The organism is Phyllobacterium sp. SL163 (assembly GCF_049896885.1).
Taxonomy (GTDB): Bacteria; Pseudomonadota; Alphaproteobacteria; order Rhizobiales; family Rhizobiaceae; genus Phyllobacterium; species Phyllobacterium calauticae.
The window spans coordinates 115,344-173,014 of the sequence record NZ_JAFCVE010000006.1; the positions used below are offsets into that span (position 1 = coordinate 115,344).

Below are 57,671 nucleotides of genomic sequence, written 5' to 3' on the forward strand. Positions count from 1 at the left end.
GCCGCAAAAGCCGTGGCCGGTCGACACCGTCTCGGTCTGCTTGAAATGAACGGCAATATCGTCCCAATAGGCGAAATGGTCGCGGATCGCATCGGCACTGACGGGATCGTTGGCGGCGAGATTGGACAGGGTTTCGCTTGACAGCACCACGCCCCAGCCGAAGGTGTCATCGGCCCTGTTACGCTCGATCACCGTGATGTCGTGGCCGGGATCGCGCAGCTTCATGCTGATCGCGAAATAGAGACCGGCGGGCCCTCCTCCAAGACAGGCGATCTTCATCAGGCACACTCCCGTTTGACCTTGCTCATCGTGTCACCGCATCAAAATAATTTCAAGCATGAAATTTCAAGCTTGAATAATTTCCGATTTATAGGGATAGTCTGGTCAAGCAGAGCAAACTGCAGGGGGGATGCGATATGGAAAACTATATCCAAACCGACGTGAAGGATGGTTACGCCATCCTGACATTGACACGCCCCGAGGCGCGCAATGCGCTGAACACCAGCATGCTCAAGCAGCTGGCCGAGAGCCTCGCGCGTTTCGACCGCGACCCCGAAATCCGCACCATCATCCTCACCGGCGCCGAGGGCAATTTTGCTTCTGGCGCTGACGTCGGCGAAATCGCCGACAAAACATCCGTCGATGGCGTGCACGATCTGCGCCTGCATGCATGGGACGCCATCGCCAGGGTGCGCAAGCCGCTGATCGCGGCGGTAGAGGGCTATTGTCTCGGCGGCGGATTTGAACTGGCGCAGCGCTGCGACCTGATCGTTGCTGCCGGCAATGCCACCTTCGGGCAGCCGGAAATCCGGCTCGGCCTTATTCCCGGTGCGGGCGGCATTCAGCGGCTGACAGCGCTTCTGGGAAAATCCCGGGCAATGCGGCTGCTGCTGACCGGTGAAACCATCAGCGGCACCGATGCGTTCGACTGGGGTATTGCGTCGCACGGCACCCCGGCCGGGGAAAGCCTCGCGACGGCTGAAGACCTTGCCGCGAAACTCGCCAAGGGCGCACCGCTGGCCCAGCAGTTCGTCAAGCAGGCGGTGCTGACAGCACTGGACGATCAGAATGCCCTGGCGCTGGAGCGCCGGTCGTTCGAATTGCTGCTCTCGACTGACGACAAGGCCGAGGGCATTGCCGCCTTCCGCGCCAAGCGCCAACCCGAATTCCGGGGGCGCTAGCGTGGGCAAGCCGGTCAACATTGTTGGCGTTGCCGGTGCAGGCACCATGGGCCGGGGCATCGCGCATCTGCTGGCACGATCCGGAATAAAGACAATCCTCTATGACACGCAGGACGGCATGGCCGCCAAGGCGAAGGCTGCGATCCTTGCCGATATCGGCCAGCGCATCGCTCGCGGCAAATCGACGGAAGGCGAGCGCGACGCCTGCGCCGGGAACATCGTCATCGCCGACACCTTGCAGGACATGGCGCCGGCGCATCTCGTCATCGAAGCGATCATCGAGACGCTGGACGCCAAGGCAGACCTGTTTCAGGCACTGGAGAAGGTCTGCGCCACGGATTGCCTCCTTGCCACCAACACCTCTTCCCTTTCCGTCGAAGCCATTGCCCGCACGATCCGGCATCCCCAGCGCTTTGCCGGGCTGCACTTCTTCAACCCCGCCCCGCTGATGAAGCTGGTGGAGGTCGTCGCTGGGCCACAAACGGAAGCAGGCGTGACGGAGCGGCTGTCCGGTCTCGTCAATATCTTGGGCAAGCAGCCCGTCGAGGTGCGCGACAGCCCCGGCTTTCTCGTCAATCGCTGTGCCCGGCCCTTCTACGGCGAAGCGCTGCAACTTCTGGAAGATCGCGTTACCGATGCCGCAACCATCGACATGTGCCTCACATCGTCAGGCGGCTTTCCGCTCGGACCGTTCGAGCTGATCGATCTTGTCGGCGTGGATATCAACCTCGCCGCAACAGCCTCCGTATGGCAGGGATTCGACCGGTCGCCACGCTTCAAGCCGTCACCGCTCCTCGAGAATATGAAGGCCGGGGGCAGGCTCGGCCGCAAAACCGGAAGCGGATTTTTCACCTATCCGCGTCAGGACAATGTGCTGCCCGGTGACAGTTCCATATCCACTGTCGACGAGTTGAAGCGGCAACTGGAAACACGCACCGGTGTTGCCGTGCATCTGAGCGACGGGCGGACGGCCCGCGAACTGTCCACGGACAGCCGCCAGCCGGTCATCGTGCTTGACCGGCAGATCGGCCATTGGCGCGGTCCCGTTTCCCTCGCCTTCGCCCAGCATGATCTGCGCGATGCCGATATCCAGTCCATAGCACTGCAGGCCAAATCGCTGGGCATTGAACTGCACGAGGTGACGGACACGCCCGGCCTCATATTCCTGCGCGTGGCGGCCATGCTGGTCAATGAAGCCGCCTTCGCCTTCGGACAGGGACTGGCCACGACGGCGGGAATCGATACCGCGCTGAAACTCGGCCTGAATTTCCGCCACGGCCCGCACGAGATGCTGGAGGCGCTCGGGATCGCGGCGATCACCAACACGCTGGAGCGTTGCGGCCAGATCCACCCTTCCGGGCGGTATGATGCGTGCCCGGCTTTGACCAGCTTTGCGCAGGAGAAATCAACCCAGAGTTAGTCAGCACGGGCACTTGCATCGCGAATCAATTTAGAATTGAGATGAACCATAAAATAAGGGGAACGACGCAATGAAACGAATAGCAGCAGCGGCATTGATGGCGGGTTTGACTTTTGCCGGTCAGGCCATGGCCGAACCCGTGAAGATCGGCATGATCACGACATTGTCCGGCGGCGGTGCAGGCCTTGGCATCGATATACGCGACGGCTTCCTTCTCGCCATCAAGGAGTCCGGCAACAAGGACATCAAGGTCATCGTCGAGGACGATGCGCAGAAGCCGGAACTTGCCGTGCAGATCGCCGACAAGATGGTCCAGAGCGAAAAAGTCGACATCCTGACCGGTATCGTCTGGTCCAACCTCGCCATGGCGGTCGTGCCGGGTGTTGTCGGCCAGGGCACCTTCTACCTGTCGACCAATGCCGGCCCCTCCGCACTGGCCGGCGCCAACTGCAATCCGAACTATTTCAACGTCGCCTACCAGAACGACAATCTGCATGAGGCCATGGGCAATTACGCCAACACGGCAAACTACAAGAAGACCTTCATTCTTGCGCCGAACTATCCCGCTGGCACCGATGCGCTCACCGGCTTCAAGCGCTTCTACAAGGGTGCGCTGGCAGGCGAGCTCTACACCAAGGTCGGCCAGACCGACTATGCCACCGAGATCGCGCAGATCCGCGCTTCGGGTGCCGATTCCGTCTACTTCTTCCTGCCCGGTGGCATGGGCATCGCCTTCATGAAGCAGTATTCGCAGTCCGGCATTTCCACGCCGGTCATGGGTCCCGGCTTCTCCTTCGATCAGGACGTGCTCGGCGCCATCGGCGATGCGGCCATCGGCGTGAAGAACTCGTCGCACTGGTCGAAGGATCTCGATAACACCGCCAACAAGAAATATGTCGCTGCGTTCAAGGCCGAGTACAAGCGCCTGCCGTCGCTCTATGCGACACAGGGCTACGACACAGCGAACCTGATCCTTTCGGCCGTCGCCAAGGCCAGCGTCAAGGACAAGGATGCGTTCCGCGCCGCCCTCAAGGAAGCCAAGTTCGATTCCGTGCGCGGCAAATTCAAGTTCGGCAACAACAACCACCCGATCCAGGACATCTATGTGCGTGAAGTGATCAAGGAAGACGGCGTTCTCACCAACAAGATCGTCGCCACCAGCTTCACCGATCACCAGGATGCCTACGCGGCCAGCTGCAAGATGTGAACGATAGACGGGCGCGCGGGCGAAAAATTCGCGTGCCCTTTACACCTGTGATCGTCTCATCGGATTGGATTGAACCTTGTCTTCGGCCCTCCTCATCGAACAAGCCCTCAACGGCCTGCAGTTCGGCGTCATGCTGTTTCTGATGGCCGCCGGATTGACGCTGATCTTCGGCGTCATGGGCGTGATCAACCTTGCCCACGGTTCGCTCTACATGGTCGGGGCCTTCGCCTGCGCGGCGGTTGCCGCCTATACCGGCTCGTTCTGGCTCGGCCTGGTGGCAAGTCTCATTGCCGCTGCCGCCGCAGGCGCCATCGTCGAAGTCACGGTGATCCGCCGTCTCTACAACCGCGATCATCTGGATCAGGTTCTTGCCACCTTCGCTCTCATCCTGATCTTTTCCGAGGGCACGCGCTGGGTGTTCGGCTCCTTTCCGCTCTATCTCGACATCCCGAAGGTGCTGCAGGGCGCGATCAGCCTGCCGGGCGGCGGGCAGTACCAGCTTTACCGGCTTGCCATCATCGGCGCCGGTCTCATCGTCGCCATCGGGCTTTATCTGCTGATCGCAAAGACAAGGCTCGGCATGCGCATCCGCGCCGGTGAATCCGACCGGGAAATGATCGGCGCGCTCGGCGTCGACATCGCTTCTCTCAACACCATCGTCTTTGCCCTTGGCGCTGCGCTGGCTGGCCTCGCCGGCGCGCTTGTCGGTGCACTGCAATCGGTGCAGGTCGGCATGGGCGAACCGGTGCTCATCCTCGCCTTCGTCGTCATCGTCATCGGCGGCATCGGCTCCATCAAGGGCGCGCTGGCCGGCGCCATTCTTGTCGGCGTGGTCGATACCATGGGCCGGTTCCTGCTGCCGCAGCTTTTTGCCCTGTTCATGCAGCCGTCACAGGCGGCCACGGCAGGCGCGGCCATCGCCTCGATGCTCATCTACATCGTCATGGCCTTCATTCTGGCAGTGAGGCCGAAGGGCCTCTTTGCGGTCAATGCGTGAGGGGCGGGATGGCTGATCGCGAACGCCTTGTGAATATCGCCCTGGCCTTGGTCGTGCCGGCCTGCGCTATTGCCGCCCATGGCATGGGCGAGCCCTTCTACGTGACCCTTGCCACCCGCATTGCCATTCTTGCGCTTGCGGCGGTGGGGCTGAACCTCGCCCTTGGCCTTGGCGGCCTTGTCTCCTTCGGCCATGCCGCCTTTTTCGGCATCGGCGGCTATGCCGCCGGTATCTTTGCCACCCATGCCTTCAACCAGACCCCGCTGCTCACCGCCCCCGTCGTGCTCATGGCGACAAACCAGATGCCGGTGATCTGGCTGGTGAGTGCTGCCGTCGCCGGTCTGGCCGCGTTGCTGATCGGCCTGATCAGCCTGCGCACCTCCGGCGTCTATTTCATCATGATCACCCTCGCCTTTGCCCAGATGATCTACTACTTCGCCATCTCGTGGCCCGCCTATGGCGGCGAGGACGGCCTGTCGATCACCATGCGCAACGGCTTTCCCGGGGTGAACACGCTCAATCCCCTCAGCTTCTTCCTGATCGCCTATTGCCTGCTCCTGCTGGCGCTGTTCGCCTTCTCCCGGCTCAGGGACTCGCGTTTCGGTGCGGCGCTGCAGGCCACGCGGCAGAACGAGGTGCGGGTGGCGTCCATCGGCATCCGGCCGCTGCGCATCCGCCTCGTCGCCTTCATCCTGTCGGGCATGATCACCGCGATTGCCGGTGCGCTGTTTGCCGATCTCAACCGCTTTGTCGGCCCCTCCATGCTGTCGTGGAGCATGTCGGGCGAACTCATCGTGCTGATCATATTGGGCGGTACCGGCCGTCTCTTCGGGCCCGTCGCCGGCGCCATCCTGTTCGTGTTGTTCGAATTTGCCCTCGGCGGGCTGACAGAGCATTGGCAGCTGTTCCTCGGCCTCATTCTGCTTGCTGTCGTGCTGTTCGGGCGTGGCGGTCTCATCGGGCTTCTGGCCGGGAAGGTGCGTCATGGCTGAACCCGTTCTCAGCATCCGGAACCTGTGCAAATCCTTCGGCGCGCTGAAGGCCACCGACGATGTCAGTCTTGATCTTCATCCCGGCGAAATCCACGCGCTGATCGGCCCGAACGGTGCGGGTAAATCGACACTGATCCACCAGATCGCCGGAACGCTGAAGCACAATAGCGGCTCCATCCACTTCATGGGCCGGGATGTCTCGGCGCTTGGCGTCTCACACCGCGCGCAACTGGGGCTCGGCCGCACCTTCCAGATCTCGTCGCTGACGCCCGAGTTTTCGGCACTGCGCAATGTCATGCTGGCCGTACAGGCCAATCAGGGGTCGAGTTTCCGTTTCTGGAAGCCTGTCATGGCGGATGCATCGCTCAAGGACACCGCGCGCGACATGCTCGGCCGGGTGGGACTGCTTGAGCGGGCCGATATACCCAGCGCCGAACTTTCCCATGGCGAACGGCGGCAGCTGGAAATTGCCATTGCGCTGGCGCTCGGTCCGAAAGCCTTCCTGCTCGATGAGCCGATGGCGGGCATGGGACCGGAAGGCTCGAAACGCCTCACCGCCTTTCTCGACACACTACGGCACGAGGCACCGATCCTCTTGATCGAACACGACATGGATGCCGTCTTTGCCCTCGCCGACCGCATTTCGGTGCTGGTCTATGGCCGCATCATTGCCACCGGCACGGTCGACGACATCCGTCGAAACCCGCTGGTGCGTGAAGCCTATCTCGGGGAGAGCGTCTGATGCTGCTGGAACTTGCCGGAGTCGAGACATTCTACGGCGCGTCGCAGGCGCTTTTCGGCGTCAATCTTGCGATGGCGGAAGGCGAAGCCGTGGCGCTGATGGGCCGCAACGGCATGGGCAAGACCACCACCATCCGCTCGATCTTCGGGCTCTCGCCGCTGCGCCATGGCACGGTGCGTTTCGCCGGCCATGATATCTCGTCGGCAAAACCCTATCGCATTGCCCGGCTCGGGCTGGGACTGGTGCCGGAAGGACGGCGCTGCTTTCCCAACCTGACGGTGGCGGAAAATCTGCTGGCTTCGGCGCGAAAGGGATTCTGGACCATCAAGGAGGTCAATGCCCTCTTCCCGCGCCTGGCGGAGCGGTCCGGGCAATATGCCAACACGCTGTCGGGCGGCGAGCAGCAGATGCTTGCCGTAGGGCGCGCCCTGATGACCAACCCTAAGCTGATCGTTCTCGATGAGGCGACGGAGGGCCTTGCGCCGGTTATCCGGCAGGAAATCTGGAAAGCCATCGCCGCATTGAAACAGCAGGGTCAGTCCATTCTGGTTGTCGACAAGACCCTGTCCGAACTGCTTCCGGTGGCCGACCGCTGCTTTGTGCTTGAGCGGGGCCGCACTGTCTGGAGCGGTGTGCCGGCCGAATTGACCGGCGCGATTCAGGATCGTTATCTCGGCGTCTGACGGCCTCCAACAGGAGGCCGCCACATATCATGTCTTACGCGCGGCCCTTCCAGCCGAGAAGCCGCATGGCATTGGCGGTAACCAGCACCGTCGCGCCGGTATCGGCAAGGATTGCCGGCCACAGACCGGTCAGACCGATGATCGTCGTCACCAGGAAGACCGCCTTCAGGCCGAGCGCAACGCCGATGTTCTGGCGGATATTGCTCATCACCGTTTTCGACAGGTCGATCATGTTGGCGACATCGATCACCCGGCCGTGCAGGATTGCCGCATCGGCGGTTTCAAGCGCCACATCCGTGCCGCCGCCCATGGCAATGCCGATGTCGGCCGCGGCAAGCGCCGGAGCATCATTGATGCCGTCGCCGACCTTGGCCACGGTCATGCCAGCGCGCTGCATCTCGCCGACGATCCGCTGCTTGTCCTGCGGCAGCAGTTCTGCTCTCGGCTCGATACCGAGCTTGGAGGCAATGGCCTTCGCCGTACGGCTGTTGTCGCCGGTCAGCATGACGGCCTTGATGCCCTGCTCTTTCAAAACGGCAAGGCCGCGCTCCGCATCGGCCCTCGGCTCGTCGCGCATGGCCAGCAAGCCCGCAAGTTTGCCATCGACAACCACGAGGGAAACCGTTTTACCCTGGTCGTTCAGCGCGGCGATGGACGCCGTCTGTTCCGCGCTGAGCGGCGCCGTTGCGGCGACGGCCTGCGGCGAACCGAGGAACACGTCCTTGCCACCAACGGTTCCCTCGACGCCCTTGCCGGAAACGGCCTTTGCCGCGGTGGACGAAAGAATGGCAACCGCATCCGCCTTGGCCCGGTCGAGAATGGCCACCGCCAGAGGATGGCTCGAACCGGTTTCCAGCGCCGCGGCCAGCGACAGGATTTCTTGTTCCGGCAGGCCGAATGACACGATATCCGTGACCACGGGCTTGCCTTCGGTCAGGGTGCCGGTCTTGTCAAAGGCGACGGCCGTCACCTTACGGAAAGTTTCAAGCACGGCACCGCCCTTCATCAGCAGCCCGCGCCGCGCACCGGCGGAGAGGCCGGCGGCAATGGCGGCCGGTGTTGAAATCACCAGAGCGCAGGGGCAGCCGATCAGGAGAATGGCAAGGCCCTTATAGACCCATTCGCTCCAGATGCCGCCCATGAACAAGGGCGGGACGACGGCGACAAGCGCCGCGACAACCATGATGCCCGGTGTGTAATAGCGCGAGAAACCGTCGATGAAGCGTTCCGTCGGCGCCTTGCTTTCCTGTGCTTCTTCCACGAGACGGATCACCCGGGCGATTGTGTTGTCGCTTGCCGTCGCGGTGACGGCGATGCGCAGGACGCCATCTGTATTGATGGTTCCGGCGAAAACCGGATCACCGGCATTCTTGCGCTTGGGCGTGCTTTCGCCCGTGACCGGCGCTTCGTCGATCTCGCTGGTTCCCTCGGTGATGTCGCCGTCGGCGGGAATGCGGTCACCCGGCCGCACCAGAATGATGTCGCCAATGGCAAGCGCATCGGCAGGAACCGAGACGGTGTTGCCGCCACGCTCCACCAGCGCGGTTTTGGGGACGAGATCGGCGAGGCCCTGGATGCTGGCGCGGGCACGGCCGGCGGCAACGCCCTCAAGCATTTCGCCGATCAGGAACAGAAAGACCACGGCGGCGGCTTCTTCACCCGCGCCAATGATCACCGCGCCGATGGCTGCGACCGTCATCAGCATTTCGATGGAAAATGGTGTGCCGGAACGCGCCGCCATCAGCGCACGGCGGGCAATGGGCACAAGCCCGACCAGCATCGCCACGACAAAGGCTCCGTTGGCGATATCCGGAAAAAGCTTGCCGACGGCATAGGCCGCGACAAGGGCGACACCGCTGATGATGGTCAGAAAGCCCTTGCGGCTCTGCCACCAGCGGGCCGGCCCAGCGCTTTGCACTGGAGCGGCCACAGCCGCGTTTGTGTCCGCGTGGGCATGCCCGGCATGATCGTGGCCCGCATGGTCATGGTCGTGGTGATCATGATCCGCGTGGTTGTGGTTGGCATGGTCATGCCCGCTGCATGACGGAGCCGCCACCGGCGCCGGGCTCTTGGCTGTCAGCGGCGAAACCTTGTAGCCAAGACCATTCACCTTTTTCTCGAGAACACCGAGATCGGCGGTGTCGTCGTGTTTGACCGTCATCGTGCCCGCCGTCACCGACACGGAAATGTCGGCCACGCCAGGCAACCGGCGCACCGCCGTATCGATCTTGGCCGCACAGCTTGCACAGTCCATGCCCTCGACCCGGAAGCGGGTTTGCGTTGGCGCTGCTGTCATGATTCAACCTCTCTTGACTCTGTTGCCGGCAAGGCTACATGCTCTAGCGACTAGAGGAGCAAGCGAAATGTTGAAAGAAATTTCGATCGGCGAAGCAGCAAAGCGCAGCGGCGTCAAAGTGCCGACCATCCGCTATTACGAACAGATCGGGCTGTTGGCGGCGCCGGCGCGCACCGATGGCAACCGGCGGCACTATGAAGACACGGATATCCGCAGGCTGGCATTCATCCGCCATGCGCGCGAGCTCGGCTTCGAGATCGACTCCATCCGCACCCTGCTGCACCTGCAGGATGATCCCAACCAGCCCTGCGAAACCGCCGACGGCATTGCCAATGCGCGCCTCATCGAGGTCGAGCAGCGCATTCGCAGCCTGAATGCGCTGAAGGCCGAGCTGGAACTGATGGTGGAGGGATGCCGGCACGGCCGTGTTGCCGAATGCCGCGTTATCGAAATTCTGGCCGATCACGGCAAATGCGCGCATGCGCAACACTAGGCCGCAGTCACAACCGGCGCGGCCGTACTCATAAGTCCTGGTCCTAAATAACCAGCAGCGGGGCCTTGCCGGGGACGCGCTCATAGAGATCCATCACGTCCTGATTGAACATGCGCACGCAGCCCGACGATGCGGATTTGCCGATGGAGTTCCAGTCCGGCGAACCGTGAATGCGGTACAGCGTATCGACACCGCCCTGAAAGATGTAGAGGGCTCGCGAACCCAGGGGATTGTTGACACCCGGCGGCATGCCCTGGCGCCATTTTTCCAGCTTCGGATCGCGTGCAATCATGGTCGATGGCGGTGTCCAGGTCGGCCACTTGCGCTTCCACTGGACAATGGCGCGGCCCTTCCAGGAATAGCCCTGCCGGCCGAGCCCGACGCCATAGCGCATCGCTTTGCCGTTCTTCAGAACCAGATAAAGAAACTTGTCGACGGTGTTGACGACGATCGTGCCGGGTTTCTCCCCTGTCGGATCGTCGACGACCTGCCGCAGGAATTTTTCATTGACCTTGGCAAAGGGTATCGCCGGCAGCCTGTAGCCCTCCTCTTCGACCGCCTGATACATGCTGATGTAATCGGGCTTTACCGGTGCCGGTGCGGCAACCTCGACGGGTGCCGGCTTGTCCGCCGGCACGGCATCCTGCGAACCGGCAAGATCGAGCGACTGTTTGGGCAACTGGGCACAGGCAGCGACGGCTGAAACGCCAAGGAGCGACAGGCCGGTCAGGAATGACCGGCGCGAAACGAGGGATGACATTCTGTATGCTTTCAAACGATGGGACAGGCGGGGCGGACAGGCGGTCGTGGTCACCGCTTGCCCCTATCCTTTTAAAACGGATCGCGGCAACCGTGTGTCAAAAACAAGGCAGAACGTAATGTCTGTGGCACTGTTGCATTATGATCACAGTATATATCAGACTGTAAACTTGCGTGATAATGCAACATTATCCTAGTCCTTTGTGCTGCCCTCCCACGTTCCGTGGGAAATGCCGTGCTGCTTTTCCATATGGGCAATCACCGCGTCGATCTCATCCGGATCGATCGCCGTGCTGACCAGCGTGGCCACGATTTCCACGGTCTCGTCATCGCCCTGATCGGTGATTTCGACGTCGCTGACGGGATAATCCGCCTCTTCAAGCCGTTCGACCAGAAGGTCGCGCATGGTCGGCATGGCCGCGCGGGTCGATATCAGCTTGACCTCATAGGTCGCTTCCGCCGCCTGCTCGCTGATCGGGATGCGGTTGATGGCATTGACCAGCGGGCGCAGCAGCGTATTGCCGGCAAGCACAAACACCGTCAGCAGCGCCGCTTCGGCGAGCATGTCCGTGCCGGCACAGGCACCCACCGCCGCCGAACACCAGAGCGTTGCCGCGGTGTTCAGCCCCCGCACATTCATCCCTTCCTTCATGATCACGCCCGCACCGAGAAAGCCGATGCCGGAAACCACGTAGGAAATCACCCGGACGGCTTCCGTCGTCCCGGCAATCCGCTGCGCCAGATCGACGAAGGCCGCCGAACCAATGGCGACAAGTACATTGGTGCGCAGCCCGGCCGTCCGCTGCCGGTACTGGCGCTCCGCGCCAATCAGCGTGCCGAAGATGAAGGCGGCGACGAAGCTGATGGTCGTATCGAGAAAGGGATAGAGGTCGAATGTCTGTATGAACTTCATGGGGTCACCGCAGCTGGCTCGTCATGCGAGGCTAGCATTTCTCCGGTTAACAATGATGACAGTCCCTGTCATCGCCAGATGGGCGGCTTGGCGCGGCATGTCGCCCTCCGGACTGTCGGCGCAATGATCCGCAGGCGCCCCCGCCTCGCCGTCGGAAGATCGCTCCAGGCTTCGGGCCGTGATCACCGGAATATGCCTGGCATGGGCCTGCTGCACCAGTTCCTGCAGATGCCTGCCGCCGGGAAAGGCCAGCAGCGCATCGGGGCAGCTGTCTTCCAGCATGAAGCGGTTGCGCTTCGTGTCGGCCTGCTTGCCCAGCAGCGACCAGTTGGCGGGATAGCGGATGATATGGACATCGTTCTGCCGGGCCCAGTCCTCGGCCACCGATCCCAGGGCGGGAAGACCGCCATGGATGAGAACCGTCACCGGGCAGGCCGCATGAATGCGGTTCAGTTCGTCGAGAATGGCTTCGGCGACATCGAAATGCCGGCCACCGGAAATCAAAAGGCGCATGATGTGCTCCTTGCAGTCTGTGTTGAAATGGGAGGCGTGCTACCAGCGTGCCCGCCGCATGATGCGGATGGCGCTCTGGTTCAGGGAGGACGACCACTGGATGAGGCGCCAGCTGCGCCTGCGATTGAGAACGCCCCGGCGGTGCAGCCGCGTGGCAAGCCAGAACAATCCCTGTCCTGTCACGGCCAAAAGCCAGCAGAGCCATCGCAGGAACTGATCCCTTATCCGGGAACGGCGCGGTTCCGGGCGCTTCGAAAGCGAGCCGCGTTTGGGCAAACCACCCCATGAACCATGGGGCGGCGTGCTTGCCTGAAAGTGCAGGATGAAATCGGTCATGACCATATCAGATCTCCTCTGGCGGTCTTGCGGAACGGGAGGATGACGGGCGGCCAATGCCGCCCGCTGTTTGACGGTTCAGAACCACTGGCCGAAGCGGCGGATGTAGATCGCCTTCATCGTCTGGGCGACGACGCAGTAGCTGAACAGGGTAGCCACCAGCCAGGGGAAGTAGCTCCAGGGCAGAGGCTGCAATCCGACCAGCGCGCCGAGCGGCGAGAACGGCACATAGATTCCGAGGCCCATCACCAGGATCGACATCAGCATGACCGGCAGGGCCGCCGTGCTCTGGATGAAGGGGATCTTCTGCGTGCGCAGCATGTGCACGACCAGCGTCTGCGACAGAAGCCCCTCGATGAACCAGCCGGACTGGAACAGCGACTGATGTTCGGGCGCATTGGCGGCAAAGACGAACCACATCAGGGCGAAGGTGGTCATGTCGAAGATCGACGAGGTCGGTCCGATCCACAGCATGAAGCGGCCGATGTTCCTCGCATCCCACTTGCGCGGCTTGCTGAGGAATTCCTTGTCCATCTTGTCCCACGGCAATGCCAGCTGCGAGATATCGTACATCAGGTTCTGGATGAGCAGATGGATCGCCAGCATCGGCAGGAACGGGATGAAGGCGCTGGCCACGAGCACCGAGAACACGTTGCCGAAGTTGGAGCTGGCCGTCATGTTCAGGTACTTCATGATGTTGCCGAAGGTCTCGCGACCCTTGATGACGCCCTCTTCGAGCACCATCAGGCTCTTTTCCAGAAGGATGATATCGGCCGATTCCTTGGCGATATCCGCACCGCTGTCGACGGAAATGCCGACATCCGCATCGCGCAGCGCCGGGGCATCGTTGATCCCGTCGCCGAGGAAGCCGACCGTGTGGCCATTGGCCTGCAGGGCCTTGAGCACCCGCGATTTCTGCAGGGGCGTCAGCTTGGCGAAGACGACGCGCTCCTCCACCAGTTGCCGCAGTGCACTGTCGTCCAGCTTCTCAATGTCTCGGCCGAGCAGCGGTATCCCGGCTTCAAGCCCGACCTCACGGCAGATCTTGAGGCTGACCACCTCATTGTCACCGGTCAGCAGCTTGACCGCGACGCCGTGTTCGGCCAGCGCCGCAATCGCCGGTCCGGCGGTTTCCTTGGGCGGGTCGAGGAAGGTCAGGAAACCTTCGACGATCAGCTCGTTTTCATCCGCGATGCCGTATTGTGCCTTGGTGTCCCCGGCCGGGATTTCCCGGGTGGCGACCACCAGAACACGGAATCCGTCCTCATTGTAGGCGCGGGCGATGGCAACCAGTGCCTTGCGGCTGGTGTCGTCGAGCACGCGGACATCGTTCCCGTCGCGCATGCGGGTGGCAATACCAAGCATTTCCTCCACGGCACCCTTGCAGACCAGCAGGTGCTCGCCGGCCACGCCTTCGACCACCACCGACAGCCGCCGGCGGATGAAATCAAACGGCATCTCGTCCACCTTGCGATAGAAGGCGGCGGTCCGCATGTTATCGGCCGATGCATCGGTAAAGCGCAGCACAGCCTGATCCATCAGGTTCTTCACGCCGCTCTGATGATGGCTGTTGAGCCATGCAAGGCGCAGCACCGTCTCGTCGCGCTTGCCGTAGACATCGACATGATGCTCCAGGATAATCTTGTCCTGGGTCAGCGTGCCTGTTTTGTCCGTGCACAGGATGTCCATGGCACCAAAGTTCTGGATGGCGTTGAGACGCTTGACCACGACCTTGCGCCGGGCCATGGCAACGGCGCCCTTGGCCAGATTGGACGAGACGATCATCGGCAGCATTTCCGGCGTCAGGCCGACGGCAACCGCAAGCGCGAACAGCAGGGCTTCCAGCCAGTCACCCTTGACGAAACCGTTGATCAGGAAGACGACCGGCACCATCACCAGCATGAAGCGGATAAGCAGCCAGCTGACACTGTTGATGCCGCGGTCGAAGGCGGTTTGCGCCCGCGAACCGACGATGGATTTGGCAAGCGAACCGAAATAGGTGCGCGATCCCGTCGCCACGACGACAGCCGTCGCCGTGCCACTGACCACATTGGTGCCCATGAAGCAGATATTGGGAACGTCAAGCATGTCGGTCTGATCCGAGGCAATGCCCAGTGCCGACTTCTCGGCAACCGCGCCGAGCGTGTCGTATTTTTCGACGGGAATGGCTTCGCCCGTCAGGACCGCCTGGCTGACATAGAGATCGCGCGATTCGATCAGACGCACGTCGGCCGGGATCATATCACCAGCGGACAGGCGCACCACATCGCCCGCCACGAGTTCCCGCATCGGAATTTCGAGCATTTCGGACGGGGTTGTCGCACGGTTCCGGCGCAGCACCGTGGCCGTCGTGCGCACCATCGCCTTCAAGGCTTCGGCCGCCTTGCCGGAGCGGTATTCCTGCACGAAGCGCATGATGCCGCTGGCCAGGATCATGACGGTGAGGATGATCACCTTGGTCGGGTCCGGCGCATCGCCGTTCTGCATAGGCAGCCAGCAATCGGTGAAAGCGCTGATCAGGCCAAGGACGATCAGCACCATGATGAAAGGGTTCTGGAAAGCCGACATGAACTGGACGAGCGCATGCGGGCGCCGGTCATGGGCGACCTCGTTTGCCCCGTCCTTGATCAGGCGTTCCGTCGCATCGCGGATCGTCAGGCCGTCCCGGTGGCTTTTGACGTTGGCGAGGGTGATGTCGATATCGTTCTGGGCTTCGCGTACAGCCCGCATGGACAGCTTGCGGCTGTCCTTCTTCTCCGCATTCAATGCGGAATTCTTGAGAATGACGTTCATTTTCTGGTCTCCTGCCGCTTTGCGCGACAGCGACACCAGCTCCGGATCACCTGAAATTCAGGCGCAACAAGCCGTGCCGAGCCGTCACGTCCACGGTCGGTTTTGGGGAATTTGCTCTTTGGGATCGCCCGCCATGCTTGCCGGTCACCGGCAGCACGGCGGGCCTACTAGGATAGTCGTCCATGGGATACTCCTTCATGCCGCGCCCTATGGCCAGAAGGCGCGTGCGCGGCGTTTGGCAAAACAGCGGTCAGATCATGCGGCCCGACTGATAGACCGCCAGCACCAGCCCGAGTTTTTCAACCGGGTCCAAAACGGGTGCGGGCGGCTCATTATCGGCATGCCAGCGCATTTCAAGCCGGCCATTGACCGGATTGACGCGCCAATCCGCCTGCAGATTGGAAAAAAGGTGCTGTTTCTGGGGTGCTGCGGAAATGCTGTTCCGTTGCACGGCAAGCCGCCCGCGGGCGCGGTTGGCGAAGGCGCGAACGCCTGGAAGAGTTGCGAACGTGATGTTCATGGCTCACCTCATTGACCGGAAGCGATCCGGCCGGGGTGAGCGACGGTGGAGCCCTAGGCCCTAACGTTGCTCATCCGGTGTACCGGATCGAGTCCTGCTCGTTAGTTGTTTCAAGCGCCCGGCCTCCCGCATCAACGGCAGTCAGGGCGCAGCTAGATTTGCTGTCCATCGTCTTCTTTGTGATTTGAAAAATGACCTGGGTAACCCAAGCAAAACCGCGATACGCCTGCTTGATGCGGGTTGTCAACCGGAAAGCTTGGCCATCGCGATTTTTGTCGCGCGAAATTGATCGTATCGGCTGCAACGGCTTGAATTCCGGCCCCAAATCGGCCTGCCCGGCATTCAGCGCCCGCAAAACATGTTCGCTTATGGGGGAGCGGCGTGCTAACGCTTCCCAAACAGTTCCATTCAAGCCAGAGAGCTTCCGGTTCTCGCCATACGTGCCCATGATCAAACGTTTTTTCGCCTATTACGCGCCCTACAAAGGGCTGTTCGCGCTGGACTTCTCCTGCGCCGTCCTGTCCGGCCTGCTGGAACTCGGCTTTCCCATGGCCGTGCGTGCCTTCATCGATGTGCTGTTGCCGAGCGAAAACTGGAGCTACATTCTTCTGGCGGCGGCCGGACTGCTTGCTGTCTATCTCCTCAATTCCGGCCTCACGGCGGTCGTTGTCTATTGGGGGCACAAGCTCGGCATCAACATTGAAACCGAGATGCGCCGCAAGAGCTTCGATCATTTGCAAAAGCTCTCCTTCCGCTTCTACGACAACCACAAGACGGGCCATCTCGTCGCCCGCGTGACCAAGGATCTCGAGGAGATCGGCGAAGTGGCGCATCACGGCCCGGAAGATCTGTTCATCGCCATCATGACCTTCATCGGCGCATTCCTGCTGATGTTCCTCATCAACCCGCATCTGGCCCTGCTGACGCTGGCCATCGTTCCCTTCGTTGCATGGGTCGCCAGCCGCTATGGCGGGCGCATGACCCGCAACTGGCAGAGCCTCTATCGGCGTGTCGGCGATTTCAATGTCCGCATCGAGGAGAATGTCGGCGGCATGCGCGTCGTGCAGGCCTTCGCCAACGAGGACCATGAGCGCGATCTCTTTGCCCATGACAATGCCCGCTACCGGGAAACCAAGCTGAGCGCCTACCGCATCATGGCGGCAAGCACTTCGCTGAACTATATGAGCATGCGGCTGATCCAGTTGATCGTGATGATCGCCGGCAGCTATTTCGTCATCACCGGCAGCCTTTCCAACGGCGGCTTCGTCAGCTTCCTGCTTCTGGTGACGGTGTTCGTGCGGCCGATCGAAAAGATCAACTCGGTTATCGAGACCTATCCAAAGGGCATCGCCGGGTTCAAGCGCTACACCGAGCTTCTCGACACCGAGCCCGATATCGCCGACCGGCCCGGTGCCGCCGATGTCAGCGGCCTCAAGGGCAATATCCGCTACGACAAGGTGAATTTCGGCTACACCGCCGACCGGACTGCGCTGCGCGATATCGATCTGGAGATCAGGGCCGGTGAGACCGTTGCCTTTGTCGGCTCCTCCGGTGCGGGGAAAACCACCCTCTGTTCGCTGCTTCCGCGCTTCTACGAGGTCGACTCCGGCGCGATCACCGTTGACGGCATCGACATCCGCGACATGACGCTCGCCTCGCTGCGCAGCCAGATCGGCGTTGTGCAGCAGGATGTCTTCCTGTTCGGCGGTTCCATTCGCGAGAACATCGCCTATGGCCGCCTCGATGCATCGGACGAAGACATTGCGCTTGCGGCCCGCCGCGCCCGGCTCGACGAAATGATAGCCGGTCTGCCTGCCGGGCTTGAGACCATTGTCGGCGAGCGCGGCGTCAAGCTGTCGGGCGGCCAGAAGCAGCGGCTTGCCATCGCCCGCATGTTCCTGAAAAACCCGCCCATCCTCATTCTCGATGAAGCGACATCGGCGCTCGACACGCAGACCGAGCGCGAAATCCAGGCATCCCTCGCCGAACTGGCACAGGGCCGCACGACCCTGGTCATCGCGCACCGGCTGGCGACGATCCGCAACGCCGACCGTATCGTCGTGGTCGATGATGCCCGGATTCTGGAACAGGGCAGCCACAGCGAACTGCTTGCCGCAGGCGGCGCCTACAAGCGGCTCTATCAGGTGCAGTTCGGCGATGCGGGCGCGGAAATCCTGCTTGACCGGGTGAACGGGAAAGCCTGAACTTTACAGCGCCGGTCAGAAACGTATGCTCCATCTGCTGAACGCTTTGGGAGGAGCAATCGATGATCAGGGAAAGCTACGTTCACGGTGCAAGCAGCCAGCCGCTGATCGGCGAAACGATCGGGCGGCATTTTGACCATATCGCCGGGCGGTTTCCCGACCGTCCCGCCCTTGTGGTCCGCCACCAGAATGTGCGCCTGAGCTATGCCGAACTGAAGCAGCGCGTTGACGCCGTCGCAGCGGGCCTCATCGCCCTCGGCCTGAAACCCGGTGACCGCATCGGCATCTGGTCACCCAACAATCTGGAATGGGTGCTGACCCAGTTCGCCACCGCCAAGGCCGGGCTCATCCTCGTCAACATCAATCCGGCCTACCGCTCACACGAGCTTGAATATGCCGTCAACAAGGTCGGCTGTGCCGCGCTGATCCTGTCGCCCGCCCTGAAGACCAGCAATTACCTCGACATATTGCGCGAGATCGCCCCGGAACTCGACAGCTGCGCGCCCGGCGAACTGCGGTCAGCGAAGCTGCCGACGCTGCGAACCGTCATTCGTCTGGGCGCGGACAAGACGCCGGGGATGCTCAACTTCGCCGATCTCGAACAGGCAGCCACAGCGCAAGCCATCGAACAGCTGCACGCCCTGGCGTCTGTGCTGCAGTTCGACGACCCGATCAACATCCAGTTCACCAGCGGCACCACCGGCAGCCCAAAGGGCGCGACGCTCAGTCACCACAATATTCTCAACAACGGCTTCTTCATCGGCGAGGCGATGCGCCTTACCGAAAACGACCGCCTGTGCATCCCGGTGCCGTTCTACCATTGCTTCGGCATGGTTCTCGGCAACCTCGCCTGCCTGACCCACGGCGCCTGCATGGTCATACCGGGCGAGGCATTCGATCCGCTCGCGGTGCTGCAGACGGTGGAGGCCGAGAAGTGCACCGGACTGCACGGTGTGCCAACCATGTTCATCGCAATACTTGGCCATGCCGATTTCAAGACATTCGATCTCAGCAGCCTGCGCACCGGCATCATGGCGGGCTCGCCCTGCCCGATAGAGGTGATGCGGAAAGTCATCCACGACATGCACCAGGGCGAAATCACCATCGCCTACGGGATGACGGAGACCAGTCCGGTCAGCTTCCAGAGCTCCGCCACCGACCCGCTGGAACGGCGCGTTTCGACGGTCGGGCGCATTCATCCGCATGTCGAGGTCAAGATCATCGATGCGGAGGGCGCCATTGTCGCGCCTGGTGTTACCGGTGAGCTTTTGACGCGCGGCTACAGCGTCATGCGCGGCTATTGGGGCGATGATGCCAATACCGCAGCCACCATCGACGCCGCCCGCTGGATGCACACCGGCGATCTCGCAACCATCGATGCGGAGGGCTATTGCAACATCGTCGGGCGTATCAAGGACCTGGTGATCCGGGGCGGCGAGAACATCTATCCGCGCGAGATCGAGGAGTTTCTCTACACTCATCCCGGCATCGCCGACGTGCAGGTGTTCGGCATCCCGGACAGCAAGTATGGCGAGTGCCTGTGCGCCTGGATCAAGGTGCGGCCCGGCGCCAGTCTCAGCGAGCAGGAGGTGCTGCTGTTCTGCAAGGGCAGGATCGCCCATTACAAGGTGCCGGCCCATATCCGCTTCGTCGAGGACTATCCGATGACCGTGACGGGCAAGATCCAGAAATTCATCATGCGGCAGGCCATGATCGACGAACTGGGCCTCATGGAGGCAAAAACCGCCTGAGTGTCGGTGGCGCCTATTCCGCCGCGTGCGGCGCCGCAGCTGTGCCGCGTTTGCCGAAGAGCCTGCGCCACAGCTGCGTCGATCCGCGCGACATGTCTTCCATGTAGAGGAAGATCACCGGCGTGATGAACAGCGTAAGGATTTGCGAGGCGAACAGGCCGCCGACCACGGCCACACCAAGCGGCTGGCGCAATTCCGAACTGGCACCCGCACCGATGGCAATCGGCAGGGTTCCCATCAGCGCGGCCAGTGTCGTCATCATGATCGGCCGGAACCGCACCAGACAGGCTTCGCGGATCGCATCATGCGGCGTGTCACCCGCCCGCTGCCGGACGAGCGCAAAGTCGACCATCATGATGGCGTTCTTCTTGACGATGCCGATCAGCATCAGCATGCCGATGATGGCGATCACGCTGAGGTCAAAGCCGAACAGTTGCAGCGTCGCCAGCGCCCCGGCCGCCGCCGCCGGCAGGCCGGTCAGGATGGTCAGCGGATGGATGAAGCTCTCATAGAGAATGCCGAGCACGATATAGATCGTCAGGATCGCCGCGCCGATCAGCAGACCCTGATTGGACAGCGCCTGCTGGAACACTTTGGCGGTGCCGGTGAATGTCGAGGAAATCGAGTCGGGAACATTCAGTTCCGCCTTGATCTTGTTGATTTCTTCCACCGCCCTGCCCAAGGCAATGCCCTGCGGCAGGTTGAAGGAGATGGTCACCGCCGGCAGCTGGCTCAACTGGCTGACGGCCAGCAGTCCGGCACGCCGCTCCACATGGGCGAAGGAAGACAGCGGGATGAGCTTGTTGGTGGTGGTCGAGCGGATCTGCATCTGGTCGAGCTTGTCGGTCGTCCAGGGGATGGACGGATCGAGCTCGAGGATCACCTCGTAGCTGTCGCCGGTGGAAAAGATGGTCGAGGCCTGATTGGTACCGAAGGCGTAATAGAGCGAATTGCGCAGCTGCGTCGATGAAATGCCGAGGAGCCGCGCCTTGTCCGCATCGATCACCAGATTGGCCTGCAGCGCATTGTTCTGCAGGTCGCTGGTCACATCGGCAAAATATTGCCGGTCCTGCTGCAGCGCCAGCAGGAATTTCTGCGACCATGGATAGAGATCGTCGGCATTGATGCCCTGCAGCACGAACTGGTACTGTGCACGCGACGACGTGCTGCCGATGCGCAGGTTCTGGATGGCGATGGGATAGCTGTTGATGCCAGGCACCTTGGCCAGCGACTGGCGCAGGTCCGTCAGCAGCGGGTCGAGCGCCAGGCGCTGGGATTTGGGTTTGAGCTCAACGAAGAAACTGCCCTGATTAAGGCTCGATGAATTGAAGCCGCCGCCGATGGTTGACGCCACATGGGCCACATAGGGCTTGCTCCTCAGGACATCGGCCACCTGCTTCTGCAGCGCCACCATGGCATCGAATGAAATGTCCTGCCGCGCTTCGGTCGAGATGGAAAGCTGGCCGATATCCTCGGTCGGCAGAAAGCCCTTGTCGATGGACGAGAAGAGATAAAGCGTTGCGACAACCGTCAGAAGAAAGATTCCGAAGACAACGATACGGAAGCGCAGGCAGACATCGAGCATCCAGCGGTAACCGCCAAGGACCGCATCGAAAACCCGCTCCGTCAGGGGTTTGCGGCCCTTTCCATCGTCATGCGGAATGGCCGGCATGTGGCTGCACAGCATCGGGGTCAAGGTCAGCGATATCAGCGCCGACGCCACGATCGCCACGGTCACCACGACGGCAAATTCGTTGAAGATGCGCCCGACCACGCCGCCCATCAGCAGGACGGGGATGAAGACCGCCACGAGCGATGCGGTGATGGACACGATGGTGAAACCGATTTCCTCGCTGCCCTTGAGCGCCGCCTCGCGCGGCGGCATGCCCTCCTCGATATGCCGGGATATGTTCTCCAGCATGACGATGGCATCGTCCACCACCAGCCCGACGGAAAGCGTCAGGCCCAGCAGCGAGATATTGTCGATGGAAAAGCCGAACACATACATCACGCCCAGCGTGGCGATCAGCGACAGCGGCACGGCAATCGTCGGGATAAGCGTGGCCGCGATCCGCCGCAGGAACACGAAGATCACCATCACGACCAGCGCGATGATCAGGATGAGCGTGAATTGCACATCCGATACGGCCTGCCGGATCGACGTCGAGCGGTCGTTGAGCACGTTGAGGCTGGTGGACGCGCCGAGCTCTTCAGCGAATTTCGGCAGCATGGTGCGCACGCGGTCCACCACATCGACCGTATTGGCGCCGGGCTGGCGGAAGACGGCCAGCACCAGCGCCTTCTTGCCGTCATAGCGGCTCTCGGTCTGGGTATTGGCAACCGAATCCACAACACGCGCCACGTCGCCCAGGCGCACCGGCTTGCCATTGGGCGACGCGATCAGAATCTGGCGGAATGTGTCGGCGTTCTTCGACTGCGTGTCGGCCTCGATTGCCATCTGCTGGGTGGGGCTGGTGAGCGTTCCCACCGGCGCAATCGAATTGTTGTCGGCCACGGCGCTCGTCAGTTCATCGATGCCGATTCCGCGTGCCTTCATCGCATTGGGATCGACCTCGATGCGCACGGCGAACTGCTTGGCACCGAACACCTGGACCTCGCCGACGCCATCCACGGTCGACAGCGACGGTGAGATGACCTGCTCGGCATAATCGTCGAGCTTCGACAATTGCGCCATATCGCTTTGCAGCGCGATCAGCAGGATGGGAGCGTCGGCGGGATTGGTCTTGCGGTAGCTCGGCGGCGTTGTCATGCTCGCCGGCAGTTGCCGCAGCGTCCGTGCGATGGCCGCTTGGACGTCGGCGGCGGCCTGATCGATGTTCCTGTCGAGCTCGAATTCGATGGTGACGCGGGTCTGTCCCTGCGTGCTCGTGGCGCTGATCGTCGAAACGGAAGGTATCGTTGCGAACTGCTTGATCAGCGGCGTTGCCACGGCATTGGCCATGGTGTCGGGCGCGGCACCCGGCAGCTGGGCGGAAACCGATATGACAGGGAAATCGACCTGCGGCAGGGCGGCCACAGGGAGGAACTGATAGGCAAACAGGCCCGATGCGGCCAGCGCGACGGAGAGGAGGATTGTTGCGATGGGCCGGCGGATGAATATGGCGGAGATGTTCATTGCACCGTGTCCGTCTTGATCGGATCCGGTGCAACCGCATCGGCCGCCGACAGCGCGGGCGCCGCAGTGTCCACATCGGCCACCGTTTCAATGACGCTCGAGCCGTCCTGCAGATGCAGCTGCCCGTCGATGACCACATGGTCGCCGGATTTGAGGCCCGCGGTGGTGACGGCGGTATCGCCGACCGTTTCAACCACGGTCACCGCCTGCTTGATCACCTTCTTGTCGGGGCCGACGACAAAGGCGAATGTCCCGTCATTGCCCTGCTGAATGGCGATCAGCGGTACGGTCACCGCGTCCTTGTGCGTGCCGATTTCGACCGTTGCGTTGATGTACTGGCCGGGCCACAGCGCGCCGTCATCATTGGCCACATCCGCCTTCAGGACAATCGTCCCGGAGGCCGTGTCGACGCTGGAATCGACAAAGTTGAGCGGGCCTGACGCAATCACTTCCTTGCTGCCGGGAACCTTGACCAGAACGTCGAGCTGACGTTCCTTCATCGCATCGCGCAATGTCGGCAGATCGCTTTCCGCAACCGTGAACGACACACGCAGCGGCGCCATGCGCGTGATGGTCAAAAGACCGCCGCCGGTATCCGCAGTGCGCACGAAATTGCCGACGGATGTGTTGACCACCCCGACACGGCCATCGATGGGTGCCTTGATGGTCATGTAGGAGAGAAGGACCTCGTCGGCCTGGATCTGCGCCGTATCCATAGCAATCGACGCTTTCAACGCATTGACAACGGCAAGCGCCTGATAGGTCTGCTGCTGCGTATTGATTTTCTGGCTCGACAGGGCCTGCGCCGCGATCAGGTCCTGATTGGCGGAATCGAGATTGGCCTGGTCCTTGGCCAGTGCCGCCTTGTCCTTCTCGATCGTCGCTCGGATCGTCCGGTCATCCAGTTGAAAAAGCACGTCTCCGGCTTTGACCATCTGCCCGTCCTTGACATTGGTCGCCATCACCACGCCATCGGCTTGCGGCCGGATGACAACCGTGTTGATTGGCTCGATATTGCCGACAACCGTCTTGGTGATGGGCACGTCTTCGGTCTTGGCCGTGGCGGCAACAATCGATGGAACGGCGGCAGACCGTCCCTTGCCGGACCCTGCGGCCGGCGCTGTCGCGGCAACCGTCGTCGGCCCCTTGCCGGCAGGCGGCGCGTTCAGATGGGGAGAGAGAAAGATGTAGCCGAGTCCGGCCAATACAACGAACGCGATCAAAAGACCCAGACGTTTCACTGCACGCTACCTCCAGGGCACCGCCCGTTAGCCAACAATGTATCGGCTATTGACTCTCTCACCTTCCCGGCATCTTGTCGAATGACCATTTTGTCATGTTCGCTGCAATGCACAGGGCGGCAATCGCCCGGATCGGGCAATGCAATCAGCACTTGAAGCCGACCAAGCAATGCGCGTACTCCTATCAGGAGAACGAAGGGGACCGCGATGCTGAAACACCTGAACATTCCATCGGCAATGCGCGTGGTCCTTTTGTGTCTGTGCACGGCACTTTCCGGCGTTTTCGCAGCGGCCACAACCGCTTGCGCGCAGACCGCGGCGCCGGAAACCGTCACCATCGTGCTGCAGCGGGGCCAAAGCGAAGCCGACATCAACAACACGCTGCGGGCCGCCTATGCCAGCGGCCGCAACGTTGTCGTGCGTTGGGAGGATCCGGCACCCGCGCCCGCACCGGCAAAAGCCAAGGCCTTGCCCGCCGCGCAGCCGGGCGATAGCCCGCTCGATCAGGCCGAAGCCCTGGCCGAGAATGCGCTGGATTCATTCGGCACCGGTCTCTCCGTCGGGCTCACGGGCATCGGCCACATCGTCGAACTGCCCTTCATGATGGACAAGGGGCTGCAAAGCCAGGGCGGCGACTGGAGTCAGGTTTCCCTCGTTACGCTGGGTGCGCTGCTTGCCGCCGCCGCCGCAGGCTGGATCGTCTTCCGGCTTGGCACGGCCCTGATCGTCCGCCCGCTCGGCGAGGATGCCGATCTCGTCCATCGCGCCCGCGGCTCGCTCGCCCGCACGGTGCGCGACATCGCCGGCATTTGCGCCTTCATTGCCGTCGGGCACATCGTCATCAACATCCTGACGGCGGACGCGCCGATGGCCTCCACCCTGACGTTGAGGCTGCTGCACGCCGCAGCGCTGACCCTGGTCTACGCGGCGGTCGGACGGCTGTTCCTTTCGCCCGGCGATCCCCAGGCAAGGCTTCTGCCCATCAACAATCCTCAATGGCACTTCCGCATGCTGGTTGCCTATGGCCTCACCGGCGCCCTGGTCGGCCAGCTCGTCCGCCTGTCCCTGGAAAGCGGTGTCAGCCGCGGCGTCACCGAAGGCTGGTTCCTGATTGCAGCGACCGTGGTTACGGTTCTGAAGCTCTGGTGGTTCATAGGCGGGCGCAAGGACATCACCGCGGTGTTTGCCGGACCGGCACCGAGCATGACCCGGCAGGTCATCGCAAGCGCGCTTCCGGCATTCCTGTCTTTGGTTGCCATCCTGATCTGGATTGTCGGCTGCATGGCAGCCAGTGCTCCGCAGCGCGCCCATTGGGGGGAAGCGGCGGGCGCAACCCAGGTCATCATCCTGCTGATACCCATCATCGCCCTTGGCATGCATGCGCTGATTGCGGCCATGCAGGAGCGGCACAAGAATGACAAGCCGCTGCCGCCGCTGGCGCAGGCTTTCATCGCGGCCATCCAGACACTGGCGACCGGGGGCATCTGGCTTCTCGGTCTCTTCCTCATTATCCGTCTGTGGACCAGCTATATGGACAGCGCCTACGCCATGGCGCTGTCGCTCATCACCGGCCTGCTCAGGATCAGCGTTGCCGTGGTCGTCGGCTGGGCCATCTGGAGTTTCCTGCGGCACTATTTCACCGCCCTCTCTCCTTCCTCGCGGCCGCTGCTGCCGGGACAGGAGGACACGGACGGTCCAACGCGCACCGCCGCCGGACGCCTCTCGACGATCCTGCCGCTGGTGCGCGATCTCGCCTTTGGCGCCATCGTTGCGATCACGGCACTCGTGGTGCTTTCATCCCTCGGCATGGATATCGGACCGCTGCTTGCCGGCTTCGGCGTTCTCGGGCTGGCCATTTCCTTCGGCTCGCAAACGCTGGTGAAGGATGTGGTCTCGGGCATATTCTTCATTGCCGACGACGCATTCCGCACGGGTGAATATATCGATACCGGCAAGCTCAAGGGCACCGTCGAGCGCATCACGCTGCGCTCCCTGCAGCTGCGCCATCAGAACGGCCCGGTGCACACCATCCCCTTCGGACAGATCCAGTCGGTGACGAATTACAGCCGGGACTGGAGCACGATCAAGTTCGAGCTGCGCTTCGATCGCGACACCGATCCGGAAAAGATCCGCAAGACGGTCAAGAAGGTCGGCCAGGACATGCTCGAGGATCCGGAATTCGGCCCGGAATTTCTGGTTCCGCTGAAATTCCAGGGCATTCAGGACATCACCGAGAATTCGATGATCGTCCGGCTCAAATTCACTGCCAAACCGGGCAACCCGTCGCTTATCCAGCGTGAGGCGATGAAGCGGCTGCTCGTGGCCTTCCGCGAAGCCGGTCTCCTGCTGGCATCCAATGCGGTGACCGTGCGGTCGGGGACCAACGACGCGGCCGGTGCCGGTGCGGCAACCCAGATCGCCCTGGAGAAGGCCGCCGAACTCGCGTCGACGCAGGCGGCCAAGCCGGGCTAGAGCCTTTCCTGCTTAAATAGAATCGTTCTGCCGGAGGGAATTTGGTTCAAGGGTGAGGGATTTGGCGAGACCGATGTCTTTCCATCGGGCGAAGCCGAAGCCCGATGGCATTGGGCCAAATTCGCCCGGCCCTTCGGGTTTCCGGCTGGCGGACACCCACTTTGTCAGGCAGCTTCGTCCGATGGGTAAACATCGGCCTCGCTACCTTCCGCGTGGATTGTCTCGCCATCCGGGAAACAGAACTGGTTCTATTTAAACAGGAAAGGCTCTAGTGCCACTCCGGCGTGCCGGCAAGCGCGACGGGCTGGACGATCAGCCCCTGCTCCGTTGCCTGGAGATAGGCCTCAACACCATAGATCCGGCGCATGTGATCCGCCGTCAGCACCTCCGCGGGCCTGCCGTCGGCGACGATCCTGCCTGCGTGGATGAGAACCAGCCGGCTGCACCAGTGCGCGGCAAGGCTGAGATCGTGCAGGGATGCAACCACCGCCGAGCCCTTGCCGGCCAGATCGGCGAGCGACTGCATCAGGCCGATCTGATGCGCCGGATCGAGCCCCGCCGCCGGTTCGTCCGCAAGCAGGAGCGCCGCATCCTGCGCCAGGGCACGGGCGATCAGCACCCGCGCCCGCTCGCCGCCGGAAAGGTCGAGAGCCGAACGATGGCGCAGCTGCTGGACATCCATCCGCTGCATCGCCTGTTCGACCAGCGCCGCATCATGCGCGCTCGGCCGGGAAAATCCGCGGCGGTAGGGCGTGCGGCCGAGCGAGACGAGATGTTCCACTGACACGGCCCAGGCGATTTCGCGGTCCTGCGGCAGATAGGCGACGTGCTTTGCCCGCTCCCCGACGTTCATCCGCCGCGCCGGTTTTCCGGCAATGCCGATGTCGCCGCTCGACGGCACCAGGCCGAGGATGCTGCGCAGAAGAGTTGACTTGCCCGCACCGTTCGGGCCGATCAGCCCGACAAATTCACCGGCGCGAACGTCGAGCGATACATCGTGCAGGACGGCCCTGGAACCGAGCGAGGCATGGACATGGGACAGGCTGAGGATCGTCATATCAGCGTCCTTCGCGTGCGGAACACCAGCCAGAGGAAGAAGGGCGCGCCGATCATGGCCGTCAGCACGCCGAGCTTCAAATCCCGGCCCGGCGCGATCAGGCGCACGAGAATATCGGCTGCCAGCAGCATCGATGCGCCGCCAAGCGCGCTGGCCGGCAGCAGGCGCGACGGCCGGGCACCCACCAGCGGCCGCAGCACATGCGGCACGATCAGGCCGACAAAGCCGATGGCACCGGCAACGGCGGTGGCCGCCCCGACGGATGCGGCCGTGCCCAGAATGGCGAAGAACTGTACCCGCCGGATGTTGATGCCCATGCTGGCAGCGGCATCGGGGCCGAGTGTCAGGGCGTCGAGCGCGCGGCCGAGGCTGAACAGCAGCGCCCAGCCCGCAAGGATGAACGGGGCGGCAAGCTGCACATGCAGCATGGAGCGGTCGGTGAGGGATCCCAGCATCCAGTAGACGATCTCCATCGCGGCAAACGGGTTGGGTGACAGGTTCAGCGCCAGCGTGGTCATCGCCCCGGCAAAGCTCGAGACGGCGACACCGGCGAGAATGATGGTCAGCGTGCCCGCGCCGCGGCCGGCCAGCGCCTGCACCAGGAAGACCGCGAGAACGGCGCCTGCCAGCGCCATCAGCGGCAGGGCAAGCGGAAAAGCCAGGGACAGGCCGGTATAGATGGCGATCACCGCGCCGAGCGATGCCGACGCACTCACCCCGAGAAGGCCCGGTTCCGCCAGCGGATTGCGCAGATAGCCCTGCAGCACCGCGCCGGAGAGCCCGAGGGTCGCCCCGATCATCAGGCCGAGCAGCGCGCGCGGCAGCCGTATTTCCCGCATGACGATGACGATGGCATCGCCCTGTCCCGTCAGCAGGGCGCGGATACTGTCCGACATGCCCAGTGCGGCCGGACCGGCGAGCAGCGACAGCACGAACAGGACAAGGGTCAACAGCGCAAGCCCGGACAGGAGAAGACGGTAATGATCCTTCATCTGGAGCCCTCCCGCCGTGCCGCATCCGACAGCAGCTTGACGGCCTCTGCCGTGAACGGTCCGCCGCATATCCAGTACTTGTCGGGGATATCGACGGGCTGCCGCCCCTGCAGCGCCGCCCGGAACGCCGGATGGAGCTGCGCGTCATAGGCAAGGGCAGGCGCCGGATAGGCGTTGTGGGTGGCAATCAGGTCCGGCTTGGCCATGACCAGTTGTTCCAGCGACAATTTTTGCGTGCCGTCGAGGCCCAGCTTTTCGCCCATATTGATCAGCCCCGCCCGGTTGACGACCTCACCGGCCAGGGTGCTGCGGCCCGCGGTAATCTGGTTGGCATAATAGAGCGCGACGGTGGGTGCATCGGCGCTGCGTGCCGGAATGCTTGCCAGGGCCGTGTCCATGGCGCCCAGCAGTTCTTCCGCCCTGGCTTCGCGCCCGAGCAGGGCACCCATCCGCCGCACATTGGCGCGGATATCGTCGAAGGAGGCTTCCGGCGGGAATTCCTCGACGCGAAATCCCAGCCGCCTGAGAATAGCGGTCGTGGCCCGCGTGGTGTAGGTGCTGGTCAGGACGAGATCCGGCTGCATCAGGAATATCTCTTCCGCCTGACCATGATTGAGCGCAAACGCCCCCGCCTCCCCGGCCAGAACCGATACGGTCGCATCCGCGGCGAGATAGGACACGGAAACGAGCTGCCCGCCCGATGCCAGCAGCATCGCCAGCTGATCAGTGCAAAGGTTCATGGAGACGACACGCCCCGGTGCTTCGGCCGACGTGGAATCGACCGTGGCAAGCAGCGCAATGGCGGATGCCAACCACGCCGCGCCTGCGCCGACAGCCCGTCTGTATCCCCTGCTCACGCCCGCAAACTCCCCTTGCCCCTCATACAGCCGAAACCTTGGCGGCATGCGGCGACCTGCCTATAGCTGCCATCAATATCGTCCGGCGTATAGTCATTCCTGCGGCATATCCATCGTCTGACCGGTTGACATCCCGTTTTGCCGCTTCCACCATGGGACAGATTCCGGGAGAGACAATTGGACATTCGCAAGATTGGTAAAACGCCGCTGGCCGTCACTGAAATCGGCTTCGGCGGGGCGGCGATTGGCGGGCTGTATCGTGAATGCACGCGCGACGCCGCAATGGAAACCCTGCAGACCGCATGGGATGCCGGCATACGCTATTTCGACACGGCGCCGTTTTACGGTTTCGGCCTGTCGGAGCGCCGCACCGGCGACTTCCTGCGCGACAAGCCGCGCGACAGCTACGTGCTTTCGACAAAGGTCGGTCGCCTCATGCGCCCGGTGCCGGAGGATCAGGTCCCCGATCATTCCTACGTCAATCCCCTGCCCTTCGCCGTCGACTATGACTACAGCTATGACGGCATCATGCGGTCCTTCGAATTCAGCCTGGCGCGCCTCGGCCTGAACCGGACCGACATCCTTTACGTGCACGATATCGGTGCCTACACCCACGGCACCGAACAAAACGCCGTCTATATGGACCAGCTGCTCGGCAGCGGGCTGAAGGCGCTGGACGAACTCAAGTCGGCCGGGGCGATTGCCGCCTATGGGTTGGGGGTGAACGAGGTCGAGGTCTGCCTCGATGTGCTGGCCCGGCATCCGCTCGACTGCATTCTTCTCGCCGGGCGCTATTCCCTGCTCGACCGCGCGGCCGAACGCGGCCTGCTGGACCTCTGCCGGACGCAGAACACCTCCCTCGTCATTGGCGGCGTGTTCAATTCCGGCATTCTGGCGACGGGGCCGGTGCCCGGCGCGCACTTCGATTATGGCCCGGCATCCGCGGATATTCTCGAGCGCGTCCGCGCCATGCAGGCCGTCGCGGAAGCTGAAAATGTGCCGCTGGCAGCCGCCGCCATCCAGTTTCCGTTCCGTGAACCGGTTGTGGCGAATGTTTTGATCGGCACCGCCAAGCCCTCGAGCCTGACCCGCAATCTGGAAATTTTATCCACGAAAGTCCCGGAATCTGTATACACCGACTGCGAACGTTTCGTCCTTCGCTAAATTCTTCTAAAAGATCGCTCCGGATTAGTATCGGCATGGGTTTCATCGGGTGGCAGCAACCGCTAATTTGCTGATCTGCCTTGCAATATCAGCCATTGCATATTCCGCTCATCTGATTACATAAGGGCTCGCTGACTTCGTTCAGCGCGCCCGGCTGGCATATGCGGCGGCCGGAAATCAGGCAATGAATGGAGCAACGCCCGGCTCTCTTTCATGTGTTGACACGAAGTATTGAGCGAGAGACCCAGGGATGACTGCATCTTCGTCAGCGACCGTCACGGCGGCACCTATTCATGCAACGGATGACCTTTCGGCACCGGTTGCATTTGCGATTCCCGACAATGTGTTCGCGGAAACGGTCACCGAGGTGCGCCACTATACCGATCGCCTGTTCCGTTTCCGTATCACGCGGCCCACAAGCTTCCGCTTCCGTTCCGGCGAATTCGTCATGATCGGCCTGCCCAATGCGGAAAAGCCTGTCTATCGCGCCTATTCCATCGCCAGCCCGTCCTGGGACGAGGAAATCGAATTCTTCTCGATCAAGGTCGACAACGGCCCGCTGACCGAACATCTGCAAAAGATCAAGCGCGGCGATACGGTCCTCCTGCGCAAGAAGTCGACGGGAACGCTGGTTCTCGATGCACTTCTTCCCGGCAAGCGGCTCTACATGCTGTCGACGGGAACCGGCGTCGCCCCCTTCGCCAGCCTGATCCGCGACCCCGAGACCTACGAAAAATTCGAAGAGGTCATCCTGATCCAGACCTGCCGGGATATCGCCGAGCTGAAATACATCACCGAAATGGTCGAGGGCATCAAGGATGACCCGCTGATCGGTGAATTCGCCGCCGACAGCCTGCGGCTCTACACCACGACCACGCGTGAACCATTCACCCATATGGGCCGCATCACCGACCTGATGCAGAGCGGCAAGCTGTTCAACGATCTCGGCCTGCCGCCGCTCGATCCCGAAACCGACCGCGGCATGATCTGCGGCTCGATGCACATGATCCACGACACCAAGGCCATTCTGGAATCCTTCGGCCTGGTCGAAGGCGCCAACAACAAACCGGCGACCTATGTGGTCGAGCGGGCCTTCGTCGGCTGAAACCTGCCTGCAGAAACATCTGGAATATCGTGCCCGGCCTCCTTGAGGCCGGGCATTTTGTTATGCGGCTTGCCTCACTGACTTGTGACACCTTGTCTCTTCTAAAACATGAGTCCACATGCTATATGTGTGAATGTTATAAGCACCCTTATGAGTTTCAAAACCCCACATCATGGACGACACACCCACTCTTGGCTTTCTGCTGCACGATGTTGCGCGGTTGCTGCGCAAGCGGTTTGAACAGCGGGCGAAATGCCTCGGCCTGACCCGGTCGCAGTGGCAGACGCTGGCCTATCTGTCCAAGAACGAGGGGATTCATCAGGCTGGCCTCGCGGAAATCCTCGAAATCGAGCCGATCACGCTGGTGCGCATCCTCGACAAGCTGCAGGAGCGCAACCTGATCGAGCGGCGCCGGCACCCGACCGACCGCCGCATCTGGCTGCTGTTCCTGCGCGATGAAGCGCGCCCGCATCTGGCGGATATGCGCGTCATCGGCGAAGTCACCCGGTCCGAAGCCCTCGAAAATGTGCCGGCGGAAGACCGCGAACATCTCATCCGCACTCTAACCCTTATGAAGTCCAATTTGATCGATGCCTGTCAGACACCGGTCGATGACAGGAAGACACACCATGGCTGACGGATCTCTCAACTCCCGCATTCCCGCCAATACCGATCACCCCGCCGCGCCGGGGCATGCCGCGCCCGTTCTGGAAAAGACCGAAGCACCCGGCGAAGCGCCGGTAACCGCCCGCGTCAACGAACCGGTGCCGCTGCCCGATATCACGCCGCCGAAAACCCGCCGCAACCGTCTGCGCCCCGTGCTCTTCGCCGCGCTGCCGCTTGCCCTCGTGGTCGGCGGCTATTTCTACGTCACCGGCGGGCAGGTCATGTCCACCGACAACGCCTATGTGCAGGCGGACATGGTCGGCGTTTCCACCGATATATCGGGGCTGGTCAGCGCCATCGACGTGCATGACAACGAGGTCGTCAAGCAGGGACAGATCCTGTTCCGCATCAACCCCGACGTCTACCGCATCGCTCTGGAGGGTGCGCAGGCGCAGCTCGGCACCGTTCGCAACCAGATTCTCAACCTGCAGGCGAGCTACAAGCAGACGCTGGCGGAAATCGCCCAGGCGGAATCCGACATTCCCTTCTATCAGAAGACCCTGCAGCGCCAGGCGGACCTGACCAACACCGCCGCCGTCTCCAAGGCCACCTATGATCAGGCCAAGCATGATCTCGACGCCGCGCAGCAGAAGGTCGATGTCGCCAGGGCACAGGCTGCCACCACGCTCGCCCAATTGGGCAACAATGCCGACCAGCCCGTCGAGCAGAACCCGTCCTATCTCGCGGCAAAGGCAACCGTCGACAAGGCCCAGCACGATTTTGACGCGACCACGGTGCGTGCGCCCTTCGATGGGATCGTGACCAATGTCAGTTCGCTGCAGGTCGGCGCCTATCTCCAGGCCTCGCAGGCCGGTTTCAGCCTGGTCTCGACAACCCATATGTGGGTCGCCGCCAGCCCCAAGGAAACCGAGCTGACCTATGTGAAGCCCGGCCAGCCCGTGACAGTGACCGTCGACACCTATCCGGGCGTCGAATGGAAGGGCACGGTTGCCAGCATCAGCCCGGCCTCCGGCTCGAGCTTCTCGCTGCTGCCCGCGCAGAATACAACCGGCAATTGGGTTAAGGTTGTTCAGCGCATCCCCATGCTCGTCAGCATTAACGATATGGCTGGCAAGCCGCCCCTGCGCGTCGGCATGAGCGTGACGGCCGAAGTCGATACCGGTCATGCACGCGGCCTGCCGCAGTTCGTGCAATCGCTCCTGGGCAGCAAGGATCATGTCTAGCACCGTCGCACTGCCGGGCACCGCGCCGGTTGCCAATCGCGGCGCGATCACGGCCTGTGTCATTCTCGCCGTGATCATGCAGGCGCTCGATACGACCATCGCCAACGTGGCGCTGCCCTATATCCAGGGCAGCGTTGCGGCGAGCGCCGACCAGATCAACTGGGTCCTGACCTCCTACATCGTCGCTGCTGCCATCATGACGCCGCCGTCGGGCTTTCTCGCCGCCCGCTTCGGCCGCAAGCGCGTGCTGCTCACCGCCATCGCCGGGTTCGTCGTGGCGTCGGTGCTGTGCGGCATCGCCCAGTCGCTGCCGCAGATCGTGGCTTTCCGGCTGTTGCAGGGCCTGTTCGGCGCCTCGCTCGTCCCCCTGTCGCAAGGCATTCTTCTCGACATCTATTCCGTCGAGGAGCGCGGCTCGGCCATGGCGCTGTTCGGCGTTTCCGTCATGGTCGGTCCCGTGCTCGGCCCTGTCATCGGCGGCTGGCTGACCGACAATATCAGCTGGCGCTGGGTGTTTTACATCAACGTTCCCATCGGCCTTCTCGCCTTTGTCGGCATTGTTGCCTTCGTCACCGAAACCGGGCGGGAGCTGAAGGCCAAGCTCGACTGGTTCGGCTTCGGCACGCTCAGCCTTGCCATCGCCGCCCTTCAGCTTTTTCTCGACCGCGGCGAACAGCTCGACTGGTTTTCCTCCGGCGAGATCCAGCTGGAAGCGCTGGTCTGCGTCAGCGCCTTCTACCTGTTCCTCAGCCACACCTTCACGGCCGAACGGTCCTTCGTCAATCCAAGGCTGTTCCTTGACCGGAACTTTGCCGTCAGCATGTTCTTCATCTTCATCGTCGGCGTGACCTATCTCGCCTCGCTTGCCCTGATGACGCCGTATCTGCAGACGCTCATGGGCTATCCCGTCACCACGGCAGGTATCGTCATGGGCCCGCGCGGTGTCGGCACGATGGTGTGCATGTTCATCGTCGGCCGCCTCATCGGCAAGGTCGACACGCGCTTCCTCCTGGTGCTCGGCCTCGGGCTGACCGCATGGGCCATGTACGACATGACCGGCTGGACGCCTGACGTATCGCAGTGGACCATCGTTTCGGTGGGCTTCATCCAGGGTGCGGGCCTCGGCTTCCTCTTCGTGCCGCTGACGACGATTGCCTTTGCCACCCTGCCCGCCAGCATGCGCGGCGAAGGCACGGGCCTGTACAATCTGTCGCGCAACATCGGTTCCAGCGTCGGCATTTCCATCGTCACGGCGCTGATCACCGAGAATGTGCAGACCAACCACGCCTCGATCGCCGCCTATGTCACGCCGTTCAACCACGCCTTCAATGCGCCTGCCGTGATGCAGCATCTCGACCCGCTGAAGGCGGCGGGCCGTGCTTCGCTTGACGGCATCATCACCCTGCAGGCCACGATCATCGCCTATATGGACGATTTCAAGCTGCTGATGCTGATGTCGCTGGCGGCCATCCCGCTGGTGTTCCTGCTGCGCAAGCCGGCACCCAGCGCCACGCCGCCGGAACATGCGGTGATGGAATGAAACAAGGGCGGGCGGTCCATCGGACCGCCCGCCCTTTTATCATGGTAACGCATCTTACCGCGCTGGCGGCGCATACATCAGGCCGCCGGCATTCCACAGGGCGTTGATGCCCCGGTCGATCTTCAGGGGGCTGCCCTTGCCGAGATTGCGGTCGAACATTTCGCCGTAATTGCCGGTTGTCGACACGATGTTGTAGATCCAGCCCTTGTCGAGGCCCAGCGGCGCGCCCGTATCCCCCTCGGCGCCCAGAAAGCGCTTGATCGACGGATTGCCGGATTCAACCTGCTTGGCGATGTTCTCCCTGGTAATGCCCAGCTCTTCCGCTTCGATCATCGAGAACAGCGTCCAGCGGACGATGTTGAACCAGCGGTCATCGCCCTGGCGCACCGCCGGTCCCAGCGGCTCCTTGGAAATGATCTCGGGCAGCACCATGAACCCCTCGGGGTCGGACAGGGTCAGTCTTTGCGCGTAGAGTGCGGAGGCATCCGTCGTGTAGACATCGCAGCGGCCGTTGTTCAGCGCGACAATGGTTTCATCCGGGCGTTCGAACGAGACGATCTCGTAGGTGATGTTGTTCGCCTTGAAATAATCGGCAACGTTGAGTTCGGTTGTCGTGCCGGTCTCCGTGCACAGCGAGGCGCCGGAAAGCTCCTTTGCGCTCTTCACGCCCAGCGACTTCTTCACCATGAAGCCCTGCCCGTCATAATAGGCGGTGCCGACGAATTTGAGGCCCATGGTGGTATCGCGCGACAGGGTCCACGTGGTCTGGCGCGACAGCAGATCGGCTTCGCCGGACTGCAGCGCGGTGAAGCGGTCCTTGGTGGAAAGCGGAATGAAGTTGACCTTGTCCGGGTCGCCGAAGATTGCCGCTGACACCGCATGGCAGAAATCAACGTCGAAGCCGGTCCATTTGCCCGCACTGTCCGCATTGGAAAAGCCGAGGACGCCCTGGCTGACGCCGCAATTGACGCGGCCGCGTTCCTTGATCACCGACAGCGTGTCGGCCTTGGCGGGGGTGGCGGTAAAGGCTGCCGATGCCAGCAGCAGGGCGAGAAGTGCAGTCCGTTTCATGATGTTCTCCCTCATTGTGATTGAATAAATCTTTCCCGTCCGCCGGACAGCTGCCCGACGGTTCGTTCTTTCTTCGGTGTTTAGATCACTGGTTCGCCAGGACGGCCGTGAACGTGTCCTCCAACACGTCGATCAGATAATCCGCATTGGCCCGGCTGAAAATCATCGGCGGGCGCAGCTTCAGGATGTTGTCGTGCGGTCCCTCCGTTCCCATCAGGATACCGCGCTCCCTGGCACCGTTGTTGATGGCGCGGGCTATCTCCGTGGCCGGATGTTTGGTGCTGCGGTCCGTCACCAGCTCGATGCCGAGAAACAGGCCCTGTCCGCGCACATCGCCGATGACGGCATGGCGGGCTTTCATCTCCTCGAAGCGCTGCAGCAGGTAATTGCCTGTCTCCAGCGCATTCTGCCGCAGATTGTCGCGCTCGATCACATCGAGCACCGCAAGGCCCACAGCACAGGACACCGGATTGCCGCCGAATGTGTTGAAATATTCCATGCCGTTGTTGAACGAGGCGGCGATCTCGCGCGTTGTCACCACCGCCGCCATGGGGTGGCCATTGCCGATGGGCTTGCCCATGGTGACGATATCCGGCACGACGCCTTGCGTCTCGAACGCCCACCAATGGCTGCCGACGCGGCCGAAACCGACCTGCACTTCATCCGCCGCACAGATACCGCCAGCGGCACGCACCATCGCGTAGACCTCTTTGAGGTAACCATCCGGCAGGAACACCTGACCGGCAACGCTGGGAATGGACTCGGCAAAGAACAGGCCCGGCGCCTTGCCTGCCCGGCGCATCTGTTCGATCTGTTCGGCAACGCTTTCCGCATAGCGGCTGGCAATCTCCGCCTGCGGCCAGTCGGACGGCGCCCGGTAAGGATCGGGAATGGCGGCTTCATAGACATGCGGCTTGCGGCCCTTGCCGCCTCGACGCTTGTATTTGTAGGGGCTGAGCTCGATCAGTTCCTGCGTCGTGCCGTGATAGGCCCAATCGAGCACAATCGCCTCCTCGCGGCCCGTATGCGCCCGCATCATCCGCAACATCAGGCTGTTGGCCTCGCTGCCCGAACAGGCAAAGGTCGCGACCGTCAGGTCACCGGGCAGCGTTGCGGTCAGCCGCTCCGCATAGGTGACGATGTTGTCATGGAGATAGCGTGTGTTGGTGTTGAGCAGGCCCGCCTGCCATGACAGGGCCCTCACCACATCCGGATGGGCATGGCCGAGATGGCAGACATTGTTGAAGCAGTCGAGATAGGCCCGACCGCGATCGTCGATCAGCCAGACACCCTCGCCGCGCACGAACTTGATCGGCTCCGCATAGGAAATGGAGAGATTGGGCAGGAGCGACGTGCGGCGCGCCGCAACAATGGCCTCCCGGCTGCGCCCCGTCTGCTGGAATGTCTCGCGTGGCAGGCCGATGAAATTGGCCGGATCCGGGAACAGCTCGCCCCAGACCGGGAGATAGCGCGCTTCGCCGACGCCGAGGATGGCGGTTGCGGACAGGGATGTATCAACCGACAATTGCAGATGCAGATGCGGTGCCCAGCCGCCATTTTCCGTGGGCGTCCCCATTTGGCCGACGAGATCGCCCGCTTGAAGCAGGTCGCCCGGACGCAGCCGCGTCAGGGCCTCATGCGCAAGATGCCCCCACAGCGTCGCAAAGGGCGGGCAGCCGTCCGGCGCATGTTCGAGCTTGACGAGGCAGCCATAGCCGAGCGGATCTGGCTCGATGACGACTTCTGCGACAGTTGCCGCGATGGGCGTGAACAGTTTCGTGCCTGCAGCCATGAAGAGGTCGAGGCCGAGATGCCGGGTGCGCCGCTCGCCGGCAATGAAACGCGATTCGAACATCACGCCGGTATAGACGGAGCGTTCCTCGCCCCACGGCCCGATGCCAAGCGCAATACCGTTTTCCGCACAATAGCCATCCCACCACGCGGTTGCCTTGTCCGGCTGCTGCGCCGCGGACCAGACGGTCATGGCATTTTCGGGATCGCCATAGGGAACCAGCGCCTTGGCCGCGGTGGCCGGATGCTGCGCGAGAACCGGAGCAAAAGTCCGGTTGTTGCGCTTGATCCAGCCGGCAACCGCCTTGGCCCCGGCAGACGCATCATATCCGCAGGCATGGCGGAAAATCGCCGTGGCAAAGCCCGGATTGATCGCATCGAGCCGCCGCAGCAATGCCCATGCGGGGGCCTCGCTGATGGCGAGATAGGGATTATCATCCGTCTTGTCCTTGCGCTGCGCCGACAGCGTGACGCTGGTGACGAGCCGCATGGCGATCAGGTCGAACAGCAGATCCAGCTCCTGTTCCTGCAGAGGATATTCCGCATGGAAGCCCGCAACGATGGCGACTGCCGCGCCGATGGGATCGTCGAGATCGAGAATGGAATAGGCGCATGCCACCGCCACTTCCGCGATCAGCACGCTGTGCAGCGCATCGCCGAAATCGATCAGGCCGGCAATTTTCCCCGGATTGTCCGCGTCGACCAGCACGTTCCAGTCATTGGCGTCATTGTGGATGACGGCGGCACGAAGGGATGGCAGACGCGGCGCCACCCGCGCCTCGAACCGGTCGAGGAAGCGGCCGAGCAGCGCACGATCCTCGGCATTGTCGATATATTTCAGGCGCTGGCGCGACAGGCCCGCCGCCCGCATGTCCCAGTCGAATGTCCTGAGCGCGCCGGGATGCATGAAGCCCTGCATGGCCCTGTCCAGCCGCCCGAGCATCCCGCCGAGGCTTTGCAGCACCGCCGGCGTGCGTTCGCGTTCGGCCAGGGGATCGCCGTCCTGCCAGGACACCATGCGGATGCAATGCTGATCGCCGGTCGAGGATTGAACCTGCACCAGCACCTGCCCGTCCAGCGACCGACGCAATCTTGGCACCGGCAGATCGGAGGCATTGGCTTCGAGATGATGCAGCAGCGCCGTCTGGAAATCGCTCTGGTCCTTCGGCTCGCTGGAATTGACGGCTTTGAGAATCCAGATGGAGCCATCCGATGCATCGATCCGGAAATTCTGGTCGCGTTCGCTGGCGAGCGAACTGATCCGGCCCTCCACGCCAAAATGCTCCTTGGCGATGGCGAGCGCTTCCGCATTCGAAAATGCCGGTGCCGGATGGGACAGATTGATCATGCATCAACTCCTTTTCGCCAGAGCTTGGCACGGGCCTCAAAATGGGGCATCCGTTAATCCGCCGGTTTGACCGTCAGAAGGACGGCCTGAACCGGCATTTGGTCGGGGGAAGAGAAGAGGGCAATGAAGGAACTCGATGAAAAGGACCGGAACATTCTGAGCATCCTGTCGCGCGATGCCAAGATTCCGCTGAAGACGCTCGCCGGAAAGATCGGTCTGTCACGCAGCGCAACCAGCGAGCGCATTCTTTTTCTCGAACGGTCGGGGGTCATCCGCGGTTACCGGGCCGATATCGGACAGCTGAACGAGGGGGTGATCTGCGCATTCCTGCTGATCAGCCTGGTGCGCACCCCGGCGCTCGGCGTGCTGGACCAGCTCGCGGCCCGTCCGGAAGTCCGGCGCGTTTCCTCAGTCAGCGGGCAGCTCGATCTGATTGTCGAGGTCGAGGTGCCGTCGATGAATCATCTCAACACGATCCGCAACACGGTGGCGCTGCTGGAGGAAGTGGATGACGTCACCACATCGATCATTCTGCGCCGCGACATCGACCGGATGGGCGGCGACGCGGGAGAATAACCGCCGGCCGGATTCACTCTCGGAGGATCAGGCAATCTCTTCGGCCAAACGGGATACCGGTTTTTGACATGGCCGCGCATACTCCGTCGTGTTCACAGGTCTATTTGACGAACAAAGACGAGGTATGAAAATGAACATTTACCGGAATTATATTGCCTGGCGCAATGCGCGCCGCACCATTGCCGAACTCAACAGCCTGCCGCTGGATCAGCTGGCCGACCTCGGCATTGATCCCCTCAGCCATGTCCTTGGCATCCCCGTCCGCTCCTATTCGGGCAACCAACGCGAAAGAAACTAGCTGTCGCCATCTATATAAATAGCCCGGAAATCATTGACATTGGTGCCCGTCGGGCCCGGCACGAAAAGATCACCAAGAGCATCGAACGCCGACCACGCATCATTGGCATTCAACAGGCTGCGCGCGTCCCTCCCAAGACCCGCCAGCCGCGCGGCGGTGCTGCCATCGGCAAAGGCCCCGGCATTGTCCTCCGAACCATCGATGCCGTCGGTATCGGCGGCCAGCGCCGAGATGCCCCCGGCCCCGGCAATGCCAAGCGCAAAAGACAGAAGAAACTCCGTGTTACGCCCGCCCTTGCCCTTCCCGCGCACGGTGACCGTGGTTTCTCCCCCGGACAGGAGAACCACCGGCGCCGTGAACGGCCGGTTTCTGGTCAAAACTTCGCGGGCAAGCGCGGTATGCACATGCGCCACTTCCCGCGCCTCCCCCTCGATGGCATCGGACAGGATGACCGCGTCGACGCCTTGACGCCGCGCCGCCGCTGCGGCCGCCTCGAGCGAGACCGCCGCTGAAGCGATGATGCGGACCGTGTTGCGGGCAAAACCGGGATCGCCGGGATTGGGTGCGCGGGCCGCATCCAGCGACAGATGCCGCAAGGCCGCGGACGGCAATGCAAGATTGTACTGGCGCACGATCGCCCGTGCATCGTCGAGCGATGCTTCATCCGGCACGGTCGGACCCGACGCGACCAGAGCGGGGTTGTCACCGGGAATATCGGATATCACAAGCGTAACGACCCTAGCCGGATAGGCGGCGGCAGCCAGACGTCCGCCCTTGATCATCGAAACATGCTTGCGCACCGTATTCATCGCCGAAATTGGTGCGCCGGATGCCAGTAATGCCTTGTTGACCGCAATCTCGTCATCGAGCGTCATGCCTTCCGGCGGTGCCGGCAGCAGCGCAGAACCGCCGCCCGATATCAGCGCCACCACAAGATCGTCCTCTGTCAGATTGGCAACCGCGTCAAACAGTCTTGCCGTGGCCTTCAGACCCGCCGCGTCGGGCACCGGATGCGCTGCCTCGATGATCTCGATCCGCTCGCATGGCACGCCGAAACCGTAACGGGTGACGACAACCCCTTGCAGCGGGCCATCCCAGGCCTGTTCGAAGGCGCGCGCCATCTGCGCCGAGCCCTTGCCGGCGCCGATGACGATGGTACGCCCTTTCGGGCGGTCCGGCAGGTTGGCGGCAACGGTGCGCTCGGCCTGCGCCGCCGCCACGGCGGCGTCAAACAGGGATGTCAGCAATGCCCTGGGGGCGCTTTTCAATGTCATTATTGTCCGCCCCCATGGCCTTGTCTGTCGAACTCAGGCGACCGCGTGGTTGGCGATGCGCTCCAGCGCCTTGACCAGTCCGGAGTGGTCGAGACCGCTGTCACCGTTCGCCGCGCAGCTGTTGAACAGTTCCTGCGTCGATGCCGTGTTGGGCAGCGAGACGCCCAGCGTCTTGGCGCTCTGCAAGGCAAGGTTGAGGTCCTTCTGGTGCAGCGAGATGCGGAAACCCGGTTCGAATGTCCGCTTGATCATCCGCTCGCCATGCAGTTCGAGAATGCGCGAGGAGGCAAAGCCGCCCATCAGGGCCTCGCGCACCCGCGCCGGATCGGCACCCGCCTTCGACGCCAGCACCAGCGCTTCCGAAATGGCTTCGATGGTCAGGGCAACGATGATCTGGTTGGCAACCTTGGTCACCTGGCCGTCGCCGCAATCGCCGACAAGCGTGATGTTCTTGCCCATCAGCTTGAACAGCGGCAGGGCCCGATCGAAGGCGCTTTGCTCGCCGCCCGCCATGATGCTGAGCGTGGCGTTCTTGGCGCCCACCTCGCCGCCGGACACCGGCGCATCGATATATTCGCTGCCGGTCTCGCGAACCCTTTTGGCGAATTCCTTCGTTTCAATCGGCGAGATCGAGCTCATGTCGATGACGAGCTTGCCAGGCTTCAAGCCGAAGACCACGCCGTTTTCGCCGAAGAGCACGTCCTTGACCTCGGGCGTATCCGGCAGCATCAGGATGATGATATCCGTCTTTTCGGCGAGAGCCTTGGGGCTTTCAACGATCTTCAGGCCGTTCTCGACCAGTTCCGGGCGCGGCTCGATGAAGAATTTCGAGGTGTAGACGTCATGCCCCGCATCCTGCAGGTGACGTGCCATGGGCGTGCCCATGATGCCCAGTCCGATGAAACCTATGTCAGCCATATCCTCAGCTCCTCATTCTCAAGATGTCGGCGGATTTCTGCGCGTCGGAAAAATCCTTCAGCCAGCCCAGTCCGCGTTGCGTTTCAGTCTTTGGTTTGTATTCGCAGCCGACCCAGCCGGTGTAACCGGCCTCGTCCAGTGCCTCGAACACGAAGGGATAGTTGATTTCGCCTGTGCCCGGCTCATTCCGGCCGGGATTGTCGGCCAGCTGGATATGGGCAATCCGGTCCTTGTGGCGCTGGTAGGTCGCCACCAGTTCGCCGCGCGTGCGCTGCTGGTGATAGAGATCGTACTGGATGAAGAGATTGTCGCTGCCGACCTCGTCGATGATCGATGCGGCCTGTTCGACGGTATTCAGGTAGAAACCGGGAATATCATAGGCGTTGATCGGCTCGATCAGCAGGCGGATCTTGTGCCTGGCAAGCTCCTGCGCCGCCAGACGCAGATTGTGCACGAATGTCGTGCGCAGCACATCGGCCGCCAGCCCGACCGGCGCGATGCCGGCAAGGCAGTTGATCTGCCTGCATCCCAGCTCGGTGGCATAGTCGATGGCCGTGGCAACGCCGCGCCGGAACTCATCGATGCGGTCCGGCAGCACCGCGATGCCGCGCTCGCCGCCCGCCCAGTTGCCGGCCGGAAGATTGTGCAGCACCTGCACCAGCCGGTGCTGCCCGAGTTTCTGTTTGAGAACGGCGGCATCAAATTCATAGGGGAAGAGATATTCCACCGCATCGAAACCCGCCTGGCTGGCCAGCGCAAAGCGGTCGAGAAACGGAACCTCGTTGAAGAGCATCGTCAGATTGGCTGCAAATTTGGGCATGAGACCTCCGGAAAGTCAGTGAATGTCAGTCAAGGAATGCCGCGACGGCGGTCGGTGCATCCTGCTTCTGCTCGGCCAGCTCCTCGAACTCGACCACCGCATTGATGTCGGCGCCCATGGAGATATTGGTCACCCGCTCGAGGATGAACTCGATGACCACCGGCACCTGGTGTTCGTCCATCAGCGCCTGCGCCTGCGCAAAGGCGTCGGCAAACTGGTTGGGGCTGCGCACCCGGATGGCCTTGCAGCCGAGACCCTCGGCCACCGCCACATGGTCGACGCCGTAGCCCTTCTCCGCATCATCAGACGCATTGATGTTGTCGAAAGCAAGCGACACTTCGAAATCCATGTTGAAGCCGCGCTGCGCCTGCCGGATCAGCCCGAGATAGGAATTGTTCACGACCACGTGCAGATAGGGCAGCTTGTGCTGAGCGCCGACGGCCAGTTCCTCGATCATGAACTGGAAATCATAGTCGCCGGAGAGCGCCACGATCGGCCGGTGGGGATCGGCGGCACGCACGCCGAGGGCGGCGGGCAAGGTCCAGCCGAGAGGCCCGGCCTGACCGCAATTGATCCAGTTGCGCGGGCGATAGACATGCAGGAACTGCGCCCCGGCGATCTGGCTGAGGCCGATGGTCGTGACATAGCAGGTATCGCGGCCGAACGCCTTGTTCATCTCCTCGTAGACGCGCTGCGGCTTGAGCGGCGTCTGGTCGAAATGCGTCTTGCGCAGCAGGGTGCGCTTGCGCTCCTGGCATTCCCGCGCCCATGCCGACCAGTCACGCAGTTTGCCTGCGGCCTTCCATTCGGTGGCCACGTCGAGGAACAGCTTCAGCGCCTTGCCCGCATCCGAGACAATGCCGAAATCCGGCGCGAAGACGCGGCCGATCTGGGTCGGCTCGATGTCGACATGCACGAATGTGCGCCCTTCCGTATAGGTCGCGACATTGCCCGTATGGCGGTTGGCCCAGCGGTTGCCGATCCCCAGCACGAAGTCCGAAGCCAGCAGCGTGGCATTGCCGTAGCGGTGCGAGGTCTGCAGGCCGCACATGCCCGCCATCAGCCGGTGATCGTCCGGGATCGTTCCCCAGCCCATCAATGTCGGGATGACGGGAACGCCGGTGATTTCGGCGAACTCCACCAGGAGATCGGAGGCATCGGCATTGATGATGCCGCCGCCCGCCACGATCAGCGGCCGTTCCGCCGCATTAAGCATAACAAGCGCCTTTTCCACCTGCGCGCGCGTTGCGGCAGGCTTGTACGGCTCGAGCGGTTCATAGGTGTCGGCGTCGAATTCGATTTCCGCCAGCTGCACATCCAGCGGCAGGTCGATCAGCACCGGACCCGGACGGCCCGAGCGCATGATGTGAAAGGCCTTCTGGAAGACGTAAGGCACCAGGCCGGGTTCCATCACGGTCACCGCCCATTTGGTCACCGGCTTGGCGATGGAAGCGATATCGACGGCCTGAAAATCCTCCTTGTCGAGACGGGCGCGCGGCGCCTGCCCGGTGATGCACAGAATGGGGATGGAATCGGCCGAGGCCGAGTAAAGACCGGTGATCATATCGGTACCGGCCGGGCCCGATGTGCCGATGCACACGCCGATATTGCCGTGATTGGCGCGGGTATAGCCCTCCGCCATGTGCGAAGCGCCTTCCACGTGGCGCGCCAGGATATGGCGAACCGAACCGCGGGCGCGCAGCGCCGAATAGAACGGGTTGATGGCCGCGCCCGGCACACCGAAAGCGCAATCGATCCCCTCCTTTTCCAGGATAAGAACCGCAGCATCGACAGCACGCATTTTGGTCATGATCATTCCTCCAGATTTAGTGGGATCATAATCCGTTTCATAAATCGCACAATGCATTTCTGGAAATCATTCTCATTATATGGAAATAAAGATTTTCAATAAAACTGGTAAAATCAACCGCGCCGGATTATGCCAATGCATCGTAATGCAAGGGGAAAGACGGCAGCATGGCCTCACAGTCGACAGCAGCGAAAGGCAGGCGGGGACGCAAGGCGGGGGAGAATGCCGTGCCCTCCTCGGTTCAGGTGCTTGACCGCAGCCTTCATCTTCTCAGCATCGTCGCCGACAATGACGGATCGACGCTGACGGACCTCGCCGACCACACGGGCATGGCGCCATCGACCGTTCACCGGCTGCTGACTTCGCTTGCCAATCACGGCATGCTCGCGCATGACCCGGAATCCGGCGAATGGACGGTGGGTGTGCGCGCCTTTGAAATCGGCAATGCCTTCCTGCGCTACCGCAAGCTCGGCAGCATCAGCCGGCCATTCCTGAAAAAGCTGATGGACGCCTGCGGCGAGACCGCCAATGTCGCCATCGAGGATGAAGGCGATGTGGTGTTCATCTCGCAGATCGAGAGCCATGCGCCGATGCGCGCCTTCTTCCGGCCGGGACGGCGCGGCCCCATCCATGCATCCGGCATCGGCAAGGCCATCCTGTCGACCTGGTCCGACACCGATATCGGCCAGATGCTCAGCGGCAAGACGCTGGCGCATTTCACCGACCGCACGCTCGATACGCTGCCCGCCCTCCTGAAGGACATTCAGCAGATCCGCGCACGCGGCTGGTCGGTCGACGACGAGGAGCACACGCTCGGCATGCGCTGCATCGCAGCACCCGTTTTCAATGAACATGGCGAGGCCATCGCCGGGATTTCGATTTCAGGCCCGGCCGTGCGCCTGCCCAAGAACAAGCTGGATGTGTTTGGACCGGTCATCCGCCAGACCGCCGATGAACTGACGCAGGCCATGGGTGGCCGCAAACCGCACGAACTCTAGCGGGAAATGCAAAAAAAGGGGCCGCTGGCCCCTTTTTCGTCATTCTCAGGCGATCTGCAGATCGGCCGCCGACCGGGCGGGATCCGCCGCCGGATGTTTGTCGAGCCTGCTCTTCATCGGCTTGCCCCCCACGTAGACCTCGGCCACCGAACGGTCGTCCCCCATGGTCTGCAGGATGAACAGCTCTTCGGCCAGCGTGGTTGCCGTGCGCATGCGCAGTTCCATCGCCGGCTTGGCGCGGCTGTCGAGAACCGTGATATCGGCATCGGCGCCCGCATGCAGCGATCCGATCCGGTCTTCAAGGCCGAGCGCCCGCGCATTGCCGAGCGTCATCATGTAATAGGACGCGAAGGGCGAGAGGCGCTGGCCCTGCACGTGCAACACCTTGTAGGCCTCGGCCATCGTCTCCAGCATGGAGAAGCTGGTGCCGCCGCCGACGTCCGTCGCCACCGAAAACCGCGCGCCGAGCTTCTGGAACCGGTCGCGGTCGAACAGGCCGCTGCCGAGGAACAGATTGGAGGTCGGGCAGAAGACCGCCACTGACCCGGTTTCGGCCAGCACCGCAATTTCGCGGTCGGAGAGGTAGATGCAGTGCCCGAGCAGCATCTTTTTGCCCAGAAGGTCATAGCCGGCATAGATGTCGGTATAATCCTTGGCGGCGGGGTAAAGCGAGGTTGCATAGGCAACCTCGTCGCGGTTTTCCGACAGGTGCGTCTGCACGTAGCATTCGGGATGTTCGCGCACGAGAACCCGGCTCATCTCCATCTGCTCGGGCGTCGAGGTGATGGCAAAGCGCGGGCTGATGGCATAGTGCGCTCGGCCGCGGCCGTGCCATTTTGCAATGAGCGCCTTGGTCTCGTCGTAACCGGTCTGCGCCGTGTCGCGCAGCCCTTCCGGCGCATTGCGGTCCATCATGACCTTGCCGCCGATCATCAGCATGTTGCGCTTTTCCGCTGCCGCAAAATAGGCGTCGACGCTTTCCGGATGCACCGAGCAATAGGCAACCGCCGAAGTGGTGCCGTTGCGCAGCAGCTCATCCATGAAGCGCCCGGCGATGAAATCGGCATGGGCGGAAGACGCGAACTTCTGCTCCTCGACGAAAATGTAGGTGTTGAGCCATTCCAGCAGCTGCGCCCCATAGGAGGCGATGGCCTGCGTCTGCGGGAAGTGCAGATGCGTGTCGATGAAGCCCGGCAGGATCAGATGCGGGCGGTGATCGACGATCTGCGCCTGCGGCCCGGCCAGAGGCGCAAGCGTTGCATGGTCACCCACGCGGGCAACCCTGCCGTTTTCGATGAGAACGGCACCATCTTCGAAATAGGAATAGGACGCGGTGTCATCGATGGCCTTCGGCGCATCGGTAAAGGTCAGCACCCGGCCGCGCAGCAGCAGTTGGCTCATTGGATTGTTCCTCCCTTGACTGTGTTCTCATACCATTTGGCCAGCAATTGCCGCTCCTCGTTGGAGATAGCGGTCACGTTGGCCGGCGGCATGGCGTGCGAGCGCCCGGCCTGGAGATAAATCTCGCGGGCATGCGCTGCGATCTGGCCATCGGTTTCCAGCATGACACCCTTGGGCGGGGCGATAAGCCCTTCCCAGCCCGGCTCCTTCGCATGGCACATGGAGCAGCGGCCGAGGACCGTATCGCGCACCTTGGGAAATTCCGCCGAGGCGATGAAGGGCTGCTGCACGGCCGATACCTTGTCGGCGGCCGGGCCTCCCGACAGGATTTTGGGCACCGTCGACAGCCACATGATGACGATGAACAGGATGGCGGTGACCAGCCATGTCCAGGTCGGATCGCCCTTGCGGGCATGGCGCGTGTTGAACCAGTGGCGGATGGTGACGCCCATCAGGAAGACCAGCGAGGCGATGATCCAGTTGTACTGGGTGCCGAATGCCAGCGGATAATGGTTCGACAGCATCAGGAACAGCACCGGCAGCGTCAGGTAATTGTTGTGAGTGGAGCGCTGCTTGGCCTGCTTGCCGAGCTTGGGGTCCGGCGTCTTGCCGGCAATGAGGTCCGCAACCACCTTCTTCTGGTTGGGAATGATGATCATGAACACGTTTGCCGACATGATTGTCGCCGTGAAGGCGCCGAGATGCAGGAAGGCGGCACGTCCAGTAAACAGCTGGGTATAGCCCCAGGCCATGCCCACCAGAATGAAATAGAGCAGCACCATCAGCCGCGTATCGTTGCGGCCCAGCGGCGACTTGCAGATCGTGTCATAGACCACCCAGCCGCCGAAGATCGAGGCCAGCGAGATCGCGATGGCCACCGGGCGCGACACGTCGAGCACATGCGGATCGATCAGGTAGAGGTCGGCGCCGGCATAATAGACGATGCACAGCATGGCGAAGCCGGACAGCCACGTCGCATAGGATTCCCATTTGAACCAGGTGAGGTGTTCGGGCATCTGCGCCGGAGCCACCAGATATTTCTGGATGTGATAGAAACCGCCGCCATGCACCTGCCATTCCTCGCCATGGGCGCCGACCGGAAGGTCCGGACGCTGCCGCAGGCCAAGATCAAGCGCCACGAAATAGAATGACGAGCCGATCCACGCAATGCCGGTGATCACGTGCAACCAGCGGACGGCAAAATTCAGCCATTCCCAGGCTATGGCATATTCATACATGCGGCTCTCCCTTTTATACGAAAGAGTATGTGCCAAAGCCTGAGCCGCAGGAAAACGCCATAAATCGCCCATCTCTTTCAAAAAAAACTATAAAATGCTACAGCATGGAACGGTGTAAGACAGGGGTGGGAACCATGTCATATTTCGATAATCTTCGTGTTTTCGTTCGCGTCGTCGAACTGGGAAACCTTTCTGCCGCCGGCCGGGACCAGCGGGCGTCCCCGGCTGTCGCCAGCAACCGCATCAAGGAGCTGGAGCGCTATCTCGGCGTGCGCCTTTTCAACCGCACCACGCGCAAGCTGACACCGACCGAGCATGGCCGCGTCTTCTATGAAGGGGCGGTCAAGATCATCGAGGCGATCAACGAGGCGGAAGCGGCGATTGCCGACCTGTCGCAAAAGCCGAAGGGCGCCATCCGCATCACCGCGCCGCTCGGCATCGGCCGCCGGCTGATCGCCTCCGGCGTGCCGGAATTCCACGACAAATATCCCGATATCGAGGTGCGGCTGCGATTGTCGGACCACAATATCGACATCATGAGCGAGGGCGTCGACGTCGCCTTCAAGCTCGGCATTCTCGAGGATTCCAACCTGCGCATGCGCGGCATCATGAACTGCGAGCGGGTGATCTGCGCCTCGCCGGACTATCTTGCCAAGCGCGGCATTCCCGCCAGCCCCGACGAGCTCATAACCGGGCATCACGATTGCCTGCTTCTGCGCTATCCCGGCTCCAAGGAATATTACTGGACGCTGCAGACGCCGGAAGGCCCGCGCAAGCTGGAGGTCAGCGGCCCCTATGATTCCGATGACGGGGATGTTCTGACCCGCTGGGCGCTCGATGGCCGCGGCATCATCAACAAGCCGCTCTTCGAGGTCAAAAACCACATCAATGACGGGACATTGCAGCCGATCCTTGAGAATACGCCACCAGTCAGCATCCAGCTTGCGGCGATCTATCCGCACAAGCGGTTCCAGGACCCGAAGGTGCGGTTGATGATCGATTTCATGACCGAGCGCTGCCAGCGGCTGATCAGCGCCATGCTCGAATAGGCATCAGGCGTGCAGGCGCGCCTTCTGCTTGGGCAGGCGCTCCTCGCCGATCCGGTGGTTGAGGGCTGAGGTCATGATTTCGGCCGCCGCCAGCGCCGCAATGACGCACGGGCGCTTGTCCTTGACCGCGGTTCCCCCCACCGGGCAGACAAGCCCGTCAAAAATGTCCGGGCGGCCAACTTCCCGCTCCAGCCAGCTGCGGAAGGTCGCCTTCTTGGTCTTTGAACCGATCATGCCGACATAGGCGGCATCGCCCCGGGCCAGGGCTTCAGCCGTGATGAGAAAATCCAGCGCATGGTCATGGGTGAGAACAACGAAGGCGCTGCCCGCCGGCGCATCGCGCACCACCATTTCCGGCATCGCCGTCAGGCAGGTTTCGATGCCGGGAACCCGCGTGGCGGACAGTTCGATCTCGCGCGTGTCGACGAGAACGATGCGCAGCGGCACCAGCGACAGGGCCATGGCCAGCGCGTCGCCGACATGCCCCGCCCCGAAGATGTAGACATGCGGGCGCTGGGCGATTTCCAGATCGACCTTTTCCACCAGCGCCGAGCGCAGGGGCCTGTCCACCCGCTTGAAATCGAGGCCAACCCGCCCGCCGCAGCATTGTCCGATCTCCGGTCCGAGTGGCACGGAAATATCGTCCGCATCCGCCCCGCCTTCGCTCAGCAGCCGCCGCGCATGGTCGATGGCCATGAATTCGAGCTGGCCGCCGCCGATGGTTCCGAAAATGCAATCGACCGCAACCAGCATCCAGGCGCCCGCTTCGCGCGGCGTCGAGCCGCTGGCGGATTTCACCTCGACCAGCACCACATGTTTGCGCCGGTTGAGAAAATCCCTGATATCATCGCGGTTCGACGGCATGGGACGCTCACTTCCCGTTTCGCGCAGCGCGCAGCCGTTCGACCGCCATCAGCACGCGTTCCGGCGTTGCCGGGGCATCGAGGCGCGGCGCGACCCGGTAGTCGGCAACGCTGGCGACTGCCATGGAGATTGCCTCGAGCACGGAGATGGCCAGCATGAACGGCGGCTCACCGACCGCCTTGGAACGGCGGATCGTCTCTTCGCGGTTGATGGACCATGTGGCCAGCTCCACGTTGAACTGGCGCGGACGGTCCGAGGCGAGCGGGATCTTGTAGGTGGAGGGCGCATGGGTGCGCAGGCGTCCCTTGGCGTCCCACCAGAGTTCCTCGGTGGTCAGCCACCCCATGCCCTGCACGAAGGCGCCTTCGACCTGCCCGAGATCGAGCGCCGGATTGAGCGACTTCCCGACATCATGCAGCACATCCGTCCGGTCGACCTGATATTCGCCGGTCAGCGTATCGATGCTGACTTCCGAGACCGAGGCGCCATAGGCGAAGTAGTAGAACGGCCGGCCTCTGCCTTCCGCGCGGTTCCAGTGGATTTTCGGGGTCTTGTAGAAACCCGCCGCCGACAGCTGCACGCGCGCGCCATAGGCCGTTCGGATGAAGTCGGCAAACGGGATAAGGCGATCGCCGGCCCGAACCGCGTTGGGTTCGAAGAACACCTCGCTCTTTGCGACCGCATAATGTTCGGCAGCGAAGTCCACCAGCCGCGCCTTGATCTGCTGCGCCGCATTGGCCGCGGCCATGCCGTTGAGATCGGACCCGGACGATGCTGCCGTCGCCGATGTGTTGGGCACCTTCGCCGTGGTCGTCGCGGTCACCTTGACGCGGTCGAGATCGACCTGGAACTCGTCGGCCACCACCTGCGCCACCTTGGTGTAGAGCCCCTGCCCCATTTCCGTGCCGCCATGGTTCAGATGGATCGAGCCGTCGCTGTAGACATGCACCAGCGCGCCCGCTTGGTTGTATTCGGTCTTGGTGAAGGAGATGCCGAACTTGACCGGTGTCAGCGCGATACCGCGCTTGATGATCCGGCTGTCGCGGTTGAAGGCAAGAACCGCCTCACGCCGCGCCGCGTAGTCCGACGATGCCTCCAGTTCGGCGACGATCTGTGGAATGATATTGTCTTCGACGGTCTGGTGGTAGGGCGTGACGTTCCTGCCGGCATCGCCGTAGAAATTGGCCTTGCGGATCTCCAGCGGGTCCTTCCCCAGCGCATAGGCGATATCCTCGATCATCCGCTCGCCGCCGACCATGCCCTGCGGGCCGCCGAAGCCGCGAAACGCCGTGTTGGACACCGTATTGGTCTTGAGCGGCCGCGAACGCAGGCGGACATTCGGGTAGAAATAGCAGTTGTCGGCGTGGAACAGCGCCCGGTCGGTGACCGGTCCGGACAGATCGGCAGAGAAACCGCAACGCGCCGAAAACGTCGCGTCCACCGCTTCGATGCGGCCGTCATCGTCAAAACCCAGTTCATAGGCCACATGGAAATCGTGGCGTTTGCCTGTGGCAACCATGTCGTCGTCGCGGTCCGGCCTGATTTTCACCGCCCGCTTGTATTTCTTCGCCGCAACCGCAGCGACGGCGGCGAAAAGGTTGGCCTGCGTTTCCTTGCCGCCGAAGCCGCCGCCCATGCGCCGCACATTGACCGTGACCGCATTGGCGGGTACGCCGAGAACGTGGCCGACCATGTGCTGGGTCTCACTCGGGTGCTGGGTCGAGGAATACACCGTCACCTCGTCATCCTCGCCGGGCATGGCAAAGGCGATATGGCCTTCGAGATAGAAATGATCCTGCCCGCCGATGCGCATTTCACCGCTCAGCCGGTTCGTTGCCTTGGCAAGCCCCTCGGCAATGTCACCGCGCTCGAGCTTGAGTGGATCGATGACCAGCGGATAGCCGGCTTTTTCAGCATCGAGCACATCGATGGCGTGATCGAGATCGCGGTATTCCACCTTGACCTTCGCGGCCGCATTCCGGGCAATCTGCCGCGTTTCGGCAATGACGGCAAACATGGGCTGGCCATGGAACTCCACCTTGCCCACCGCAAAGACCGGATCGTCATGCTTGCCGGCCGGGCTCACATCATTGTGGCCGGGGATATCGTCCACTGTCAGCACGCCGATGACACCCGCACACGCCCTGACCGCTTCGAAATCAATCGACAGGATTTCCGCATGGGCACGCTGCGACAGGCCGAGATAGGCGTGCAGCGTGTCGGCCGGTTCCGGCATGTCATCGATATATTCGGCGGAACCGGAAACGTGCTTGTGGCCGGATTCATGCGGCTGCTGTTCGTGCACCCCGCCCTTGATGCGGGCCATCGGCTGGATCGAATTCATGCTCTCCTCCTAGCCCGCAACCGCGGCATAACGGTTCAGCCGGATCGTCTCTTCGCCCGTCGTCTCCAGATGGAAGCGGCGCAGCAGGTTCCTGGCGGTCAAAAGGCGGTAGTCCGCCGAGGCGCGCCAGTCGGTCAGCGGCGTGAAATCCGCTGTAAAGGCCGCCATGGCCCGCTCGACGGTCGCCTCATCCCATGAGGAGCCCGTCAGCACTTCCTCGACGGCGGCAGCGCGCTTTGGCGTCCCTGCCATGCCGCCGAAGGCAATGGTGGCAGCCTGCACCTTGCCCGCGGTATCGAGCAGCACCTTGAATGCACCGCACACCGACGAAATGTCCTCGTCGAGCCGTTTCGATATCTTGTAGACGGCGAACAATTCGCCCGGCTTGAGGGCGGGAATGTGAATGGCCTCGACGAATTCTCCCGGCACGCGGTCCTGTTTGCCATAGTCGATGAAGTATTTTTCCATCGGCACGGACCGGCGGTTCGGCCCCTTGCGCAGGTGCACGCTTGCGCCGAGCGCAATCAGCGCCGGCGGCGTATCGCCGATGGGCGAACCATTGGCGACATTGCCGCCGATCGTGCCCATGTTGCGCACCTGCTCGCCGCCGATGCGGTTCCACAGCTCGGACAATTGCGGGAAATGTTCCGAGATGACCGGATAGGCATCGGTGTAGCTCACACCGGCACCGAGTGTCAGTCCGCTGTCGTCAGTCGTGATCAGGCGCAGCCCGTCGAGATGCGCGGTGAAGATGACGGGACCGATCTCCCGCATGAATTTCGTCACCCACAGCCCGACATCGGTCGAACCGGCAACGATGGTGGCACCGGGATTGGCGTCGAGAACAGTGGCAAAATCATCCACATCGGCGGGCAGGATAAAACGCTGCTTCCCTTCGCCGATATCGACGCGCCTGCCGTCCTTCAGCGCCTGCAGCTGTTCGATGACCCGTGCGCGCTCGGCGACAAGCGGATCACTGCCGGCATTGCGCGCTGACACGCTTTGCGCCGCGCGGATGATGGCGGCATAGCCGGTGCAGCGGCACAGATTGCCCTGCAGCGCCTTTTCAATGTCGCGCACCGCCGGGCTCGGATTGTGCATCCACAGGCCGTAGAGCGACATGACGAAACCGGGTGTGCAGAAGCCGCACTGGGAAGCGTGGGTGTCGACCATCGCCTGCTGCACCGGATGCAGCGTGCCATCGGCTGCGGCAAGCGCCTCCACCGTGACGATATGGCAGGCATCGAGCGAGCCGACAAAACGGATGCAGGCATTGACCGACTCGTACGTCAGCTGGCCATGGGTCAGGCGGCCGACCAGGACGGTGCAGGCACCGCAATCGCCTTCGGCGCAGCCTTCTTTCGTGCCGCGCAACCGGCGATCGAGGCGCAGGAAATCGAGCAGCGTCTGGGTTGCCGCCACATCGGTCAGTTCGACAAGCCGGTCATTGAGCAGGAAGCGGAGGCTGGTGCGGGTCTGGATATCCATGGCCGGTCAGCTCCCGCGATAGGTCGAATAGGCGTAGGGCGCGACGAGCAGCGGCACGTGGTAGTGCGCGGCCTCATCGCCAATGCCGAAGCGGATGGGCACCACATCGAGGAACGGCACGGCGCCATCGGCCTGCCCGCCGAGATAGGCGCCGACATGAAACCGCAGCTCGTAGGTGCCGGCACGCATCTCCGCACCGGCCAGAAGCGGCGCATCGCAGCGCCCGTCCGCATTGGTGCGCGTGCTGCGCAGTGCCGAGAACTGCTCGCCGTCAAGACGCAGGAGATCGACCCGTAGGTTGGCGGCAGGCTTGCCGCTGGCGGTATCCAGCACATGCGTCGTCAGACGGCCTGTCGTTTCGTTCTGAGAACTCATGAGCGTTCCTCCCTCCCAAGGCGGATTTTCCACTTTTGCATCGCCCAGTTTGCCCGGCGCGGCGCCGGTGCAGTAGGCGGCGCTTCCTTGCAGGACTTTCAAAATTTTCTGGGGGAATGCATCTCCGCTTATTTGATTATTCATGGGATCGGACCAGCAGAGTGGAGGACGGATCGCTGCCATGAGATATCCCAGAGACTTGCATGGATATGGAGAAACCCCGCCGCAGGCCCATTGGCCGGACGGCGCAAAAATCGCTGTCCAGTTCGTTGTGAACTATGAGGAAGGCGGCGAAAACTGCGTGCTGCACGGGGATGCCACATCGGAAGCCTTTCTCTCGGAAATCGTCGGCGCGCAGGCCTGGCCGGGCCAGCGGCACTGGAACATGGAATCGATCTACGAATATGGCGCGCGGGCCGGTTTCTGGCGCCTGCATCGCCTGTTCACCGACCGGAAGGTGCCTGTAACCGTCTATGGCGTGGCAACCGCCCTGCAACGCTCGCCGGCACAGGTCCGCGCCATGCTGGATGCGGACTGGGAGATCGCCTCGCACGGGCTGAAGTGGATCGAATACAAGGACTACACCAGGGAGGCGGAGCGCGAGCACATGCGCGAGGCCATCCGCATCCACACGGATATCACCGGCGAGCGGCCGAAGGGCTGGTACACCGGCCGCTGCTCGGTCAACACTGTCGACCTTGCAACAGAGGAAGGTGGCTTCGACTATGTGTCGGATTCCTATGCCGACGACCTGCCCTACTGGCACGCGGCCGCCGGGCGGCAGCAGCTGATCATCCCCTATACGCTGGATGCCAATGACATGCGCTTCGCCACGCCGCAGGGCTTCAATTCCGGCGAGCAGTTCTTCTCCTACCTCAAGGACAGTTTCGACACGCTCTACGCCGAAGGCGAAGCGGGTTCTCCCAAGATGATGAGCATCGGCCTGCATTGCCGCCTTGCCGGCAGGCCGGGGCGTGCGGCCGCTGTCGCAAGGTTCATCGACTATGTGCAGAGCCACAGCCATGTCTGGCTGGCGCGGCGCATCGACATTGCCCGGCACTGGGCAGAAACCCATCCGCAGCCATCCGGCGAACCGCGCCCGTCGGGACTGGCGGAAGCGGCATTCGTGACGCGCTTTGGCGGCGTGTTCGAACATTCCGAATGGATCGCGCAGCGCGCCTTTGCCTGCGAGCTTTCCTATGGGCACGACACGGCAGCGGGGCTGCATGCCCTGCTCACCACCGTTTTCCGCGGCGCGTCGGCGGAGGAACGGCTTGCCGTGCTTACCGCCCACCCGGATCTGGCGGGTAAACTGGCGCAGGCCAAGCGGCTGACGGAAAGTTCCACGCAGGAACAGGCATCCGCCGGTCTCGATGCCCTGACCGACGCGGAGCGAGCGCAGTTCGAAGCGCTCAACGGCCTCTACGTCGAAACCTTCGGCTTCCCCTTCATCATCGCGGTCAAGGACCACAGCAAGGATGGCATCCTTGAAGCCTTCAGGGCACGCGTCAAGAATGACCGGGAAACCGAATTCAACACCGCCTGCCGGCAGGTGGAGCGGATCGCGTTTCTGCGCCTGCAGGGCATGCTGCCAAACTGAGGGATGACCATGTCAGGTTCAACAGCCACGCGCGAGATTCGGATACAGCCCCTTACCCGTGAAGCGTTCCAGCCCTTCGGCGACGTGATCGAGGTGGAGGGATCATCCAGCTTTCCCATCAATCACGGCATGTGCACGCGCTACCACGACCTGGCGAAGGTCGAGACAACCGGGGAAAACCCGCGCGTGCTGATCAGCCTCCTGCGCGGCAAGCCCTATGATTTGCCGCTGACGCTGACGATGGTGGAACGGCACCCGCTCGGCAGCCAGGCCTTCATCCCGCTGTCCGCCCATCCCCTGCTGGTCGTGGTCGCCCATGACCTGCCCGGCGGGGCGGGCGATCCCATCGCCTTCCTGACGGGACCGGGACAGGGTGTGAACATCCATCGCAATATCTGGCATGGCATCCTCACGCCCCTCGGCGGCACCTCGGATTTTATCGTCGTGGATCGCGGCGGCGACGGCAACAATCTCGAGGAACATTTTTACCCCGAACCGTTCATCGTCCGCTGAGCCTGGCCGGCGGCATGCCGGCTTTCCCGAAGCGCTCGATAAGCCACTGGATCAAGGCCTTCAGCCGGGCGCTTTGATGCCTGCCGGGCGGATACACCACATGGAACGGCAGCGGCGGATGGCTCCATTCGCCGAGGATTTCAACGAGTTGCCCGGACTCCAGGTAAGGCTGGATGAATGGCCTGAGATTCTGTCCGATACCGAGCCCTGCCAGCATCATGGCGATCTGGCCATTGTCCTCATTGGCGGAGAATTGCAGCTCGCTCACGGTGTACCTGTCGCCGGGTTTCACGAACAGCATCGGCTTGGCCTTGCCGTCCGCATGCGAGAAGAAGCCAACCTTGCAGTGGCGGCCCTCAAGCTCCTGCGGGGCCGCAGGCGTCCCCATGCGCTCGAGATAGGCGGGCGACGCGCACGTCACGAACCCGGCATCGAACAGGTGCCGTGCCACGAGGGACAGGTCGCCAATGTCCCCGGCCCTGATCGCACAATCCACGCCCTCGCCGACGATGTTCGCCGTTCGGTTGCTGGTGCCCAAGGCGATGGTGATGTGCGGGTATTGCGCATGGAAATCCGGCAGGTGCGGGATCAGGATATTCTGCGCGAACGTGGCGGTGGATTCGATGCGCAGATGCCCGCGCGGTGTCAGCTTGCTGCCGCGCACCGCACCGTCGGCCTCGT

49 protein-coding genes (2 of these 49 cut by a window edge) are annotated in these 57,671 nt (G+C 62.4%); 22 read left to right on the forward strand and 27 right to left on the reverse strand.

Annotated features, from left to right (window positions below; translation table 11 throughout):
* Nucleotides 1-279: the start of a bifunctional salicylyl-CoA 5-hydroxylase/oxidoreductase gene (locus ACP7B1_RS14690; RefSeq protein WP_346305735.1), read on the reverse strand. 2,019 nt of this gene lie to the left of the window's left edge; only the first 279 of its 2,298 coding nucleotides appear in the window; it begins with the start codon at nucleotides 277-279; its stop codon lies off the left edge, out of view.
* A 137-nt stretch (nucleotides 280-416) separates the two neighbouring features.
* On the opposite strand from ACP7B1_RS14690, the gene ACP7B1_RS14695 reads away from it, so the two are divergent.
* The 7 genes from ACP7B1_RS14695 to ACP7B1_RS14725 all read left to right on the forward strand — a co-directional run bounded on the left by ACP7B1_RS14695 (nucleotide 417) and on the right by ACP7B1_RS14725 (nucleotide 7,222).
* Entirely contained in the window at nucleotides 417-1,181 is a 765-nt protein-coding gene (locus tag ACP7B1_RS14695; RefSeq protein ID WP_346305736.1) for an enoyl-CoA hydratase-related protein, read from the forward strand.
* 1 nt (nucleotide 1,182) lies between these two features.
* On the forward strand, nucleotides 1,183-2,601 hold the full coding sequence (locus ACP7B1_RS14700; protein WP_346305737.1) for a 3-hydroxyacyl-CoA dehydrogenase NAD-binding domain-containing protein: 1,419 nt from the start codon (nucleotides 1,183-1,185) through the stop codon (nucleotides 2,599-2,601).
* Between the two features lie 70 nt (nucleotides 2,602-2,671).
* Entirely contained in the window at nucleotides 2,672-3,808 is a 1,137-nt protein-coding gene (locus ACP7B1_RS14705) for an ABC transporter substrate-binding protein (RefSeq protein WP_346305738.1), read from the forward strand.
* A gap of 76 nt (nucleotides 3,809-3,884) precedes the next feature.
* Nucleotides 3,885-4,805 (forward strand): branched-chain amino acid ABC transporter permease, encoded by a 921-nt coding sequence (locus ACP7B1_RS14710; RefSeq protein WP_346305739.1) that lies wholly within the window; start codon nucleotides 3,885-3,887, stop codon nucleotides 4,803-4,805.
* A gap of 8 nt (nucleotides 4,806-4,813) precedes the next feature.
* On the forward strand, nucleotides 4,814-5,797 hold the full coding sequence (locus ACP7B1_RS14715; RefSeq protein ID WP_346305740.1) for a branched-chain amino acid ABC transporter permease: 984 nt from the start codon (nucleotides 4,814-4,816) through the stop codon (nucleotides 5,795-5,797).
* Nucleotides 5,790-6,539, forward strand: coding sequence for an ABC transporter ATP-binding protein (locus tag ACP7B1_RS14720; protein ID WP_346305741.1), 750 nt, complete (start codon nucleotides 5,790-5,792; stop codon nucleotides 6,537-6,539). Before ACP7B1_RS14715 ends, ACP7B1_RS14720 begins: the two co-directional genes overlap by 8 nt.
* Nucleotides 6,536-7,222 carry an ABC transporter ATP-binding protein gene (locus ACP7B1_RS14725; RefSeq protein ID WP_346305754.1) on the forward strand — a complete coding sequence of 229 codons (687 nt, stop codon included), beginning with the start codon at nucleotides 6,536-6,538 and terminating at the stop codon, nucleotides 7,220-7,222. Before ACP7B1_RS14720 ends, ACP7B1_RS14725 begins: the two co-directional genes overlap by 4 nt.
* A gap of 34 nt (nucleotides 7,223-7,256) precedes the next feature.
* On the opposite strand, the gene ACP7B1_RS14730 is transcribed toward ACP7B1_RS14725, so the two are convergent.
* Complete coding sequence (locus ACP7B1_RS14730) at nucleotides 7,257-9,518, reverse strand: heavy metal translocating P-type ATPase (RefSeq protein ID WP_346305742.1); 2,262 nt, start codon at nucleotides 9,516-9,518, stop codon at nucleotides 7,257-7,259.
* A gap of 70 nt (nucleotides 9,519-9,588) precedes the next feature.
* Here ACP7B1_RS14730 and ACP7B1_RS14735 point away from each other — a divergent pair, with 70 nt between their 5' ends.
* Nucleotides 9,589-10,011 (forward strand): MerR family transcriptional regulator, encoded by a 423-nt coding sequence (locus ACP7B1_RS14735; RefSeq protein ID WP_105735390.1) that lies wholly within the window; start codon nucleotides 9,589-9,591, stop codon nucleotides 10,009-10,011.
* A 43-nt stretch (nucleotides 10,012-10,054) separates the two neighbouring features.
* Here the strand turns inward: ACP7B1_RS14735 and ACP7B1_RS14740 are convergent, their stop codons facing one another.
* The 7 genes from ACP7B1_RS14740 to ACP7B1_RS14770 form a co-directional block, all read right to left on the reverse strand.
* Nucleotides 10,055-10,771 carry a L,D-transpeptidase gene (locus ACP7B1_RS14740; RefSeq protein WP_346305743.1) on the reverse strand — a complete coding sequence of 239 codons (717 nt, stop codon included), beginning with the start codon at nucleotides 10,769-10,771 and terminating at the stop codon, nucleotides 10,055-10,057.
* A gap of 192 nt (nucleotides 10,772-10,963) precedes the next feature.
* Nucleotides 10,964-11,683, reverse strand: a complete 720-nt coding sequence (locus tag ACP7B1_RS14745) for an MgtC/SapB family protein (protein WP_346305744.1) — start codon at nucleotides 11,681-11,683, stop codon at nucleotides 10,964-10,966.
* Nucleotides 11,684-11,704: 21 nt separating this feature from the next.
* The gene (locus ACP7B1_RS14750) at nucleotides 11,705-12,196 is read right to left on the reverse strand and encodes a DUF2493 domain-containing protein (protein ID WP_346305745.1); all 492 of its coding nucleotides are present in this window, start codon (nucleotides 12,194-12,196) and stop codon (nucleotides 11,705-11,707) included.
* Between the two features lie 39 nt (nucleotides 12,197-12,235).
* Entirely contained in the window at nucleotides 12,236-12,538 is a 303-nt protein-coding gene (locus ACP7B1_RS14755) for a hypothetical protein (protein WP_346305746.1), read from the reverse strand.
* Between the two features lie 72 nt (nucleotides 12,539-12,610).
* Nucleotides 12,611-15,325, reverse strand: coding sequence for a magnesium-translocating P-type ATPase (gene mgtA, locus ACP7B1_RS14760; protein ID WP_346305747.1), 2,715 nt, complete (start codon nucleotides 15,323-15,325; stop codon nucleotides 12,611-12,613).
* A 250-nt stretch (nucleotides 15,326-15,575) separates the two neighbouring features.
* Nucleotides 15,576-15,845, reverse strand: a complete 270-nt coding sequence (locus ACP7B1_RS14765) for a hypothetical protein (RefSeq protein WP_346305748.1) — start codon at nucleotides 15,843-15,845, stop codon at nucleotides 15,576-15,578.
* A 70-nt stretch (nucleotides 15,846-15,915) separates the two neighbouring features.
* Nucleotides 15,916-16,299, reverse strand: a complete 384-nt coding sequence (locus ACP7B1_RS14770) for a hypothetical protein (protein ID WP_346305749.1) — start codon at nucleotides 16,297-16,299, stop codon at nucleotides 15,916-15,918.
* Here ACP7B1_RS14770 and ACP7B1_RS14775 point away from each other — a divergent pair.
* Complete coding sequence (locus ACP7B1_RS14775; RefSeq protein ID WP_346305750.1) at nucleotides 16,292-18,049, forward strand: ABC transporter ATP-binding protein; 1,758 nt, start codon at nucleotides 16,292-16,294, stop codon at nucleotides 18,047-18,049. The two genes, ACP7B1_RS14770 and ACP7B1_RS14775, sit on opposite strands and share 8 nt — an antisense overlap.
* Nucleotides 18,050-18,111: 62 nt before the next feature.
* Nucleotides 18,112-19,800, forward strand: coding sequence for an AMP-binding protein (locus tag ACP7B1_RS14780; protein ID WP_346305751.1), 1,689 nt, complete (start codon nucleotides 18,112-18,114; stop codon nucleotides 19,798-19,800).
* 13 nt (nucleotides 19,801-19,813) lie between these two features.
* Here the strand turns inward: ACP7B1_RS14780 and ACP7B1_RS14785 are convergent, their stop codons facing one another.
* Both ACP7B1_RS14785 and ACP7B1_RS14790 read right to left on the reverse strand, forming a co-directional pair.
* Nucleotides 19,814-22,936: an efflux RND transporter permease subunit gene (locus ACP7B1_RS14785; protein WP_426137055.1), complete on the reverse strand. Its 3,123-nt coding sequence runs from the start codon at nucleotides 22,934-22,936 to the stop codon at nucleotides 19,814-19,816.
* Nucleotides 22,933-24,177, reverse strand: coding sequence for an efflux RND transporter periplasmic adaptor subunit (locus tag ACP7B1_RS14790; protein ID WP_346306940.1), 1,245 nt, complete (start codon nucleotides 24,175-24,177; stop codon nucleotides 22,933-22,935). Before ACP7B1_RS14790 ends, ACP7B1_RS14785 begins: the two co-directional genes overlap by 4 nt.
* Before the next feature lie 207 nt (nucleotides 24,178-24,384).
* On the opposite strand from ACP7B1_RS14790, the gene ACP7B1_RS14795 reads away from it, so the two are divergent.
* On the forward strand, nucleotides 24,385-26,649 hold the full coding sequence (locus tag ACP7B1_RS14795; protein ID WP_403184672.1) for a mechanosensitive ion channel family protein: 2,265 nt from the start codon (nucleotides 24,385-24,387) through the stop codon (nucleotides 26,647-26,649).
* Between the two features lie 268 nt (nucleotides 26,650-26,917).
* Here the strand turns inward: ACP7B1_RS14795 and ACP7B1_RS14800 are convergent, their stop codons facing one another.
* From ACP7B1_RS14800 to ACP7B1_RS14810, 3 genes are read right to left on the reverse strand one after another with little or no spacing between them, the layout of a single operon-like run.
* Nucleotides 26,918-27,706 carry an ABC transporter ATP-binding protein gene (locus ACP7B1_RS14800; RefSeq protein WP_346307652.1) on the reverse strand — a complete coding sequence of 263 codons (789 nt, stop codon included), beginning with the start codon at nucleotides 27,704-27,706 and terminating at the stop codon, nucleotides 26,918-26,920.
* Nucleotides 27,703-28,698: a FecCD family ABC transporter permease gene (locus ACP7B1_RS14805; RefSeq protein ID WP_346307653.1), complete on the reverse strand. Its 996-nt coding sequence runs from the start codon at nucleotides 28,696-28,698 to the stop codon at nucleotides 27,703-27,705. Before ACP7B1_RS14805 ends, ACP7B1_RS14800 begins: the two co-directional genes overlap by 4 nt.
* On the reverse strand, nucleotides 28,695-29,555 hold the full coding sequence (locus tag ACP7B1_RS14810; protein WP_346307654.1) for an ABC transporter substrate-binding protein: 861 nt from the start codon (nucleotides 29,553-29,555) through the stop codon (nucleotides 28,695-28,697). The genes ACP7B1_RS14805 and ACP7B1_RS14810 overlap by 4 nt, the downstream gene beginning before the upstream one ends.
* 177 nt (nucleotides 29,556-29,732) lie before the next feature.
* Here ACP7B1_RS14810 and ACP7B1_RS14815 point away from each other — a divergent pair, with 177 nt between their 5' ends.
* The 5 genes from ACP7B1_RS14815 to ACP7B1_RS14835 all read left to right on the forward strand — a co-directional run bounded on the left by ACP7B1_RS14815 (nucleotide 29,733) and on the right by ACP7B1_RS14835 (nucleotide 35,214).
* A complete protein-coding gene (locus ACP7B1_RS14815; RefSeq protein WP_346307655.1) occupies nucleotides 29,733-30,719 on the forward strand; it encodes an aldo/keto reductase in 987 nt (328 codons plus the stop codon).
* 250 nt (nucleotides 30,720-30,969) lie between these two features.
* Nucleotides 30,970-31,824 carry a ferredoxin--NADP reductase gene (locus tag ACP7B1_RS14820; protein WP_346307656.1) on the forward strand — a complete coding sequence of 285 codons (855 nt, stop codon included), beginning with the start codon at nucleotides 30,970-30,972 and terminating at the stop codon, nucleotides 31,822-31,824.
* Between the two features lie 172 nt (nucleotides 31,825-31,996).
* Nucleotides 31,997-32,461, forward strand: a complete 465-nt coding sequence (locus ACP7B1_RS14825) for a MarR family winged helix-turn-helix transcriptional regulator (RefSeq protein ID WP_105735155.1) — start codon at nucleotides 31,997-31,999, stop codon at nucleotides 32,459-32,461.
* Nucleotides 32,454-33,674, forward strand: a complete 1,221-nt coding sequence (locus ACP7B1_RS14830) for an HlyD family secretion protein (RefSeq protein WP_403184667.1) — start codon at nucleotides 32,454-32,456, stop codon at nucleotides 33,672-33,674. The genes ACP7B1_RS14825 and ACP7B1_RS14830 overlap by 8 nt, the downstream gene beginning before the upstream one ends.
* Nucleotides 33,667-35,214: a DHA2 family efflux MFS transporter permease subunit gene (locus ACP7B1_RS14835; RefSeq protein WP_426137056.1), complete on the forward strand. Its 1,548-nt coding sequence runs from the start codon at nucleotides 33,667-33,669 to the stop codon at nucleotides 35,212-35,214. The genes ACP7B1_RS14830 and ACP7B1_RS14835 overlap by 8 nt, the downstream gene beginning before the upstream one ends.
* A gap of 54 nt (nucleotides 35,215-35,268) precedes the next feature.
* Here ACP7B1_RS14835 and ACP7B1_RS14840 read toward each other — a convergent pair whose 3' ends face one another.
* Both ACP7B1_RS14840 and ACP7B1_RS14845 read right to left on the reverse strand, forming a co-directional pair.
* A complete protein-coding gene (locus ACP7B1_RS14840; RefSeq protein ID WP_346305688.1) occupies nucleotides 35,269-36,285 on the reverse strand; it encodes an amino acid ABC transporter substrate-binding protein in 1,017 nt (338 codons plus the stop codon).
* 85 nt (nucleotides 36,286-36,370) lie between these two features.
* The gene (locus ACP7B1_RS14845) at nucleotides 36,371-39,424 is read right to left on the reverse strand and encodes an aminotransferase class III-fold pyridoxal phosphate-dependent enzyme (protein WP_346305689.1); all 3,054 of its coding nucleotides are present in this window, start codon (nucleotides 39,422-39,424) and stop codon (nucleotides 36,371-36,373) included.
* A gap of 123 nt (nucleotides 39,425-39,547) precedes the next feature.
* Here ACP7B1_RS14845 and ACP7B1_RS14850 point away from each other — a divergent pair, with 123 nt between their 5' ends.
* A complete protein-coding gene (locus ACP7B1_RS14850) occupies nucleotides 39,548-40,000 on the forward strand; it encodes an Lrp/AsnC family transcriptional regulator (RefSeq protein ID WP_223615429.1) in 453 nt (150 codons plus the stop codon).
* A 130-nt stretch (nucleotides 40,001-40,130) separates the two neighbouring features.
* Nucleotides 40,131-40,298 (forward strand): DUF1127 domain-containing protein, encoded by a 168-nt coding sequence (locus ACP7B1_RS14855; RefSeq protein ID WP_346305690.1) that lies wholly within the window; start codon nucleotides 40,131-40,133, stop codon nucleotides 40,296-40,298.
* Here ACP7B1_RS14855 and ACP7B1_RS14860 read toward each other — a convergent pair.
* The 4 genes from ACP7B1_RS14860 to gcl are packed head-to-tail and all read right to left on the reverse strand — an operon-like array spanning nucleotide 40,295 to nucleotide 45,120.
* Nucleotides 40,295-41,572 (reverse strand): glycerate kinase, encoded by a 1,278-nt coding sequence (locus tag ACP7B1_RS14860; protein WP_346305691.1) that lies wholly within the window; start codon nucleotides 41,570-41,572, stop codon nucleotides 40,295-40,297. The two genes, ACP7B1_RS14855 and ACP7B1_RS14860, sit on opposite strands and share 4 nt — an antisense overlap.
* 33 nt (nucleotides 41,573-41,605) lie before the next feature.
* The gene (locus tag ACP7B1_RS14865) at nucleotides 41,606-42,490 is read right to left on the reverse strand and encodes a 2-hydroxy-3-oxopropionate reductase (protein ID WP_346305692.1); all 885 of its coding nucleotides are present in this window, start codon (nucleotides 42,488-42,490) and stop codon (nucleotides 41,606-41,608) included.
* Between the two features lie 4 nt (nucleotides 42,491-42,494).
* A complete protein-coding gene (hyi, locus tag ACP7B1_RS14870) occupies nucleotides 42,495-43,310 on the reverse strand; it encodes a hydroxypyruvate isomerase (RefSeq protein WP_346305693.1) in 816 nt (271 codons plus the stop codon).
* Between the two features lie 25 nt (nucleotides 43,311-43,335).
* Entirely contained in the window at nucleotides 43,336-45,120 is a 1,785-nt protein-coding gene (gene gcl / locus ACP7B1_RS14875; RefSeq protein WP_346305694.1) for a glyoxylate carboligase, read from the reverse strand.
* Between the two features lie 167 nt (nucleotides 45,121-45,287).
* Between gcl and ACP7B1_RS14880 the strand changes: the two genes are divergently transcribed.
* Nucleotides 45,288-46,118 (forward strand): IclR family transcriptional regulator, encoded by an 831-nt coding sequence (locus ACP7B1_RS14880; RefSeq protein WP_346305695.1) that lies wholly within the window; start codon nucleotides 45,288-45,290, stop codon nucleotides 46,116-46,118.
* Between the two features lie 45 nt (nucleotides 46,119-46,163).
* On the opposite strand, the gene guaD is transcribed toward ACP7B1_RS14880, so the two are convergent.
* Complete coding sequence (gene guaD / locus ACP7B1_RS14885; protein ID WP_426137057.1) at nucleotides 46,164-47,519, reverse strand: guanine deaminase; 1,356 nt, start codon at nucleotides 47,517-47,519, stop codon at nucleotides 46,164-46,166.
* Complete coding sequence (locus tag ACP7B1_RS14890; protein WP_223615437.1) at nucleotides 47,516-48,757, reverse strand: urate hydroxylase PuuD; 1,242 nt, start codon at nucleotides 48,755-48,757, stop codon at nucleotides 47,516-47,518. Before ACP7B1_RS14890 ends, guaD begins: the two co-directional genes overlap by 4 nt.
* Nucleotides 48,758-48,891: 134 nt before the next feature.
* Here ACP7B1_RS14890 and ACP7B1_RS14895 point away from each other — a divergent pair, with 134 nt between their 5' ends.
* A complete protein-coding gene (locus tag ACP7B1_RS14895) occupies nucleotides 48,892-49,806 on the forward strand; it encodes a LysR family transcriptional regulator (RefSeq protein WP_105735167.1) in 915 nt (304 codons plus the stop codon).
* Nucleotides 49,807-49,809: 3 nt separating this feature from the next.
* On the opposite strand, the gene xdhC is transcribed toward ACP7B1_RS14895, so the two are convergent.
* From xdhC to uraH, 4 genes are read right to left on the reverse strand one after another with little or no spacing between them, the layout of a single operon-like run.
* On the reverse strand, nucleotides 49,810-50,670 hold the full coding sequence (gene xdhC, locus ACP7B1_RS14900) for a xanthine dehydrogenase accessory protein XdhC (protein ID WP_426137058.1): 861 nt from the start codon (nucleotides 50,668-50,670) through the stop codon (nucleotides 49,810-49,812).
* Between the two features lie 7 nt (nucleotides 50,671-50,677).
* Nucleotides 50,678-53,014 (reverse strand): xanthine dehydrogenase molybdopterin binding subunit, encoded by a 2,337-nt coding sequence (gene xdhB, locus ACP7B1_RS14905; RefSeq protein ID WP_346305698.1) that lies wholly within the window; start codon nucleotides 53,012-53,014, stop codon nucleotides 50,678-50,680.
* A gap of 9 nt (nucleotides 53,015-53,023) precedes the next feature.
* On the reverse strand, nucleotides 53,024-54,502 hold the full coding sequence (gene xdhA, locus ACP7B1_RS14910) for a xanthine dehydrogenase small subunit (protein ID WP_346305699.1): 1,479 nt from the start codon (nucleotides 54,500-54,502) through the stop codon (nucleotides 53,024-53,026).
* Nucleotides 54,503-54,508: 6 nt separating this feature from the next.
* The gene (gene uraH, locus ACP7B1_RS14915; RefSeq protein WP_403184635.1) at nucleotides 54,509-54,877 is read right to left on the reverse strand and encodes a hydroxyisourate hydrolase; all 369 of its coding nucleotides are present in this window, start codon (nucleotides 54,875-54,877) and stop codon (nucleotides 54,509-54,511) included.
* A 181-nt stretch (nucleotides 54,878-55,058) separates the two neighbouring features.
* Between uraH and puuE the strand changes: the two genes are divergently transcribed.
* Together puuE and ACP7B1_RS14925 are read left to right on the forward strand one after the other, a co-directional pair.
* Nucleotides 55,059-56,477 carry an allantoinase PuuE gene (gene puuE / locus ACP7B1_RS14920; RefSeq protein ID WP_403184632.1) on the forward strand — a complete coding sequence of 473 codons (1,419 nt, stop codon included), beginning with the start codon at nucleotides 55,059-55,061 and terminating at the stop codon, nucleotides 56,475-56,477.
* Nucleotides 56,478-56,486: 9 nt separating this feature from the next.
* Nucleotides 56,487-56,990 (forward strand): ureidoglycolate lyase, encoded by a 504-nt coding sequence (locus tag ACP7B1_RS14925; RefSeq protein ID WP_346307673.1) that lies wholly within the window; start codon nucleotides 56,487-56,489, stop codon nucleotides 56,988-56,990.
* On the opposite strand, the gene ACP7B1_RS14930 is transcribed toward ACP7B1_RS14925, so the two are convergent.
* A protein-coding gene (locus ACP7B1_RS14930) for a LysR family transcriptional regulator (RefSeq protein WP_346307672.1) crosses the window boundary here: on the reverse strand, nucleotides 56,977-57,671 show its 3' portion. It continues 229 nt past the right edge of the window; the window shows 695 of its 924 coding nt (coding positions 230-924); its start codon lies off the right edge, out of view — the gene reads right to left on this strand; the stop codon is at nucleotides 56,977-56,979. The genes ACP7B1_RS14925 and ACP7B1_RS14930 overlap by 14 nt on opposite strands.

Coding starts and splice junctions, on each gene's coding strand:
- ACP7B1_RS14880 (WP_346305695.1), top strand. CDS start 45,288: ATGGCCTCACAGTCGACAGCAGCGAAAGGCAGGCGGGGACGCAAGGCG.
- ACP7B1_RS14830 (WP_403184667.1), top strand. CDS start 32,454: ATGGCTGACGGATCTCTCAACTCCCGCATTCCCGCCAATACCGATCAC.
- ACP7B1_RS14750 (WP_346305745.1), bottom strand. CDS start 12,196: ATGCGCCTTTTGATTTCCGGTGGCCGGCATTTCGATGTCGCCGAAGCC.
- ACP7B1_RS14850 (WP_223615429.1), top strand. CDS start 39,548: ATGAAGGAACTCGATGAAAAGGACCGGAACATTCTGAGCATCCTGTCG.
- ACP7B1_RS14695 (WP_346305736.1), top strand. CDS start 417: ATGGAAAACTATATCCAAACCGACGTGAAGGATGGTTACGCCATCCTG.
- ACP7B1_RS14785 (WP_426137055.1), bottom strand. CDS start 22,936: ATGAACATCTCCGCCATATTCATCCGCCGGCCCATCGCAACAATCCTC.
- ACP7B1_RS14805 (WP_346307653.1), bottom strand. CDS start 28,698: ATGAAGGATCATTACCGTCTTCTCCTGTCCGGGCTTGCGCTGTTGACC.
- ACP7B1_RS14820 (WP_346307656.1), top strand. CDS start 30,970: ATGACTGCATCTTCGTCAGCGACCGTCACGGCGGCACCTATTCATGCA.
- hyi (WP_346305693.1), bottom strand. CDS start 43,310: ATGCCCAAATTTGCAGCCAATCTGACGATGCTCTTCAACGAGGTTCCG.
- guaD (WP_426137057.1), bottom strand. CDS start 47,519: ATGAGCCAACTGCTGCTGCGCGGCCGGGTGCTGACCTTTACCGATGCG.
- uraH (WP_403184635.1), bottom strand. CDS start 54,877: ATGAGTTCTCAGAACGAAACGACAGGCCGTCTGACGACGCATGTGCTG.
- puuE (WP_403184632.1), top strand. CDS start 55,059: ATGAGATATCCCAGAGACTTGCATGGATATGGAGAAACCCCGCCGCAG.
- ACP7B1_RS14720 (WP_346305741.1), top strand. CDS start 5,790: ATGGCTGAACCCGTTCTCAGCATCCGGAACCTGTGCAAATCCTTCGGC.
- ACP7B1_RS14775 (WP_346305750.1), top strand. CDS start 16,292: ATGATCAAACGTTTTTTCGCCTATTACGCGCCCTACAAAGGGCTGTTC.
- ACP7B1_RS14765 (WP_346305748.1), bottom strand. CDS start 15,845: ATGAACATCACGTTCGCAACTCTTCCAGGCGTTCGCGCCTTCGCCAAC.
- ACP7B1_RS14855 (WP_346305690.1), top strand. CDS start 40,131: ATGAACATTTACCGGAATTATATTGCCTGGCGCAATGCGCGCCGCACC.
- ACP7B1_RS14890 (WP_223615437.1), bottom strand. CDS start 48,757: ATGTATGAATATGCCATAGCCTGGGAATGGCTGAATTTTGCCGTCCGC.
- ACP7B1_RS14865 (WP_346305692.1), bottom strand. CDS start 42,490: ATGGCTGACATAGGTTTCATCGGACTGGGCATCATGGGCACGCCCATG.
- ACP7B1_RS14845 (WP_346305689.1), bottom strand. CDS start 39,424: ATGATCAATCTGTCCCATCCGGCACCGGCATTTTCGAATGCGGAAGCG.
- ACP7B1_RS14895 (WP_105735167.1), top strand. CDS start 48,892: ATGTCATATTTCGATAATCTTCGTGTTTTCGTTCGCGTCGTCGAACTG.
- ACP7B1_RS14740 (WP_346305743.1), bottom strand. CDS start 10,771: ATGTCATCCCTCGTTTCGCGCCGGTCATTCCTGACCGGCCTGTCGCTC.
- ACP7B1_RS14795 (WP_403184672.1), top strand. CDS start 24,385: ATGCTGAAACACCTGAACATTCCATCGGCAATGCGCGTGGTCCTTTTG.
- ACP7B1_RS14860 (WP_346305691.1), bottom strand. CDS start 41,572: ATGACATTGAAAAGCGCCCCCAGGGCATTGCTGACATCCCTGTTTGAC.
- ACP7B1_RS14715 (WP_346305740.1), top strand. CDS start 4,814: ATGGCTGATCGCGAACGCCTTGTGAATATCGCCCTGGCCTTGGTCGTG.
- ACP7B1_RS14825 (WP_105735155.1), top strand. CDS start 31,997: ATGGACGACACACCCACTCTTGGCTTTCTGCTGCACGATGTTGCGCGG.
- ACP7B1_RS14780 (WP_346305751.1), top strand. CDS start 18,112: ATGATCAGGGAAAGCTACGTTCACGGTGCAAGCAGCCAGCCGCTGATC.
- xdhC (WP_426137058.1), bottom strand. CDS start 50,670: ATGCCGTCGAACCGCGATGATATCAGGGATTTTCTCAACCGGCGCAAA.
- ACP7B1_RS14755 (WP_346305746.1), bottom strand. CDS start 12,538: ATGGTCATGACCGATTTCATCCTGCACTTTCAGGCAAGCACGCCGCCC.
- xdhA (WP_346305699.1), bottom strand. CDS start 54,502: ATGGATATCCAGACCCGCACCAGCCTCCGCTTCCTGCTCAATGACCGG.
- mgtA (WP_346305747.1), bottom strand. CDS start 15,325: ATGAACGTCATTCTCAAGAATTCCGCATTGAATGCGGAGAAGAAGGAC.
- ACP7B1_RS14835 (WP_426137056.1), top strand. CDS start 33,667: ATGTCTAGCACCGTCGCACTGCCGGGCACCGCGCCGGTTGCCAATCGC.
- ACP7B1_RS14840 (WP_346305688.1), bottom strand. CDS start 36,285: ATGAAACGGACTGCACTTCTCGCCCTGCTGCTGGCATCGGCAGCCTTT.
- ACP7B1_RS14925 (WP_346307673.1), top strand. CDS start 56,487: ATGTCAGGTTCAACAGCCACGCGCGAGATTCGGATACAGCCCCTTACC.
- ACP7B1_RS14745 (WP_346305744.1), bottom strand. CDS start 11,683: ATGAAGTTCATACAGACATTCGACCTCTATCCCTTTCTCGATACGACC.
- gcl (WP_346305694.1), bottom strand. CDS start 45,120: ATGACCAAAATGCGTGCTGTCGATGCTGCGGTTCTTATCCTGGAAAAG.
- ACP7B1_RS14800 (WP_346307652.1), bottom strand. CDS start 27,706: ATGACGATCCTCAGCCTGTCCCATGTCCATGCCTCGCTCGGTTCCAGG.
- xdhB (WP_346305698.1), bottom strand. CDS start 53,014: ATGAATTCGATCCAGCCGATGGCCCGCATCAAGGGCGGGGTGCACGAA.
- ACP7B1_RS14730 (WP_346305742.1), bottom strand. CDS start 9,518: ATGACAGCAGCGCCAACGCAAACCCGCTTCCGGGTCGAGGGCATGGAC.
- ACP7B1_RS14705 (WP_346305738.1), top strand. CDS start 2,672: ATGAAACGAATAGCAGCAGCGGCATTGATGGCGGGTTTGACTTTTGCC.